Annotated in this window: 31 protein-coding genes; 19 read left to right on the forward strand and 12 right to left on the reverse strand. The window is 65.6% G+C overall.

The annotated features are described in order from the left end of the window. The 6 genes from VGT77_RS12745 to VGT77_RS12770 form a co-directional block, all read left to right on the forward strand. A partial coding sequence (locus VGT77_RS12745; protein WP_414713404.1) for an NUDIX hydrolase occupies window positions 1-311 on the forward strand: 311 nt, incomplete at its 5' end. Then, entirely contained in the window at window positions 308-1,762 is a 1,455-nt protein-coding gene (locus tag VGT77_RS12750; protein ID WP_327463149.1) for an ADP-ribosylglycohydrolase family protein, read from the forward strand. The genes VGT77_RS12745 and VGT77_RS12750, both read left to right, overlap by 4 nt. Continuing rightward, complete coding sequence (locus tag VGT77_RS12755) at window positions 1,759-2,346, forward strand: DUF2924 domain-containing protein (RefSeq protein WP_327463151.1); 588 nt, start codon at window positions 1,759-1,761, stop codon at window positions 2,344-2,346. The genes VGT77_RS12750 and VGT77_RS12755 overlap by 4 nt, the downstream gene beginning before the upstream one ends. After that, window positions 2,339-3,925, forward strand: a complete 1,587-nt coding sequence (locus tag VGT77_RS12760) for a recombinase family protein (protein ID WP_327463153.1) — start codon at window positions 2,339-2,341, stop codon at window positions 3,923-3,925. The genes VGT77_RS12755 and VGT77_RS12760 overlap by 8 nt, the downstream gene beginning before the upstream one ends. Before the next feature lie 48 nt (window positions 3,926-3,973). Next, window positions 3,974-4,525, forward strand: coding sequence for a MucR family transcriptional regulator (locus tag VGT77_RS12765; protein WP_327463155.1), 552 nt, complete (start codon window positions 3,974-3,976; stop codon window positions 4,523-4,525). A 48-nt stretch (window positions 4,526-4,573) separates the two neighbouring features. After that, window positions 4,574-4,741, forward strand: coding sequence for a DUF5818 domain-containing protein (locus tag VGT77_RS12770; protein WP_327463202.1), 168 nt, complete (start codon window positions 4,574-4,576; stop codon window positions 4,739-4,741). 659 nt (window positions 4,742-5,400) lie between these two features. On the opposite strand, the gene VGT77_RS12775 is transcribed toward VGT77_RS12770, so the two are convergent. Then, window positions 5,401-5,940: a hypothetical protein gene (locus VGT77_RS12775; protein WP_327463157.1), complete on the reverse strand. Its 540-nt coding sequence runs from the start codon at window positions 5,938-5,940 to the stop codon at window positions 5,401-5,403. A gap of 341 nt (window positions 5,941-6,281) precedes the next feature. On the opposite strand from VGT77_RS12775, the gene VGT77_RS12780 reads away from it, so the two are divergent. From VGT77_RS12780 to yghU, 6 genes are all read left to right on the forward strand, one after another. Then, entirely contained in the window at window positions 6,282-6,890 is a 609-nt protein-coding gene (locus VGT77_RS12780; RefSeq protein ID WP_327463204.1) for a TetR/AcrR family transcriptional regulator, read from the forward strand. 268 nt (window positions 6,891-7,158) lie between these two features. After that, window positions 7,159-7,545 carry a hypothetical protein gene (locus VGT77_RS12785; RefSeq protein ID WP_327463158.1) on the forward strand — a complete coding sequence of 129 codons (387 nt, stop codon included), beginning with the start codon at window positions 7,159-7,161 and terminating at the stop codon, window positions 7,543-7,545. Window positions 7,546-7,550: 5 nt separating this feature from the next. After that, window positions 7,551-8,804: an efflux RND transporter periplasmic adaptor subunit gene (locus VGT77_RS12790; protein WP_327463159.1), complete on the forward strand. Its 1,254-nt coding sequence runs from the start codon at window positions 7,551-7,553 to the stop codon at window positions 8,802-8,804. 59 nt (window positions 8,805-8,863) lie between these two features. Next, window positions 8,864-12,034, forward strand: a complete 3,171-nt coding sequence (locus tag VGT77_RS12795; protein ID WP_327463160.1) for a multidrug efflux RND transporter permease subunit — start codon at window positions 8,864-8,866, stop codon at window positions 12,032-12,034. A gap of 14 nt (window positions 12,035-12,048) precedes the next feature. Continuing rightward, on the forward strand, window positions 12,049-13,470 hold the full coding sequence (locus tag VGT77_RS12800) for an efflux transporter outer membrane subunit (protein WP_327463162.1): 1,422 nt from the start codon (window positions 12,049-12,051) through the stop codon (window positions 13,468-13,470). Window positions 13,471-13,497: 27 nt separating this feature from the next. Beyond that, window positions 13,498-14,364: a glutathione-dependent disulfide-bond oxidoreductase gene (gene yghU / locus VGT77_RS12805; RefSeq protein WP_327463165.1), complete on the forward strand. Its 867-nt coding sequence runs from the start codon at window positions 13,498-13,500 to the stop codon at window positions 14,362-14,364. A gap of 137 nt (window positions 14,365-14,501) precedes the next feature. On the opposite strand, the gene VGT77_RS12810 is transcribed toward yghU, so the two are convergent. From VGT77_RS12810 to VGT77_RS12840, 7 genes are all read right to left on the reverse strand, one after another. Continuing rightward, window positions 14,502-15,467, reverse strand: coding sequence for an alpha/beta hydrolase (locus VGT77_RS12810; protein ID WP_327463167.1), 966 nt, complete (start codon window positions 15,465-15,467; stop codon window positions 14,502-14,504). Beyond that, complete coding sequence (locus VGT77_RS12815; RefSeq protein WP_327463169.1) at window positions 15,464-17,104, reverse strand: glycoside hydrolase family 36 protein; 1,641 nt, start codon at window positions 17,102-17,104, stop codon at window positions 15,464-15,466. Before VGT77_RS12815 ends, VGT77_RS12810 begins: the two co-directional genes overlap by 4 nt. Then, window positions 17,094-18,068: a Gfo/Idh/MocA family oxidoreductase gene (locus VGT77_RS12820; protein WP_327463171.1), complete on the reverse strand. Its 975-nt coding sequence runs from the start codon at window positions 18,066-18,068 to the stop codon at window positions 17,094-17,096. The genes VGT77_RS12815 and VGT77_RS12820 overlap by 11 nt, the downstream gene beginning before the upstream one ends. After that, window positions 18,065-19,099 carry a zinc-binding dehydrogenase gene (locus VGT77_RS12825; protein ID WP_327463173.1) on the reverse strand — a complete coding sequence of 345 codons (1,035 nt, stop codon included), beginning with the start codon at window positions 19,097-19,099 and terminating at the stop codon, window positions 18,065-18,067. The genes VGT77_RS12820 and VGT77_RS12825 overlap by 4 nt, the downstream gene beginning before the upstream one ends. Further along, complete coding sequence (locus VGT77_RS12830; protein WP_327463175.1) at window positions 19,096-20,325, reverse strand: MFS transporter; 1,230 nt, start codon at window positions 20,323-20,325, stop codon at window positions 19,096-19,098. The genes VGT77_RS12825 and VGT77_RS12830 overlap by 4 nt, the downstream gene beginning before the upstream one ends. Continuing rightward, window positions 20,322-21,605, reverse strand: a complete 1,284-nt coding sequence (locus tag VGT77_RS12835; RefSeq protein WP_327463177.1) for a glycerate kinase — start codon at window positions 21,603-21,605, stop codon at window positions 20,322-20,324. Before VGT77_RS12835 ends, VGT77_RS12830 begins: the two co-directional genes overlap by 4 nt. A 131-nt stretch (window positions 21,606-21,736) precedes the next feature. Continuing rightward, window positions 21,737-22,681, reverse strand: coding sequence for a LysR family transcriptional regulator (locus VGT77_RS12840; protein ID WP_327463179.1), 945 nt, complete (start codon window positions 22,679-22,681; stop codon window positions 21,737-21,739). Between the two features lie 136 nt (window positions 22,682-22,817). Here VGT77_RS12840 and VGT77_RS12845 point away from each other — a divergent pair, with 136 nt between their 5' ends. From VGT77_RS12845 to VGT77_RS12855, 3 genes are all read left to right on the forward strand, one after another. After that, a complete protein-coding gene (locus VGT77_RS12845; RefSeq protein WP_327463181.1) occupies window positions 22,818-25,301 on the forward strand; it encodes a TonB-dependent receptor in 2,484 nt (827 codons plus the stop codon). 62 nt (window positions 25,302-25,363) lie between these two features. Continuing rightward, a complete protein-coding gene (locus VGT77_RS12850) occupies window positions 25,364-26,638 on the forward strand; it encodes an MGH1-like glycoside hydrolase domain-containing protein (RefSeq protein WP_327463183.1) in 1,275 nt (424 codons plus the stop codon). Beyond that, window positions 26,638-27,390: a phytanoyl-CoA dioxygenase family protein gene (locus tag VGT77_RS12855; protein ID WP_327463185.1), complete on the forward strand. Its 753-nt coding sequence runs from the start codon at window positions 26,638-26,640 to the stop codon at window positions 27,388-27,390. The genes VGT77_RS12850 and VGT77_RS12855 overlap by 1 nt, the downstream gene beginning before the upstream one ends. Before the next feature lie 505 nt (window positions 27,391-27,895). Here VGT77_RS12855 and VGT77_RS12860 read toward each other — a convergent pair. After that, window positions 27,896-28,543 (reverse strand): hypothetical protein, encoded by a 648-nt coding sequence (locus VGT77_RS12860; RefSeq protein ID WP_327463187.1) that lies wholly within the window; start codon window positions 28,541-28,543, stop codon window positions 27,896-27,898. Here VGT77_RS12860 and VGT77_RS12865 point away from each other — a divergent pair. The 3 genes from VGT77_RS12865 to VGT77_RS12875 are packed head-to-tail and all read left to right on the forward strand — an operon-like array spanning window position 28,523 to window position 37,952. Further along, on the forward strand, window positions 28,523-30,325 hold the full coding sequence (locus VGT77_RS12865) for a CHAT domain-containing protein (RefSeq protein ID WP_327463189.1): 1,803 nt from the start codon (window positions 28,523-28,525) through the stop codon (window positions 30,323-30,325). The two genes, VGT77_RS12860 and VGT77_RS12865, sit on opposite strands and share 21 nt — an antisense overlap. Then, window positions 30,322-36,180 carry a filamentous hemagglutinin N-terminal domain-containing protein gene (locus VGT77_RS12870; RefSeq protein ID WP_327463190.1) on the forward strand — a complete coding sequence of 1,953 codons (5,859 nt, stop codon included), beginning with the start codon at window positions 30,322-30,324 and terminating at the stop codon, window positions 36,178-36,180. The genes VGT77_RS12865 and VGT77_RS12870 overlap by 4 nt, the downstream gene beginning before the upstream one ends. Then, the gene (locus VGT77_RS12875; protein ID WP_327463192.1) at window positions 36,177-37,952 is read left to right on the forward strand and encodes a ShlB/FhaC/HecB family hemolysin secretion/activation protein; all 1,776 of its coding nucleotides are present in this window, start codon (window positions 36,177-36,179) and stop codon (window positions 37,950-37,952) included. The genes VGT77_RS12870 and VGT77_RS12875 overlap by 4 nt, the downstream gene beginning before the upstream one ends. A 546-nt stretch (window positions 37,953-38,498) precedes the next feature. Here VGT77_RS12875 and VGT77_RS12880 read toward each other — a convergent pair. The 3 genes from VGT77_RS12880 to VGT77_RS12890 are packed head-to-tail and all read right to left on the reverse strand — an operon-like array spanning window position 38,499 to window position 50,166. After that, complete coding sequence (locus tag VGT77_RS12880) at window positions 38,499-41,543, reverse strand: CHAT domain-containing protein (RefSeq protein WP_327463194.1); 3,045 nt, start codon at window positions 41,541-41,543, stop codon at window positions 38,499-38,501. After that, a complete protein-coding gene (locus VGT77_RS12885; protein ID WP_327463196.1) occupies window positions 41,540-48,469 on the reverse strand; it encodes a hypothetical protein in 6,930 nt (2,309 codons plus the stop codon). The genes VGT77_RS12880 and VGT77_RS12885 overlap by 4 nt, the downstream gene beginning before the upstream one ends. A gap of 11 nt (window positions 48,470-48,480) precedes the next feature. Then, window positions 48,481-50,166 (reverse strand): ShlB/FhaC/HecB family hemolysin secretion/activation protein, encoded by a 1,686-nt coding sequence (locus VGT77_RS12890; RefSeq protein WP_327463198.1) that lies wholly within the window; start codon window positions 50,164-50,166, stop codon window positions 48,481-48,483. Window positions 50,167-50,573: 407 nt separating this feature from the next. On the opposite strand from VGT77_RS12890, the gene VGT77_RS12895 reads away from it, so the two are divergent. Next, on the forward strand, window positions 50,574-50,973 hold a 400-nt coding region (locus VGT77_RS12895), incomplete at its 3' end, for a dienelactone hydrolase family protein (protein WP_327463200.1).

Here is a 50,973-nt window from a genome sequence, read left to right on the forward strand (position 1 = left end):
AGGTCGTCGTGCTGCACCACGAAGGGGAGCCGCTTACCCTCCCCTTTGATCACGCCCTGATCATCAAGACCGCCGTCGATCGGCTTCGCGCCAAGCTCGACTGGTCTGACGTCGCCTTTGCTCTGCTGCCAGAAGAGTTCACGCTTCGTGAGCTGCAGCACGTCCACGAGGTCATTCGTGGCAGGCAGCTCAACAAGCCATCTTTCCGCACGCGCATGCTGACGGCGGGTCGGCTGCAGCCGACCGGCCGCCGTGAGGTCGGTGGCGCCTATCGCCCGGCTGAACTCTACCGCGTGAAGGAGCGCCCATGACCGGCACCAGCCTCTCGCACCCGCTCCAGATCGCCACGGTCGATGCTGGCCCCGGCATGGGCCGGATTGGCGTCACCTTCTGCCCGGGCAAAAAGCAGCCAGGGGCCATGACTGGCGCATGGGACCGGGACTTGGGCCTTGATCTTGATGCGGTCACGGACTGGGGCGCGGTCACACTGGTCAGCCTGATCGAGGATCACGAGATGCGCTCGCTCAGGGTTGAGGCGCTCGGTGATGAAGTCCGCGCCCGGCACATGGACTGGGTGCACCTGCCGATCCGGGACGTGTCCACGCCCTGTTCGAAGTTTGAGCAAAGCTGGGTGACGGTCGGCGAGGGCTTGCGTGCACGGCTGCGCGCCGGCTTCGACATCGTCGTGCATTGCAAGGGTGGCCTGGGCCGTGCTGGCACCATCGCTGCCCGGCTGCTCGCTGAGCTGGGCGCAGACCCCGGCAAGGCGATCGACGCCGTGCGCGAAGTCCGAAATGGCGCGCTGGAGACGCCGGGCCAGGTGCGCCATGTGCTGACGCTTAAGGCCTTGCCAGAGTTGCAGCCCGATGCCTCCGACAGCGCCATTCGCGACCGCGCTGTCGGCGCCCTGCTTGGGCTGGCGGTGGGCGATGCCGTCGGCACAACGCTGGAGTTTTGCAGCCGCGATTCTTACGAGCCTCTGACCGATTTGGTCGGCGGCGGCCCGTTTCGCCTGAAGCCGGGTGAGTGGACCGACGACACGGCCATGGCCATGGCGCTCGCCGACTCGCTCGCCGCAAATCCCGACCTGGACGAGCATGATCTGATGACCCGCTTTGTCGACTGGCACGAGCGTGGGACATATTCCTGTACCGGCCGCTGCTTTGATATCGGCATCACTACACGCCAGGCGCTGGGCCGCTTCAAGGCGAGCGGCGATCCCATTGCCGGTTCGACCGATCCCTATAGCGCCGGCAATGGCTCGCTGATGCGCCTCGCGCCGGTGGCGCTCGCGCATTGGCGCAATCGGCAGAAGCTCGCCGCGATCGCTGCCCGCCAGAGTGCGACCACGCACGCGGCGCCCGAGGCGGTCAGTGCCTGCGCGATCTTTGCCGACATGCTTGCCGACGCGATTTCAGGCGCGCCCCGCTCACACGTGCTTCGGAGCCGCAGCGAGGGCGTCGGCAAGGTCCGCGAAGTGATGAAGGGAAGCTGGCGCGGCAAGCCGCGACAGGATGTCAAATCGTCTGGCTATGTGATCCACGCGCTGGAAGCGGCGATCTGGTCGGTAGCGCGCACGGCTGATTTCCGCTCAGCCGTGCTCCTCGCCGCCAATCTGGGCGACGATGCCGACACCACCGCTGCCATTGCTGGCCAGCTTGGTGGCGCGCTCTATGGCAAGCGCGGCATTCCGGCGGATTGGCTGGAGAAGCTTGCCTGGCGCGCGCGCATAGAGGCCATCGCGGATCAGCTCGCCCAGTGAGGGCCAGGGGCGCCTCCCCTGTCCCACATCAGACCAGCAGTCCGTCCCACTTTCCCAGCCCGGACCTGCCAATCGAGCAGCTCCGAGCCTTATGGTTGGAGCGGTTCGGCAAGCCCGCTCCGCGCGCCTTTTCGCGCGTGCTCCTGGCGCGCGCTGTCGCCTGGAAGATGCAGGTCAACGCCAACCGCGACATCTCGGCCACGACCAAGCGGGAGATGGAGCGGCTGGTCGCGCACAGCCGCGCCAAGCGCCTGGGCAAGGTTACGGACCTGCCCGTGCCACCAGCGCTCCGCCTGGTACCCGGCGCACAGCTTGTGAAAGTGTGGCGCGGCGACACTTATGTTGTCGACGTCCTCACCGAGGGTTTTCGCTGGCAAGGCTCGACCTACCGTTCGCTCTCTGCGCTCGCTTACGCGATCACCGGCACCAAGTGGAACGGCATGATCTTTTTCGGGCTGCGTGAGCGCGCGGAGGTTGAGCGCAAGCGCCTCGCCGGCGGCAGAATGGCGAGCGCTTCGCCAAGTGGCAGCAAAGACATGGCGAAGGCCTCGCCAAACCAGCACCAAAAGGCGTGCCGTGCCTGAGCCGGTCCGCTGCGCCATCTACACCCGCAAGTCGAGCGATGAAGGGCTGGAGCAGGAGTTCAACTCGCTCCACGCGCAGCGCGAGGCGTGCGAAGCCTATGTCCTGTCGCAAAAGCATGAAGGCTGGCAGTTGCTGCCCGATGCCTATGATGATGGCGGCGTCTCCGGCGGTACGCTCGACCGACCGGGCCTGAAGGCGCTGCTCGCTCAAGTCGAAGCAGGCCGGGTCGACACGATCGTCGTTTACAAGGTCGATCGCCTGACGCGCAGCCTTGCTGACTTTGCCAAGTTGGTTGAGCTGTTCGACAAGAAGAGCGTCTCGTTCGTTAGCGTCACCCAGGCCTTCAACACCACGACCAGCATGGGCCGGCTGACACTCAACGTGCTGCTCTCCTTTGCGCAGTTCGAGCGCGAAGTGACGGGCGAGCGCATCCGCGACAAGATCGCGGCGTCCAAGGCCAAGGGCATGTGGATGGGCGGCCGCCCGCCGCTCGGCTATGACCCCAAGGACCGCAGCCTGGTCGTGAACGAAGCCGAGGCCGCGCAGGTACGCACGCTCTTTTCAGCCTATCTGGAGCTGAAGACGGTGGATGCGCTGGTCAGCTTTGCCGATAAGCGAGGCATCGTCAGCAAGCGCTGGACGGGCGGCAACGGCCAGGAGCTTGGCGGCATGATGCTGCTTCGCGGCGCGCTGTATCACATCCTCGCCAACCCGGTTTACATCGGCGAGATCAGCCACCGCGGCAAACGCCATCCGGGGCTGCATCAGCCGATTGTCGACGCCAAGCTCTTCGCCAAGGTGCAGGCGCTGCTGGCCGAGAATCGCCGCAGGAGGAAGCTCGGCAAACAGGCCGCTGAGACCAGCCTGCTCGCAGGCCTGGTATTCGATCGTGCCGGCGAGCGGCTGACGCCGACCCACACCAGCAGAAATGGGAGGCGCTATCGCTATTATGCGTCGAACGCCCTTCGCCTGCGCATTCCGGCAACCTTGCTTGAGCAGGTCGTGATCGGCACCCTGACCAAGCAGGTCAGCAGTCCTGAAATCATGGCGCCGCTGCTCGTCCCTGACGGTGGCTCGCTCCACGATCTTCTCGCGCTGCATGGTGAGCGAGCCGCGCAGCTCCTTGGCGACAAGCCGCGTGCAGCCCTGCTGGACCTAGTCGAGCGCGTGGTGATCGGGGTCGACCAGGTCGCGATCACCCTGAAGCCACTCGCGAACGAGGGCGCGATCAAGCTCAGCACGGCCGCCAATTTTACACGGCGCAATCGCCATCTGTCAGTAGTCGGCGTGTCGACGATCCAGAAGACGAGCCCATCCGTATTGGCGATGTTTGCCAAAGGCCGGATCTGGTTTGAAGAGCTCGCCGCAGGCACGTACCCATCGATTGACGCGCTCGCCAAGGCTGAGGGCGTGACCGGATCCTATGTCGGCCGGCTGATGAACCTTGCTTTTGCTGATGCGGCGATCGTCGATGATGTGTTCGAAGGCCGGTTGTTACTCTCGGACACCGCGCCAGAGTTGAAAGACAAGCTTCCGCTGCCATGTGCATGGGAAGCTCAGCGCGCGGCAATTAGTTGACGCACGGTCGGCAAAGTTTACGCACGACATCTTGCAAGGGGGATGCGCGTGGCGGACGAGAGTAGCAGCTTGAACACTATTGAGCTGGCAACCGAGTTGACGATTGCCTGGCTCAACAACCCCAACAACCGCGTGTCGGCCGACGAAGTCCCTGCGTTTCTCCAGCGCATGCACACGACGCTCAACGGATTAGAGACCGGTCAGTCAGAACAAGGTCATACGGCTGATGATAGCGAGGATCACAAGCCGGCCGTGACCGTCCGCAAATCCCTGGGCTCGCCCGATCACATCCTGTCGATGATTGACGGCAAGCCGTACAAGACGCTGCGGCGGCATTTGTCGCGCCACGGGCTGACCCCGGAGCAGTATCGTGAACGCTATAACCTGAAGCCCGATTACCCGATGGTGGCGCCCAACTATTCGGAACACCGCCGCGCCATGGCGCACAAGATCGGCCTGGGCGCACGGGGTCGCGACGCACGGGCAGCCGCTTCCGATGGTGATGCAGCAGCCAAGCCGCAGCAGGCGGCGCGGGCCGCTCAGGGAGATGACGCAAAGCCTAAGCGTGCCTCCCGTAAGCCGCGAACGGCCACCGAATAACGCCAGCGCCCTGCCGATGCCGATCGGTGACATCGTCGTGAGGTAGGGCTGGTTCTTCGGGACTGGCCCCGCATCATTCTCCGTGTTGATGACGGTGGTGAGTGGCAGCTCGACCTGCGCCTTCGACACGGATTGCCTCTTGGGCGCCGCGTACGCGTGCGGGGCAAGCGGAGCGACTTCAACATAATCGACGTGGATGAGCTGAAGCTGCTCTGATCAGGAGCAGCGACGCCGTCCCCAATAATGATCCCAGCGCGCGACCGTGCCGCTCCTCAACATTGCGCAGGAGAGATCGCCTATCCCCTGCGCCGAGCACCAGGCGGCGGCCCGGGCTCCGCCAGCCGAGCCATTCGACTGACATCGAAGCACAGCTTCGAGGGACTGACGTCGAGCCAGGCTTGTCATGTAAGTTGGACCCGGCGCCGAGATGGCTGACCTCCAGAACTCGTCGCAAGGCCAGCGCTCGCCGCCTGACACGGCATCGAGGTCTGCGAGCGCGAAGCGCAGGCTGAAGCTGCGCACGCTGTCGACCTTGCTCTCGGCCGCCTCATCAAGCGCCACCAGAGCCTTAAACTTCAGATGCTCGCCCGAGAATCGCATCTCGCGCTGATCGCACAATCTAGAACAGAACAGGTACATTTTGCTGTCCTATTTCCACAGCTTTGTGCTTCAGACTGAGCTTGCGAGGCACGAGTCGGATGATCGAGTTTCTGGAGAAAATGCTCTTCGTGATGCCAGGGCTGCTGCTTGGTTGGGCTGCCGTCAGGCGCGCCGAGGCGTTAGTGATCTGGGCAAAGCGTCGGTCGCCACCGAGCGAGTACCTGACTGAGAAGCGCCGCCGGCCGTTACGGTCTATCGTCGAACAATCCAATATACTATCTTTTCATAAGGCCGAGCCCCTCCATCCTCGCTCCGAACTGCCTGTAGCGGAACAGAGCTCTCTCTATGTGGATCGGCAAGACGTAGTTGAAGTCGTCAACCTGATCCTGCTGGTGGAGCAGCGCTTTTTGCACCAGCTGGAGGTGCTCGCGGATAGGATTATGCTCAATCGAGACCCGCGGATGGACTAGCTTGATCACTATCCCTTTGCGGAAAACCTTCCCACGCAGGATGGGCACATAAGATCCATGAGGATATTGCGTCCAGAGTTGGTGGCTCCCCTTGGATTTCTGAACATACGAGTAAAGAGAGTTGGTACGGCCAAAGTCTGCCTCGTGCTTCAAGACTATTCTGTCCGGGATTTCAAAGGCGATGGGATCGAGTTGCAGACGTTTCAACGCCATCTGCACGACCTGATCCAAGGGCTCGTTAAAAAGTTCGTCCTTCGTCAACGCCCGGTGGAGCCGCGCAGGCGTACTCGCCAGCAGCTTCGATAGCGCCCACTTGTTCTTCAAAAGCCAGTTGCCGACAAACATCGCGATCTAGGTGCAAGTGAAACGGGTCCACCCTGATAGATATCAATCATGCAGGGGGGCAAGATGGTCGCGCGCGGCCGGGGACGCCATCGGCTAAGTTGCGCCCAAAGCGGCCGATGTACGCAGCTATTGAAAGCGTCAGCTCTGCATCCAACAGCGGCTATTCACCAGGTAGCCGCATTAAACGCTCAGGCGAGTTCGGCCGCAAGGAATTCGAAGGAGACATGAAGAGTCCGATTGGGACGCGTGGAAATGCTCGCACCTCGTTAAGGGTGGGTGCGGCCAAGGAGCGACGCTTGGCTCTGGCCAAACGGTCGCTGCAGGCATATATACCGCCCGTTATGGAATCATCTCGTGCCATCGGCAGAGGGCGGCCTCGCGAGTTTTGCGTCGATCAGGCGCTGGCGATGGCTCTGCGCGTGTTCTGGAGCAAGGGCTATGAGGGCGCGTCGATGGCGGACCTCACCGAGGCGATGGGGATCACCAAGCCCAGCCTGTACGCCGCCTTCGGCAACAAGGAGCAGCTTTTCGTCAAGGCGCTCGACCTCTATGAGCGCGAAAAGCTCGACTATGTCGGCAAGGCGCTCGAGCAGCCGACCGCCCGCAAAGTCGCAGAGCATCTGCTGCGAGGCGCGCTCGAGAACCAGACCAGCAGCTGCGAACCTCGCGGCTGCCTGGGCGTCATCAGCTCGGTCGCGTGCGGCGCCGAAGCGGAGTCGATCCGGCAGTTTGTCTTGGCCCGCGGAGCCTCTGCGCGGCGCGCCTTGGTGGAGCGCTTCAAGCGCGCGAAGGAAGAAGGCGACCTGCCGGCGGATGTCGATCCCGAGGGGCTGACCAGCCTTCTCTACGCCATCCTTCAAGGGATGGCGGTGCAGGCGGGCGCGGGCGCATCTTGCGAAGAGCTGGAGCGGTTGATTGCCACGAGCCTGTCGATGTGGCCGAGCGCCTAAAGCTCAGCTTTCTGTCCGCCAGCAAAATTCCGCACCAGAAACAGACCGGACGGTATAAAAAGCTCTTGAACAGCAGCTGAACTGTTTATATACCAGTCGGTATAGAGCAGCGGCAACGACGCTGCCCCTTAGGGAGGATGCGGACTGTAGCGGTGCACGCCGCGTCGGGTCCGCACTCGCAAATCAATGGCCGAAGGCCGCGAACGCATGCGCTTCCGCGATTGGAGGTGGCTTGCCTGGCGTCCGGCAGGTCCAAGGGAGGAAGAACATGGCCTATGTGAATTTCGCCGATACCGCTCCAGCTCTCCTCTTCCATGCCAAGCCAGCTGCCCGCCATGGGGAACAGGCGGGTTTCAGTGGGCTCGAATGGTCGGTGGTGGCCCTGGCTAGGCGCGATTCACTGAATTCGCTGCGCGCCCCGGGGCGGATCGCGAAGGCAATGGCAGCGGTGTTCGGCAGCAAGTCGCAAAACGCGATTGCCGATCCCAGGCTGGAGGCGCTGCGGCGCATGGCTGTGTATGGCTGGCACCGCGGCTTCGCCGTGCCGGAAGGGGAGATGGAGCGCTTCTTCGAAGCAGGCTTTTCCCCGCGTCAGCTGGAACTTCTTCTCACCAACATCGGCCGCGATCGCGCGGCGCGTGGCCGGAGGGCCTGACCGTCATGAACATGATCACCCACATCAAGGCCGAGGAGCCGCACCTCAGCGACGCCTCCCCTCATCCTTCCGCCGCAAGGCGATGGCGTCGGGCGGCTTTCGGCGGCCTTCCGGCGGCTGCCCTGCTCGCCGGCCTCGTCATCGCCAACAGCGAGACGGCGCCGCCGCCGCCACCGCCCGTGCCCACAGTAACCGTGGCCGCTCCGCTCGTGCGGCAGGTCACCGAATGGGACGATTATGTTGGCCGCTTCGAAGCAAGCCAGACCGTTGAGGTGCGGCCGCGCGTCTCGGGTCAGATCACCGGCATCCATTTTGCCGACGGCCAGGTGGTGCGGCGCGGACAGTTGCTGTTCACCATCGATCCGCGCCCGTTTGCAGCCGCCTTGGCAGAGGCGCGCGCCGGGCTCGCCAGCGCGCAGAGTGACTTGAGCCTCGCGCGGGCCGACTTGTCGCGGGCCGAAAGCCTGATCGCCGACCAAGCCGTGTCGCGGAGCGAAGTCGATCGGCTGCGGGCCCGGGTGCAGGCGGCGTCGGCGGCAGTCGCGGCGGCTCAGGCGCGGGTGCGCTCGCGTGCGTTGGACCTGGAGTTCACGCGGATCCGCGCCCCGATCGGCGGCCGCGCATCGGATCGCCGGGTCGATGCCGGCAATCTGGTTGCGGCTGGTGATGCGGGCTCGCTGCTGACGACCGTCAATGCGCTCGACCCCATCCACTTCAGCTTCGACGTCTCCGAAGCGCTGTTCCTGAAAACCAAACGCGAACGGAGCAATGGTGGCGTGGCCGAAATCCGTCTGCAGGACGAAAGCGAATATCGCTGGAAGGGCCGGCTGGACTTCACCGATAATGGCATCGATCCGCGCTCCGGCTCGATCCGTGGCCGCGCGGTTCTGTCCAATCCCGACCTGTTCCTGACCCCAGGCATGTTCGGCAATATGCGGCTGGGCTCTGGCGGGACCGTCCAGGCGTTGCTGGTGCCGGATGCTGCGGTGCGCACCGACCAGGCTCGCAAGGTCGTCTACGTGGTCGCCAAGGATGGCTCCGTTGCCGCAAAGCCGGTGGCGGCAGGCCCGCTCGTCGATGGCCTGCGCGTGATCCGCGCGGGCCTGACCGCTACGGACCGGGTTGTCATCGCCGGCACCCACTTGGCGCAGTCCGGAGGCAAGGTCCAGGTGCGCATCGGCAAGGTTCAGCCGATCCACACACAGGTCGGGCCGCCCATCACGGCACCTGCCGCCGCCCAGGCCACGCTCGCCCCTTGAACCGGGCGGGGCTCGGCCCCGCCCGCCACATTCAAACCTCTTGAACGGGGAGCAGGCTGGTGCGCCTCTCACGCTTCTTCATCACGCGTCCGATCTTCGCCGCCGTGCTAGCGATCATCATCACCATCGTCGGGGCGGTCGCCTATGTGGGCCTGCCAATCTCACAATATCCGGACATCGTCCCGCCGACCGTGACCGTCTCCGCCACATATCCAGGCGCGTCCGCGGAGACCGTGGCGGATACGGTCGCCGCGCCGATCGAGCAGGAGATCAACGGCGTCGACGACATGCTTTACCAGACATCGCAGTCGACCGGCGACGGGCGAGTGACGATCACCGTGACTTTCAAGCTCGGCACCGACCTCGATACTGCGCAGGTGCTGGTTCAGAACCGCGTTGCCCTGGCCGAGCCACGGCTGCCGGAAGAAGTCCGGCGCCAAGGCGTGGTCGTGCGCAAGACCTCGCCGTCCTGGCTGATGGCGGTCAACGTGCTTTCGCCCGATGGTTCGCTCGACCGCGCCTATGTATCCAACTATGTTCGCACCCAAGTTCGTGACCGGCTGACCCGGGTCGACGGGATTGGCGACGTGCAGGTGTTCGGCACGCGCGATTATTCGATGCGGGTCTGGATCGATCCGAACCGTGCCGCTGCTCTTGACCTGACTGCGGGCGAGATCGTCAGCGCCTTGCGCGCGCAGAACGTGCAGGTGGCGGCGGGCACCATCGGGCAGCCTCCTTACAGCAACGGCGCTGCGCATCAGCTGAACGTCGAGACCCAGGGCCGTTTCACCACGCCAGAGCAGTTCGCGAACATCATCGTGCGCGCCGATCCCACCGGCGCGATCATCCGGGTGTCCGACGTGGCACGGGTGGAGCTCGGTGCCGACGACTACGGCGTCAACGCCTATCTTTCGGGCCGGGAGTCGGTGATCCTGGGCATTACGCAGCGGCCCGGGACCAATGCGCTGGCTGCCGAGCAGGGCGTTCTGCGCGAGTTGAAGGCCGCCTCGGCCAGCTTCCCCAAGGGGCTTGAATATCGCGTTATCTGGAATCCGACCCAGTTCATCAGCGAGTCGATGAAGGAAGTGCAGAAGACGCTGCTCGAGGCGATGGTGCTGGTCGTCCTCGTGATCCTCGTCTTCCTGCAGAGCTGGCGAGCCGCAATCATCCCGATCGTCGCCATCCCTGTTTCGCTGATCGGTACCTTTGCGATGCTGGCGGCGCTCGGCTATTCGCTAAACACCCTCTCCATGTTTGGCTTGGTGCTGGCGATCGGCATTGTCGTCGACGACGCGATCGTCGTGGTCGAAAATGTCGAGCGCAACCTCGAAGAAGGTTTGTCGCCACTGGAAGCAGCGCGCAAGTCGATGGACGAAGTTTCGACCGCTTTGGTCGCCATCGTGCTGGTGCTGTGCGCGGTGTTCGTGCCGACGACGTTCCTGACGGGCATTTCGGGCCAGTTCTACCGCCAGTTCGCCGTCACCATTGCCACGGCGACGGTCATCTCGCTGGTGCTGTCGCTAACCCTCTCACCGGCACTCGCGGCGATGCTGCTCCGGCCGAAACATGGCGGTGAAAGCCGCGGTTGGCGCGGCATGCTCGCGATTGCGGGCGAGCGGTTCAATGGCGGCTTCGACCGGATGTCGCGCTGGTATGCGGAGCTGACCCGCACGCTCGTCCAGCGGCCGAAGCGCGTGCTGCTGGGCTATGGCGGGCTGATCGCTGCGACCGCGGCGCTCTTTTGGGTCACGCCGACCGGCTTCATCCCGGCGCAGGACCAGAGCTATGCGCTCGCCGCCGTGCAGCTGCCGCCTGGCAGCTCGATCGATCAGACTGATCGCGTGCTGAAACAGATGGTCAATCGGTTGCTGAAGGTGCCGGGCACCCAGGCCGCGGTCATGTTTGCGGGCTTCGACGGAGCCTCAGGCACCCAAGCGTCCAATGCAGGTGCCGCCTACATCACCTTCAAGCCGTTCGAAGATCGGCCGAATGGGGGACGCTCGGAAGCGGAGATCGTCGCCGGCATGCGCGCTGCAGTGGCTGACATGAACGAAGGCCTGGTCTTCGTCATTCCGCCGCCCGTCATTCAGGGCATCGGCAATGGCGGCGGCTATCGGATGATGGTGCAGGACCGTAACGGCGCGGGCTTTGCGGCACTTGGCGATGCCGCCTTTCAGCTGATCGGCCAGGCGAACCAGACGACGGGGCTGACTCAGGTCTATACGGTCTTCAACGCCTCAACACCGCGCCTCTATGCCAATATCGATCGCAACAAGGCCGACATGCTGGGGGTCCCAGCCTCCCGCGTGTTTGAGACGTTGTCGGTCTATCTGGGCTCGGCCTATGTGAACGACTTCAACCTGCTCGGCCGCACCTTCCGGGTCACCGCGCAGGCCGAGGCCTCCTTCCGCGACGACGCGACGGACATCGCCAATCTGAAGACGCGCTCGAACGCCGGCGGCATGGTGCCAATCGGATCCATCGCCACCTTCGAGGATCGGACAGGCCCATATCGGGTGACCCGGTTCAACCTCTTTCCGGCGGTCGAGATCGACGGCGAGACGGCGCCGGGCTTTGCTACCAGTCAGTCGATGGCAGCGATGGAAGGCTTGGCGGCGAAGCTGCCGGCAGGCTTCACCGGCGAATGGACCGACCTGGCCTTTCAACAGAAGGCCGCGGGCAATGTCGCCGCCATTGCCTTTGGCATGGCCGTAATCTTCGTCTTCCTCGTGCTGGCGGCCCAGTTCGAGAGCCTGGTGCTGCCGTTTGCGATCATCCTGATTGTGCCGATGACGCTCCTGGCGGCGATCGCGGGCGTCAACATGCGGGGCTTGGACAACAACATCTTGACCCAGATCGGCCTCATCGTGCTGATCGGCCTGGCGGCCAAGAACGCGATCCTGATCGTCGAGTTTGCCAAGCAGGCGGAGGATCGTGGCGCCTCGCTGATCGACGCCGCGGTCGAGGCAGCGGCGAGCCGGTTGCGGCCGATTCTGATGACCAGCCTCGCCTTCATCTTGGGCGTCGTGCCGCTGATGCTGGCCGGTGGGCCGGGCTGGGAGCTGCGTCAGGCGCTCGGCACAGCGGTGTTCTTCGGCATGCTGGGCGTGACGATCTTCGGCCTCGTCTTCACCCCTACCTTTTACGTCGTCAGCCGCGGCCTGGGCGAGCGCTTCGCCCGCCGCCGCGGTCATCCGGATCCGGGCTCGCCTGCCCTGCTGCCGGCCTAATGAGGAGCAATAAGATGCGCGTTCTTGCTGCCGTGTCCGCGCTTGCGCTGAGCGCCTGCACCGTCGGGCCCCATTACACCGCGCCCCTTCCGTCAGCGTCCGCTGCCGGCCCATTCGTCGCCGGTGGCGGGCGGGCCGTCAGCGCGGTGCCGGCTCGGGAAGGCGAGTGGTGGAAGCTCTACCATGACGAGGTGCTCGACGGGCTGGTCGCCGACGCCTTGCGCGCCAACACCGATCTGAGGGTTGCCGTCGCCCGGCTGGAACGCGCGCGCGCGAGCTTGCGCGAGGTTCGCGCCGATCGCACGCCGCAGGTCGGGATCGGCGGATCGGCACAATATGGGCGTCTTCCCGCCGGCCAGAACTTCGCGGCAAGCGGCGGTGGCCGCGACAATTGGTTCGTCGATGTCGGCCTTGACGTTGCCTATGAAGTCGACCTGCTCGGCCGCATCAACCGCGATGTCGAAGCCGCCCGGAGCGACGTGGAAGCAGCGACGAAGGACATGGAGGCTGTCCGGGTCGCCGTTGTGGCCGAAACGACGAGGGCCTATGCCGATGCGGTTTCATCGGCCGAGCGCATCGCCGTCGCCGAACGCATCGTCGGCTTGCTGGACCGCTCGTTGACCCTGATGCGCAAGCGCGAAGCGGCGGGGCTCGCGACACCTCTGGATAGCGCCCGGATCGCGGCACTGCGGGATCAACGCCAGGCCGAGATCCCGACCCTTGCCGCTGAACGGGACTCTGCTCTGTTCCGGCTGTCCACGCTGACTGGAAGGGCACCTGCCGAACTTCCGGCCGAAGCGGGGCTCCGCCGCACGACCCTGCGCCTTGAGCAGCCGATCCCGATCGGCGACGGCGCCGCCCTGCTCGCCCGGCGTCCCGACGTGCGGGCAGCGGAGCGGCGGCTGGCGTCGGCGACCGCGCGGATCGGCGTGGCGACCGCCGACCTTTACCCACGCGTCAGCCTGGGTGGCAGCGTCGGCTCGACCGGTGTCGGGTTGGGCAATGTGTTCGGCGTTGGTCCGCTCACCTGGCTGTTAGGGCCGCTGCTGAACTGGTCGGTGAACCAAACCCCGGCCCGCGCCCGCATCGCGGGGGCGGAGGCCGAAAGCCGCGTCGCGCTGGCACAGTTCGACGGCGCCGTGCTGACGGCGCTTGAGGAGACGGAAACCGCGCTCGCCACCTATCAGCGCCTGCTGGAACGCCGCTCCGCGCTCGAAAGCGCTCGCGCCGCGGCGCAAGTGGCAGCGCGCATCAGCCGGGCTCGCCAGCGAGAAGGGCAGATCGACTCTCTTGAACTGCTCGACGCAGAACGCACGCTTGCCGATGCCGAGGCGCAGGTCGCGACCGCCGACGCGATGATCTCCCGCGCGCAGGTAAACCTGTTCCGCGCCCTCGGCGGCGGCTGGAATGGCGCGCAGGATCAGGCAGTTTCTTGAGCGACTTGCAAAGAAGGAGGCCAAGCGATGATTGACGCTTCAACCTATGTGCCGCCAAAAGTCTGGACGTGGAATAAGGAGAATGGCGGGCAGTTCGCATCCGTCAACCGCCCCATCGCCGGGCCGACGCACGAACGCGAACTGCCAGTAGGCCAGCACCCATTGCAGCTCTATTCGCAGGGTACGCCGAACGGCATCAAGGTCACGATCATGCTGGAGGAGCTGCTCGCGCTCGGCCATTCCGGTGCCGAGTATGACGCCTGGCTGATCCGGATTGGCGAGGGAGATCAGTTCGGCTCCGGGTTCGTGGACATCAACCCAAATTCCAAGATCCCTGCGCTGGTTGACCGCAGTGGGCGGGAGCCGATCCGGGTCTTCGAGTCCGGATCAATCCTCCTGTACCTAGCGGAGAAGTTCGGCGCCTTGCTGCCGGCGTCGGTCAAGGAGCGGACGGAATCGCTGTCGTGGCTGTTCTGGCAGATGGGCAGCGCACCCTATCTCGGCGGTGGCTTCGGCCATTTCTATGTCTATGCGCCGATCAAGATCGAGTACGCCATCGACCGCTTCACGATGGAAGCCAAGCGCCAGCTGGACGTGCTCAACCGCCAGCTTGCCGATCATCGCTTTGTCGCGGGCGACGAATATTGCATCGCCGACATCGCGATCTGGTCGTGGTACGGACAGGTCGTGCTCGGCGATGCATACAACGCGGCCGAGTTCTTATCCGTGACAGATTATCCTCGCGTGTTGCGGTGGGCGGAAGAGATTGCCTCCCGGCCCGCCGTGCAGCGGGGGCGCATCGTCAATCGAACCGCGGGCGAGCTGCAGTTACTCGAGCGCCATAAACCGGCCGATATCGACCAGGCACTTGCCCCGTTGGTCATTTCAGTATGAGCTGCGAGCGCTGCTGAGGTGCCATCTTACTGATCTTCAGAGGCCTAGCGAGTAACTCTGACCGATTGGCGCTCAGAGTTGGTCGTCCCGCAGGACGCCCAAGTGCTACGCTGCTGTTCCGTCAAGCAGCATATCGCTTACGTAGCGCGAGGCGGACTGCCAGCGAGTTTGAGAAACTTCCTCAATGCATTAAGTCGATCTTCGCGAGCCCGAGCGCCCACGTAGGCGGTCGGCAAAGCATCGAAAGCGTGAAATGCACCAGGATAAACATGAAGCTCGGTAGGTATGCCGGCTCTGATCAGCCGCCGCGCGTACTCAATGTTCTCGTCGACGAAGAGATCGAGTGCGCCTGTCATGATGAACGTCGGAGGCAAACCGGACAGGTCGGTTGCTCGCGCTGGAGCGGCATAGGCAGAGACGCCGCTACCACCCGGCTCGTCCCCGAGGAGCGCCGTCCAACTGAAGAGGTTATTTGGCGGCGTCCATAGAAACTCGCCGGCGAAGGGATGGGGATCTGCGATGCAGGTGCGGTCGTCGAGCATAGGATAGGTGAGCAGCTGAAAGGTGACTTGGTATTCGCCTCGATCGCGTACCAGCAGCGCCAGCGCCGCTGCCAGACCGCCACCAGCGCTTTCGCCCATAAGGCCGATCCTGCCGACGTCGACGTTCAGTTCGCCGGCGTGGTTGAAGGTCCAGGCGAGGCCGGCGTAGCAATCCTCGATATTGCCCGGAAATGACGTTTCCGGTGCAAGCCGATAATCAACCGACACGATGACGCAGCCGAGTTGTTCGGAAATCGGCCGGTGCACAAACTCAAGAATGCCTGCCGATCCGCTCACATAGCCGCCGCCATGCATGTGGTAGATGCAGGGAAAGGGACCGGCGCCGGGCGGCGTGTAGATTACAAGCGGGACATCGGCCGCGCCCCCCGGACCGGCTATTGTCGTGTCACGCCGTATTACGGCGTTGGGCACGACCGGCGGCAACGGGAGGGCCGTCTCGCGCGACCGCAGGGCCGGCAATGTCTCGGCACTGAGCGCCACCTGCGGCAGCAGATCGAGCATCGGCAGCAGCTCTGGATCGACCAGATGGCGGCTCGTCATAGACCCAGCCGATAGTCAAAGCTCGTCCCGTCGCGGCGGTGGACGCGCTGCAGAAGCGCCGTCGCGGTTTTACCCAGCAGCGGAAAATCGCAGCCGCTCACCGGCTCCCGCAGCAACTCCGCGAGCAGCGCCGCGCGTTGCGGCGACAGCTCGTCGAGCTTGTCGCTGGTCATCAGCAATCCCCCTGCATAGGCAGCGAAGCGGGCGAGCAGCTCGACCTGATCGTCGCTGAGTTCGTGAAAGCGGTCGCGGAGTAGCACGCAATCCGGGTCTGCCTGCCACAATATACCCGACGCGTGATTTCGCGTGACCTGATCGCGGAGCAGGCTCTCCGCGGAATAATCGCCAGTCCAAGTGACGCCGACATCGCGCCCGATCCGCACGGCGTCGACATAGCCCACCGACGCCCAGAGCGGGCAGCCGCAGCCGAGCCACAGCGCGTCGCCAATCTCGTCGCGGATCAAGGCCGCCATGCGCCTCCAGATCTCGATGCGGCTCAGCCCAGGCTGGTGCCAGACCGCGCGGTCGGGCCCATGCTCGCTGCCGAACAGCATGAAATCGGTCTTGAAATAGTCCGCGCCCCAGTCCCGCGCCCAAGTGCGGAAGACTTGACGGATATATGCCTCAGCCTCCGGGTGGGTCGCGTCGAGAATGTAATATTCCTCGCTCCTTTTGTGCCACCGGAACTCGCCATAAAAAGTCATCTGCGCGAGTGGGCCGCCGGTCGCGCGGTCCTTGATCACCCAGTCCGGATGTTCGCGAAAGAGCCGGCTGCGATTGCCGACCATGAAGGGCGCGATCCACAGGCCGGGCGTGAAGCCGGCGGCGCGGACATCATCGAGCAGCGGCTTCATCCCGCGCGGAAATTGTGGCCGCACGTCCAGCCAGTCGCCCATTTCCGGTGTGAAGCCGTCGTCTATCTGGAAGATTTCGAGCGGCACCTGATGTTCGTCGCGATAAGTGCCGGCGGCGCGCAGATGCTCGAGGATGTTCGCCTCATCGATCGCCGCGTAGAGATTATACCAGCTGCACCAGCCCGTGATCCGCCGCGCCGGCACACGCGGTGGCAGCGGGCTCTCGGCCGCCACCACGCCTGCCCAGTCGCGCAACGCCTGCTCCACGTCCGGCCCGGCGAACAGCAGCAGCGGCTCCATAGCGACCGCGCCGTCATGAGGCACGCGGTCCCAGAGGGTCTCCAGCGAGATGGTCGGCGCGTCCGCCGTGCCGCCAAAGCGGAAGCGGCTCTGAAATCGGTCATGCCGTGTAAAGCCGAGCACGACCGTGCCTTCGCCGCTGGCCGGTAGCAGGGCGGTGGCGGCATAGCCCAGCGTCGGGCTTTTCAGGGGCGGGCCATCCCCGGCCGGCGTGCCCGGCTCGACGAAGAAGCTACCGTCCCAGCTTTGGTAGCCGTGGCGCAAATAGCGGCCAAGGCCCTGCACCTGCTCGAAGCGGATGCCGATGCTGTCGATCTCGCGCGCGGGATCGAGGCCCGTCACCTTGACCAGCAGCCGCAGCCGATCGCCGTCACGCTCAATGCCGAAGGCGAACTGTGCCTGCGCCGGCTCACCATCGAGCAGCGGTACGATGCCGCCAAGCCTGATGCCGAGACTTTCGAACGCCTGCCCGTCAAATCGCATCCGCAATCCTCAGCTCGCGTCTCTCATCGGCCGAACGCACCGCGGCAAGCGCCAGCCGCAAGGTGGCGGCACCCTCCGCGATCGGCACCAGCGGCGGGCGATCGTCGCGGATCGCGGCAGCCAAGTCGGCGAGCTGCGCCACGAAGGGGTCACAACCCGAACTCCAGCATTCCTCCTTCACTTCGGGCGCGGTGCGCTTGAAGGCGGCATTGTTCCAGTCGCTGAAATGCGCAGTCGCCCGTTTCGCGAACAAAGACCAGCCTTTCACCCATTGCCCCGGAACCGCGATATTGTTGGCGGTCAGGCTGGCCAGCCGCCCATCGTCCCAGCCGAAGATGATCGCGGACACGTCCTGCACGTCATAGTCGGGCGTTTCGCGGTGGAAGAGGTTGGCAGTGCGCGAATAGACCGTGTCCGGCTCGCCCATGAACAGCCGGACCAGGTCGATGATGTGGATCAGCTGTTCGAGCACCTGACCGCCCGACTGCTCGCGCACACGCCACCAAGGCGCGTGCAGCGCATTGCAGTGGTAGATGCCCGTCATCAGCCCGACGGGCCCGGTATCCTCCGCCGTCCAGCGCCGCACGGCTTCGCCCTGCCGGTACATGAAGCCGACCGCCGCCTTCACGCCCGCCGCGCTCTCCACCAGCGCATCGGCTGTCGCCATATCGAGGGCGATTGGCTTCTCCACCAGCAGGTGAACGCCAGCCTTGGCCGCCACCATGCTCTCGCCGGCGCGGGAATAGGGCGGGGCGGTGTCGATAAGCAGGTCGATGCCGAAATCCAGCATGTCCTCGACGCACGTGAACGGCTTGCCGGCATGCTGATCGGTGAAGGCGCGCACCCGCTCAATATTCCGGCCGGACACGGCGAGCAGCGTCATCTGCTCGGGCAGTTTTGCGACGGCGCCTGCATGCCGCGCGGCGATCCCGCCATTGCCCAATATACCGACGCGCAGTGTCATGACTGGAAGCTCAGCACCGCCTGGAGCATGCCTGCCTCACCTTTGTCGAGTCGCTCGAACATGGCCGGTGCATCCTCGAACTTCGCCTCGTGGGTGATCAGCGGCATCAGATCGAGCACGCCGCGATGCTGCAGCTCGATCGCCGTGCGCCACAGCCGGGGCTTGGACCAGCGATGGCTGGCCTCGGGCGCGACGCCGCTAATCTGGCTGCAGATCAGCTGGATGCGATTATGATGGAACTCCTCGCCAAGCCGCACGCCCGAAAGCTCGCCCTGGAAAAACCCCATCGCTACGACTCGCGAGGCATAGGCGGCGGCGCGGATCGCCTCGGCGAGCGCGGGCGCCGCGCCGGACACTTCGATGCAGCTGTCCGCCCCCTTGCCGCCGGTCATTTCTTTAATGCGCTCCGCCGCGCCTTCGGGCTCCATTCCCATCCAGGCGCCAAGCTTCACCGCGGTTTCCCGCCGTAGCGGATCGGGGTCCAGCGCGATCACTTGCGCCCCGGACTGCGCGGCCGCCTGCACGACGATTTGTCCGGGCACACCCAGGCCGAACACCGCCACCAGATCACCGATGCGGATGTTCGCATCGTGCACGCCGTTGAGCGCCACCGCCCCAATGTGGCTGAAAATGCCGATGCGCGGGTCGGCGCCCTTGGGCATCAGCCGCTCGCGGGCGTAGTCCGCAGGCGCGACAAAATGGGTGCGATGGTTCCACGTGCCGTATACACGCGCGCCGACTGGCAGATCGGCGACGCTCGTTTCGACGATCTCACCCACTTCTTCATAGCCAAGATGGCGCACCGGATAGGGCCAGCTGGGATTCTGGTCGGCCATGAACAGCCGCAATGCCTCGTCGAAGCGCCGATGCATGAACGGGTTGGTGCCGCGATATTGCGACAGCTCGGTTCCCGCACTGATCCCGGAATATAACGTGCGGATCAGCACCTCGCCGCGGCCAAGCTGCGGCAGATCCAGCGGCTCGAACGCGAGCGCGCGCGGCGCCTTCAGGATCAGGGCGGACGGAGTCATGCGTGGGCGAGTTTCTCGTTGGCGATGACGGCGCGGCGGGTCACGGCGGTCATCGACAGGATAATGACGACCGCGACCACATAGGCGGCCGCCATCGACGTCATGCCGGCGGCAAGCCCAAAGCTGCCGCTCATCCAGGCGATAATCAGCGGCGACAGACCGGCTCCGAAAAAGCCGATCATCGTCATCAGCCCGACCGCCGTGGCGCGGGCGTGGGGCGGCACTACATCGTGCATAGAGGCATAGATGCAGCCATCGAAAATGCCCTTGCCGATCGAGGTCAGCAGCAGCACCAGCCCGACCATTCCCGCCGTCGTCGCCCAGAGCAGTGGCACCAGCAGCACGGCCGCCAGCGCAAGGCCCAACGCTAGCGTATAGAACCGTCCGACCGGCGTCCGCTTTGCCCAATAGTCGCCGAGCAACCCGCTGAACGGCACGGTCAGGAAGCCGGCGATCTGGATCGTGGCCGCGCCGACCAGCGCCGACCCGCCAAGGTTCAGCCCTAGCGCGTCATGCACGAAGGTTGGTGCCCACACAGTCACGCCTGTGGACGCGCCGTTCGCAAGGAAGAACACCACGCACAGCATCAACGCCGGCGGGATGCGCAGCACGGTGCCAAGCGGCGCGCGCGGCGGCTTCTCGGGCTGTGGCGCGCGCGGCGGCGCGTCGAGCAGGAACTTGAACAGGATCGCGGCGACGACGAAGCCGATCCCGCCAAAGATCAGGAAGGGCGCCTGCCAGCCCAGCGCATCGGCCATATAGCCGGCGGCGAGCGCGCCCATGCCGGCCCCGGCGAACACCGCGGTCTGGTGCAGGGACAGCGCGCGGCCGCGCATTTCCGGCCGGTGCCAATCGCTGATCAGCGCCGTTGCGGTGGGGTAATAGGTCGCCTCGCCCATCGCCACGAGCGCACGAAGGCCGAGCAGCATCGCGAACCCTGTGGAAAGGGAGACGAGGCCCGTCGCCACGCTCCAGAATAGCAGGCCGTAGATGATCACGCGCGACCGCCGCGACTTGTCGCCCAGGCTGCCCGACAAGAAGGCACAGACGGCATAGACCCAGAAGAAGACCGAGTTGAGCAGCGCCAACTTTGTTGCGGTCAGGCCGAATTCGGTCTTCAGCTGCGGCATGACGGTAAACAGGATGGATCGGTCGGCCGCATTCAGGAAAGCGACCATCCACAACAGGCCGATCAGCAGCCACGGATAACGGGACGAAGCGGTCATGAGCGGCCCTCGATCAGCACAGCGCGAAAATCGTTGACGTTGGTGCCGGTTGGGCCGGTGATTACGAGGTCGCCGAGCGCGCGGAAAAACAGATAGGCATTGTTCTCCGCCAAATGCCGGGCGGGGTCGAGGCCGAGTTTGCGGGCGCGCGCGAGCGTGTCAGGGCCGACGATTGCGCCCGCTGCGTCTTCGGTGCCGTCGATGCCATCGGTATCGCAAGCCAGGGCCCAGATGCCGGGCGCGCCATCCAGGGCAATGGCGAGGCCTAGCGCATACTCCATGTTCCGACCGCCGCGACCCTTGTTGTTTACAACGGTCACGGTGGTCTCGCCGCCAGACAGGATGAGGCGCGGCTTGCCGTCGGACGCAAGGCGGCGAGCGAGGGCGGCATGGCTTGCGCCCAGGTGGCGCGCCTCGGCCTGCAGCTGGTCGCCCAAGGAGGAGACGGTGAAGCCGAGTGCACCGCCAGCCGCCGCAGCCGCGGCAAGGGCATCGCGCGCGCGGGCGATCACGCGTACTTCGCCGCCGGCTAGGCCGAGGCTGTCGGCGGAGGGCGTCTCATTCGCTTCGTCCTGCAGCGCCTTCGCGATCGGACGCGGCGGATCGATGCGGTATTTGGCGATGATGTCCCGCGCCATTTGCAGCGTGGTCGCGTCGGCAACCGTCGGTCCCGAAGAAACGAAGGACGGGTCGTCGCCGGGCACGTCGGAAATGATCCAGGTTGTGACCTGGGCCGACCCGGCCGCGACGGCGAGCCGCCCGCCCTTGATCCGCGACAGATGCTTCCGGACGCAGTTGATTTCGGAAATGGTTGCGCCGGATCGGAGCAGCAACTTGGTGACGCCCTGCTTGTCGGCCAGGCTCAAGCCCTCGGTCGGCGCAGCGAGCAGGGCGGAACCGCCGCCCGACAGCAGCAGCAGGAGCTGGTCGCCTGCATGAAGCGAGCGAGCGATCTCCAGCGCGCGGTCGGCGGCGCGCAGGCTGTTCTCATCGGGATAGGGGTGGCCGGCTTCGATGAGTTCGATGCCCGGCCAGTTCAGGCCGGAAGGCGCATGGCCGTGGCGGGTAACGATCAGGCCTTCGACAGGGCGCCGGGCGCGTTCGCGCGCCACCCGCATCATATCGGCGGCCGCCTTGCCGACCGCTACCACGACGAGCCGTCCGTGCGGCGCACCGGGCATGGCGCGCGGCATCGTCACTTCGGCGGACACCGCCTGCAGCGCGCTCTCGAACAAGGTGCGCAACACGTGCAGCGCATCCTGCTCGCGTGCATCCGTCATGGCGCCAAAAGTGGCGATCGGCCCCTCCTACCTGCTTTTCGGCTCTGCGGCCGCTCCGGCGCAAGCTGAACGTAGGCTCAGGTCCGGCATAGGGGCGATTTCCGGAACCGATTGTTTCACGATGTGCAACGTCAGTGAATTTCCCACGACAGAGTTGGCCGTAGTTTCTCGACCAGAAAGTCGATCAGCGTGCGGACGCGGACCGGCACGGCTTTGGGGTCGGCGAACAGGGCAAAAAAACTCATGTCGGAGGTGCGCCAGCCCGGCAGCACCTCCACCAGCCGGCCGGCCGCCAAGTCGTGCTTGCACAAAAAAGCAGGCAGATTGGCAATGCCAAGGCCGGACAGCGCCGCATCCCGCAGGAACATGAGATCGTTGCAGACGAGCTTGGCAGTGAACTCGACCGTCACTTCTTCATGGTCGCGGTGCAGCGTCCAACCATGACGGCGGTCGAGCGTGCCGTTGGCCAGCAAATCAAAGCGAGGTAGCTCGACATGGTTTTGCGGCGTGCCCTTGCGCTCGAAATATTCCGGCGCGCCGAACGCCCCACAGCCGGTGGTGCCAAGCTTGATCGCGACCAGCCCTGAGTCTGCGAGCGGCCCGACGGCTAGCGCCACGTCGAAGCCGCCGCGCAGCAGCCCGATCGCGTCGTCGGTCAGAACGCTCACTAGCCGCACATCGGGATACAGATCCATGAACTCGGGCAGCAACGGGCAGACCAGTTCCTGGCCGAGCACATAAGGAATGGCGATACGCACGACCCCTTGCGGGTGCCTTGCACGGCTTTGCAGCGCCCGTTCGCCGTCGCGCAGCACTCCGATCGAACGCAAACAATATTCGAAGAACAGAGCGCCATCCTCCGTTACGGTGACGGCGCGGGTGCTACGGTGCAGGAGCTGGATGCCGAGATGGTCCTCCAGCCGACTGACGCGCCGGCTAACGGTTGACTTGGGCATGCCGAGCACCCGGCCAGCCTTGGTCAGGCTCTCCGTCTCAACCACTTTGGTGAAGACCATCAGGTCGCCCAGATCCAGCATCGCCGCCATCCCGTGCCGAAGGTGGATCGTTCCACCCATGACAACAGATTGTTGCTGCATCGCGGGCTTTCGTTCAAGCGAGTGACGCGTGACCCTTAGCGCAAGCTTGGCCGCGCCTTCGCGCGCAGGACCGGCAGCGGCGTCAAGCGGGCGCCGGTTAGTGGGAGGGCACGAGATGAAGAACCGTCACAGCCATATCGTTCGCGCAGCCTTGCTCGCATCTGCCTTGATCCCGGCCGCGGCCTGGGCGCAGGAATCGCAAACTCCGCCGGCAGGGCCGAATGCGACAGCGGAAGGCCCGTCCAGCAGTGCCGAGGAAACGGACATCATCGTCACCGGCACCAGCGTGGCACGTGCTGCCTTCGACACGCCGTTATCCGTACAGGCGCTCGACGAAGGCACGCTGGCCCGAACGCAGGCTGCCGGCAATGCCGACATCCTGAATACCATTCCGACGATCAAGGCGGACGGCGGCGGCGGCGAGGTCGCGGCTAACGTGTTTGTGCGCGGTCTTCCGTCTGGCGGACAATATCAGTTCACGCCGCTGATGTATGACGGCATTCCGGTGCTCAGCACCTTCGGCCTCAACTCGTCTGCCTTCGACGTTTATTATCGCAATGATCTCGGCATCGAGCGGCTGGAGTTCGTGCGCGGCGGCGTCTCGAACCTGTTCGGGCCGGGGTCGGTCGCCGGCCTGATCAACTTCATCTCGAAGCACGGCACGGCCGACTTCGGCGGCGTCGCGCAGATCGAGGTTGCCGAGCGCAACCGCGTGCGCGGCGATCTGGCGGTGAGCGGACCGATCGGGCCCAACACTTTCTACTCGCTGTCTGGCTATTACCGGTATGACGAAGGCACGCTGCGCACCAACTTGAAGACAAAGGGCTATCAGCTTCGCGGCAACCTGCGCCACGAATGGGGCGACGGGTCCGGTCACGTCACCCTTTACGGCCAGTGGATCGACGATCAGGTCCAGTTCTTCCTGCCCATTCCGCTCAACGGCACCACTCGTAAGCGGACGCCAGGCAACGACGGGCGCAAGGTCAATTCGGTCCAGAACCGGTTCGATACCAATCTCTTGAGCTTCAATACGCCAGACGGCCTGTTCACCAGCGACATCAATCAGGGCGTGAAGACCACCGGCGGTCAGATTGCGCTCGCGTTCGAGAAGCAGTTCGACGGTGATTGGGGCATCAACGGCCGTTTAAAATACTCCAAGTACGACCACAAATTTGGGCTGTGGGCTGACGGCGACGGCGTGATCAACGTGCCGGAGACGCTGCAGAGCTTCCTGACGGCTCGCAGTCTCGGCAACATCGCCAATGCGAGCTTTACCTTCGTGGGCGGCGGCGCCGTTCCGGCCGGCTCGCTGCTGTTCGCCAATCGCTTCACCGACCGCGACCGCGACATGGACGATTTCACCGGCGAGTTGAACCTCACGAAAAAGCTCACCACTGGCAGCCTCGACCACACGTTGACGCTCGGCGCCTTCTACGGCAATGCGGATGCTGAGGATGTGAACGTCACCACGACCTATCTGGCCGAGTTCAACAACAGGCCTCGCCTGGTGAACCTCGTAACGACGGATCCAGTTTCGGGGGCGCAGACCATCCGGTCTCGCAACGGCCTGCTGAACGCGGGAGCCGGCTATGTGAACAATCGCCACCAGGTCGAGCGCTATGCCGCCTATTTCGCCGACCAGATGGAAGGCGAGCGGATCGTCTTCGATATCGGCGGGCGCATCGAGCATTTCAAAGGGGATATCAGCCGGGAACGCACCGCCACGGTTGTGACGGACGCGACCACTCCCAATCTGTCGGGCGCACTGCGCGACGTCGTCTGGGGTAATGGCCTGTTCACCACCGGCAAGGTCGACACGACCGAGTGGGCGGCGGCGGCAGGCTTGCTGTTCAAGGCCACACCGGAACTGAACTTCTACATCAACGGCTCGCGCGGTTACTTTTTTCCAGAGGTGCGGTCCGTCACCTTCAACGCGCTCTTCCAGCCGCAAAGCTTCAAGGCAGAGATCATCAAGCAGCTCGAGTTCGGCGCCAAGTATAATAACGGTCCGTTCGAGCTGTCCGGCGCCTTCTTTTACACCAAGCTCGATAATCGCCGGCAGGTGCTGTTCGTCAACGATGGCGCCGGCGGCTTCACCGAGCGGGTAAACCTGGTGTCCACCAAATCGTACGGGCTCGAGTTCACGGCCAATATCGAGCTCGTGCGGTATCTGCGCTTTGCCGGCAATCTGACCATCCAGGACGCGGAATATACCGCCTTCGACACCACGCCAGCCTTCGTTGGCAACGATCTCGAGCGGCAGCCGGAAATCCTCTACAATGCGGGCCTTTATTATGACAACGATGCCCTCGACGCGTCGCTCTTCACCAACTTCACTGGGCACAACTTCACGGCGGCGAACAACGCGATCGAACTCAAGGGCTGGAACGTCGTCAACTTCGACGCGGGCTACAAGATCGATCTGGGCGGCGACCGGAAGGTTCGGATAGGCGTCAACGTCTTCAACCTGCTCGACGAGGACGCAGTAACCGAAGGGTCGCCGCGCCAGGACATCAACCAGACGGTCGGCGGCGCCTATTTCGTCGGCCGGCCGGTGCTGCCGCGGCGCATCACGGCGCGAGTGACGTTCAACTTCTAGGCTCCCCACTGTCCGGGCGCGGTGTTCCCTTGCGCCGCGCCCGGCTCTTTTTGGCTGAATCGATGGACTTGGACAGCAACGCCCGCGCAATCCTGACCGGCAACGATCGCGGCGGCTACACCGTACCGAACGGCCGGGTTTACCCGTTCCAGTGGAACTGGGATTCCGCTTTCGTGGCAATGGGCTTCGACTGTTTCGATCCGGACCGGGCCTGGACGGAGATCGAGACGCTGTTCCGCGCCCAGTGGGACGATGGCTTTCTGCCCCATATCGTCTTCTGGCAGGACGATGCAGGCTATTTCCCCGGCCCGTCGGTCTGGGGAACGAACCGGCAGCCGATGACGTCCGGCATCACCCAGCCGCCGGTCGCCGCCTCGATGGTCCGCAAGCTCTGGGACAATGCCGTGGCGCGTGAAGAGGCGGACGGGTTTCGCGGGCGCTTGGAGGCGCTCTTCCCCAAGCTGATGGCCTGGCACCGCTGGTTCCGCGATGTGCGCGATCCGGACGGACGCGGCGTGGTGATCGCGACGCACCCCTGGGAAACGGGCCGGGACAATTCGCCCGAATGGGATGTACCGGGCGAACCGATCGACGTGTCTAGCGTGGGCGACTATGTCCGCCGCGACACCAGTCATCTCGACTCGAAGATGCGGCCGACCAAGCTCGAATATGACCGCTATCTGGCGCTGGTCCAGTTCGGGCGTGCCAAGGGCTGGGACCAAGCGGAGATTGCCCGCACCAATCCCTTCCAGGTCGCGGACATCGGCATGTCGATGATCCTGCTCCGAGCGCACCGGGACCTGCTGGCGCTCGCCGCCGAACTGGGGCGCCATGACGACGCGCGCGAGTTGCAGGAAATGATCGCGCGCGCCGAAGCCGGGATCGACTGGTTGTGGGACGATGACAGGCACTGCTGGTCATCGCGCGACCGGCTGACCGGGCGATTTTCGGGCTTCGTCACCAGCGCTTCGTTCCTGAGCTTCTACGCAGGGCTGCATGATCCTCTGAAGGACGCGGCGATGCTCACGCATTTCGAGCGGATCGGGGCGAAGGTCCCCTACCTCATGCCCAGTCTCGATCCCGACGATTCCGGATTCCAGATGATCCGCTATTGGCGCGGCCCGGTCTGGGCGGTGGTCAACTATATGATCGGGACCGGCCTGGCAGAGTGCGGCTATGACGCCCAGGCGCAGCGAGTGCGCCGCGACACCGCCGAACTGATGCGGCGCAACGGGCTATACGAGGCCTATAGCCCGGTCGACGGCACCGGCAGTGGCGGCGACGACTTTTCCTGGACCGCGGCCATTTGGCTCGCCTGGGCGCGGGACGCGGCCTGATGCTCAGTGCCGACCAGAAAGCCTTTTACGACGCGAATGGCTATCTGCTGATCACGGGCTTCATCGGGGCAGAGGAAGCCGCACAGTTGCGCGCCGAAGTGCACGCCATTGCCGCGCGCCAGGGCCCCACCAATGCAACCTGGTCGAGTGTGGCCGACCAGGGCACGGTGCTCGAGCATTCGCACGACGTGCAGTTCCGTTCCGCTGCCTTCACGCGACTGCTGGTTGATCCGCGGTTGACGGGCGTGTTCACCAGCCTGATCGGGCCCAACGTCCAGCTTCACCACAACAAGATGTTCATCAAGCCGCCCGAGCGCGGCTCGCCTTTCCCCATGCACCAGGATTATGGCTATTTTCCGCACCGCGGCACGTCCATGACCGCGGTCATCCTGCACCTCGACGACGCACCCAATGCAAAGGGGTGCGTGCGCCTCTATCCGGGCTCGCACAAGCTTGGCCCGCAAGAGGCGATCGGCCAGGATCACACCGTGGACCCGGATCGTTTTCCCCTCGACTCGGCGTTGCCGATCGAAGCGAAGGCGGGCGACCTGCTCGTCTTCAACTATCTGACGGTCCATGGCTCCGGCCTTAATGTCTCGGAGGAGCCGCGAACGACCTGGCTGGCGCAGGTGCGCGACCCGGAGGACGAGCCGATCTCCGAACAGCACCAGTCGCGCGGCCAGGGCATGATGCTGGCCGGCATCGATCCGCGCACCGTCCCCTTCCAGTTCGCCTGGCAATCGACGGCGTGATTGGCTTCAGCCGGATGCCGCAGAGTATCCGGCGAAGGCGGGCCTATGATCTATTCCTCACTTGGCAGCTGAGTTTTGCGTCCGACAGGTAAGCGCGCCAAGCTGGCCGCAATTGAAGGTCGGCAATGGGGTCTGAAGCGGACGTCTGCATCGCACCGTCTGATTGGCGGCTATGGGCGCAAAGCGGACAACGGCAGCTGTTGGTGAACTACGCGCCGTTAACGGCTGCTCACATTCGGCCGGTTGAGCGTCCGCTTAGACTCTCATCTTCGAGCGGTGGGTGGTAAGGCTTTCCGGTCCACTCAGAAGATAGATACTTTGCATCTGAGGTATGTAGGCCTTCAGAGCCGGATGTTCACGGCGATGCGATTGCTACATCACAGCGCCCGAGCATCGGCCGTAAAGGCGCCTTCGTCGCGTTACATCCGTTACAAGCGATTGTCTTTGACAGCTTTTCTTTGAGCGACCATTCAGGTCAGAGTCGCGGGCGTCGAGTCTGGCTGCGTTAGTCGGGAACCGACGGCTCGGCTGCTTGGTGCAGGTGCGGCGTTTTGCAACAGGGGGTTGCGACATGAGCGTAGGCCGGATGGCAGGCAACGTGCGCGGTGTAAGGGCATTCCGCTTCGCCCGATCTGCGCTTCTGCTCTCGTGCTTCGCCGCAGGTATTGGCCTGACCGGGCGAGCTGAGGCTGCAATCGTAGAGGCGTGCCACGACGAAAGTACGGGCACACCCGCAAACGAGATCTTGAGCACAATCATCAGCGCTGCAAGTGCGGAACTGAGCAGCAGTGCTCCGGATCGGGGTGATCGCGCCCTCAAACACCTGGCCGAAGTGACACTCGGTCAGGCAGCAGCACAGCCATCGCCATTGATGGCCGAGGCTTGCTACACTGCCGGCCGCGCCATGCGGATTGCGCAACAAGGCTCTGCGCGTGAAGCCAAGTTGCTGCTGGTGTCTTCCTATCGCCGTGCGCAACGGATGGGGAATGTCAGCTTGGCCGGAAAGGCTGCGCTGGAACTCGGCATGACCACAGCCGCCGAGGGTGTTGTCGGCGCAACCGGCGGCGTTCGGGCCGGGCAGGATGACGCCGACCAGGCTGCCCGTGCTGAAATGGAAGCATGCGCGCCGCGCGTGGTCGAGGTCGCCGACCAAGCGGCCGACTTCCTCACCGCTGCGACCGCGCTCGAATGTGCCGCCGCCACCGCGATGGTTGCCAGAGACGACTTGACCGCATCCATCTCCAACTTGAGGCTGGCGCGGCTGGAGTTGGACTTCGGCGGACGGAACCCCAGCGTCGCCGAGCTGCTGCGGGACGATGCCAGGGATCGCCTCTTCCAATCCCTTGCCGCGGCGCTGCGCATTCAGGATCGCGCGGATGGAGCGGAAGTCGCGTTGCGTGCGACGGAAACGCTGGTCGCGATGCGAACGGTCGATGCTCGAGTTGCGGACGCTCTTGAACGGCTCAAGGCCTCGACCCAAACCATTCCGGGGCTCGAAGCCTATCGCCTGGCAATGGCATCGCGGCTGGCGGGACTTCAAGGCCGTCCTTCTGAACAGCGCCGTCTAATCTCCCAGGCCGTGTTTACCGAGAGCCAGCAATCTCAGCCATTACGCCTCGCGACCTGGTATCTGGACATGGCCAAGACCGAGCCGGCCCGGCGCGCCGACCATGTCGGATCGGCCTATCGCGCGCTGGAAAGTGTGCGCCCGCTGATGCCACAGTTTGATCCCTACACGCAGGAATCGACCTTCCAGCTGCGGATGCGCGACGTTTTCGAAGCGGCTGCCGAGGTGGCGCTGGCGAGAGATGTCAACGATGCCAGCGCGATTGACCGCGCCCAGCAGATCATCGAGCGCTATCGCCAGGCCGAGCTCCAGAATGTCTTCGGCAGCGAATGTGTGCCGAGCCGTGATCCCCTGCGCCCCGCTGCGCTCAAGCCCGGCGAGATCATCCTTTATCCGGTCCTGCTGCCTGATCGCGTCGAGCTGATCTATGCGACGGCGGGCGCCGAAGGGTTCAGGCGCTTGGTCTCGCCGGTCAGCAGCAATCGCCGGGAGGTGCAGGAACTGGTCGAGGCCTTCGTCAGGGCCAGCAGTACCGGCAATGACGGATGGCAGGCCCCAGGCCGGCGTCTGCACGACCTTCTGATCAAGCCTGTGCTGGCGCAAGCCGGCGGCGCGCAGACGCTGATCATCGTGCCGGATGGACCTCTTCGTGCCCTGCCATTCTCCGCGCTGCAGGACGCCTCCGGGCGCTTCCTGGTCGAGCAGGCGCAGGTGGTGACCGCCCCGGCGCTCGGCTATTCCGAGCCAGGCAACCCCGCGAAGAAGGCGCCGGCAATCCTGGCGCTCTCGCTGGCCAAGGAGGTGAAGCTCCCGGCCGGCGATTTCCCTAGGCTCGAGGGAACCGTCGAGGAAGCGAAGGCGGCGGCGGGCACGACCGGCACACTCATCCCGGACTTCACCAAGCGCGACCTGGTGCAGGCGCTTTCCGGCCGTTCGTTCGACGTGTTGCACCTGTCAACCCATGCCAGCTTCAACGGGCGAGCGGATCGCGCCTTCATCGTTGCGAACGGCGAGGCGATCCAGCTGGGTGAGCTTCGCGATCTCGTCGCGGACAATCAGGTGAGGGGGCAAGAACTTTATCTTCTCGTGCTTGCTGCCTGCGAGACCGCCGTCGGCGATGATCAGGCCAGCATGGGACTTGCGGGCGCCGCCGTGCAGGCCGGCGCCGAAAGCGCGGTCGCATCGCTGTGGCAGGTCAACGACCTTGGCACGGCGAAGCTGATGCAATCCTTCTATGATCGGCTGCGGCAGGGCCGGCCCAAGGCGGAGGCGCTGCGATCCGCGCAGCTTTCGCTGATCCAGTCCGGCGCCGATTACGCGAATCCCGCGATCTGGTCGGCCTTCATTCTGATTGGAGGATGGCGATGAGCCCGCGTCTGCTTCGCTTGAGTGCGGCGCTGCTCGCCGGCAGCGCGCCGGTCGTGCCGCTTTCCGCGCAGGCAACGAGCGTGGTGGCCGATACCGGAACCTTGGGGCTTGGAACAAACGCCGTGAAAAGCGGCAACATCGTCCAGATCACCGGCGGCACCACTGCGGGCGCGAACCTGTTCCACAGCTTCAGCCGCTTTGACCTTGCGGCAGCGGACACCGCGCGCTGGGCCGCGACGCCGGCACAGGCGAGCGCGATCCGCAACGTGGTCAACCGGGTCACGGGCGGACTCCCGTCCAACATTTCGGGAACGCTGGACGCCAGTTCCTTCGCGAATGCCGACTTCTATTTTCTCAATCCGGCTGGCACCATCTTCCGCGCCGGCGCCCAGCTGAATATCCCCAACGCCGTCTATTTCTCCAGCGCGAGCGAGCTGCGCTTCGCCTCTGGCGGCGTGTTCACCGTAACTACGCCAAGCGGGGCTAGCCTCTCGATCGACGCGCCGGAGAAATTCGGCTTCGTCGGCACGCGCAGCGACATCAATCTTGCGAACGTTACGTCCAATTTCGCCCGAACACCCGCGGCGCTGCATCTGAGCGGCAGGAACATCAATACGTCCGCGGCGAGTGTTGAGACATTGCGGCTCGACCTGGTGGCCACGGGCACCGGAGATATTGCCGCTGACCTTGCCGACCCGCTGAGTACGGCAGCGGCCGGCAACATCACGCTGACGAATACGACGCTGTTCAGCCCTTCGTCCGCCAGTGCGGCTAGCCGGGTGCGCATCGCCGCGGGTGGGGTCAATCTGCCGAATGGAGACATCCGGGTTGCCGGCAGCGCCACGGCTCCCGCCGGAACGCTTACGGGCAAGATGGCATCTCTGTCGATGTCCTCCGGTGCCCAAATCGGGACCGAAGCGCGTGGAGTAAGCGGCGGCGCGGTCGACCTGACCGTCAGCGGCGCCATTTCGATGGGTGGCGCCTCAGTCATCTATTCGCGCGCCGTCGGGGCGGGCGACGCCGGCGCAGTTTCGATCAAGGCTGGGTTGATGACGATGACGGGCTCCTCGTTCGTCGACGGGCGCAACCAAATCGGCTCGACCGGCGCCGCCGCCGACATTTCGATTGACGTGGCCGGCCTGCTCACCATCAGGGGCAGTTCGCGGATCACGGGCACGACGGTCAACAATGCGCGCGGCGGCGATGTGTTCGTGCGTGCGGACCAGATATCCGGCCTGGAGTCGGCGCGGATCGAGAGCTCGACCGCATCGAGCGGGTCAGGCGTCGCCGGCGATCTGTCGGTGCAGGCGAATGAGATCAGGCTGCGCGGCGGCAGCCAGATTGCCAGCCAGGTGCTGGGTGCAGGCCGCGGCGGCTCACTCGACATACAGGCGGGCACGATCGATATCGCAGACACCAACTCGGGCCTGTTCGCCAATTGCTTCGGCGCCCTTTGCGCAGGCGATGCTGGTGACATCAAGATCACGTCTACAAGTCTGATCGCGGCTAACAATTCCCGAATCGCCACCAACACCTTCACCACGGGCAAGGCAGGCGACATCACCATCAAGTCGAACTTCATCCGCGTGACGTCAGACGCCTCGATCAAGGCCGAGGGCAGCACCACCGCCGATGGGCTGATCGCGTCCGGCCTCGCCGGCACCGTGCGCGTGAAGGCGGGTGAGGTCGTCCTCGACAATGGTCAGTTGCTCTCCTCCGCATTCGGCTCCGGAGACGCAGGCTCGGTGATCCTTACAGCCGACAGCGTAAGCGTCGGCGGCAGCAGGGGCGGCATCTCGTCCAGCACTTTCGGGCGGGGAGTAGGTGGCGACGTTCTGATCAACGCCGGCAGCCTGACTGTCGAGCGCGGCGCCTTTGTCGGCGCCCAGTCCGTTGCGGGCGTCACAGGCTCCGGAGATGCCGGCCGCGTCTCGATCGAACTTGCCGATGCGCTGGCGATGCGGACCAATGGCCGTATCGGCACCTCGGCATTCGGCGGATCCGGACGTGCGGGATCCGTCAGCATCACCGCGCCGCGCATGTCGATGGAAAGCGGATCGCAGGTCCAGGCAGTCGTCAACAATGCCGGCGCGGGCGGCAGCATCGACGTGAATGTCGGCAGCCTGGCCGCCGATCGCAGTTTGATTACCTCCTCGGCCGAGGCGGGCTCGTCAGCCCCGGCCGGTGACGTCAAGGTCGTGGCAACAGAGCTGAGCCTGACGAACGGAGCGGCGCTGCGCAGCACCACGGGCGGCAGCGGCCAGGCCGGACGCGTTCGTGTCGATGCCGGGTCGCTCAGCCTGGCTGGGGGGAGCCAGATCAGTTCGCATGCCGAAAAGACGGCGAGCGGCACGGCCGGTCTCGTCGACGTCACAGGTGGCACGGCAATGCTGGACGGTGCCGGGACGTTGATCACGTCCTCGACGCAGGGCAGCGGCGATGCGGGCGGCGTTGCCGTCAAGCTGACCGGACTGACCGTGCAGAATGGCGCTGCGATCACAACCGACGCGGAGGCTGGATCGGGGGGCAATGCGGGCCAGGTTTCGGTCGAAGTCCCAATCGTCGCAGTGGCAAGCGGCGGACGAATTTCCTCCTCGACGTTCGCCTCGGGACTGGCCGGGCGTGTCACGATTGTCGGGGACCAGATCACGGCCGATGGCGGATCGATCGCTTCGGCAGCACAGGCCGGGTCCAGCGGCTCTGCCGGCAATGTCGAGTTGCGCGGCGATCGGGTGGTGGTCAGCAATGGCGGGGCCATTTCGTCCCAGACGCTCGGCAGCGGCGACGCCGGCTCGGTGACCATCACTGCGCCGGAGGTGCAACTTCTGTCGGCCGGTCTCGTGACGTCACGTGCGGGTGCCGGAAGCACAGGCGCGGCAGGCGGCGTGACCATCGTCGCTACGGACTTGCAGCTCCATGGCGGCGCGCAGGCGACCTCGTCCACAGCGGGCCCCGGCAAGGCCGGGAACGTCTCGCTGCAAGGCGCGACGATCACTCTGACTGGCGGCGCGCGCGCCAGTGCCGAGGCCGCTGCGGGATCGAGCGGAGCGGCCGGTCAGGTGGTCGTGCTGGCCCGCGATACGCTGCGCCTCACCGACGCGGCGCAGCTTTCCTCCGCTACGGCGGGGTCGGGGGCGGCGGGAGGTGTCACTGTCAACGGCGGTAACGTGATCGTGGACAGCGCAGCGTCGATCAACTCACTGGCGGCGCCCGGGTCGACCGGTTCCGCAGGCGGCGTGCTGGTCAATGTTACAGGTAAGGTGACGGTGGCCGGAGCCGGTACCATCACCTCAGACACGTTCGGACCGGGCAAGGCGGGCGACGTCACCGTCAAGGCTGCGGCGCTGGAGGCGCGGAGCCAGGGCCGCATCTCGTCCAACTCGGATGCATGCGCCAACGCCAGCTGCCTCGCCACCGGCGACGCGGGCAATGTCGTCGTAACGGTCGGCTCCGCCACTATGACAGGCGGGCTCATAGGCTCTTCGACCGCGGGCAGCGGGAATGCGGGAGCGATCACTCTAACGGCCGACTCGCTCCTGCTCGAGCAAGGTTCGTTGGTCTCGACCTCTACGGCTGGTTCGGGGATCGGCGGTCAGATAAAGGTGGGCGGCTCATCCATTCGCGTCCTTGGGGCGTCGCGGATCAGTTCCCGCGCCGAGGCCGGGTCCAGCGGCACTGCCGGTCGCGTCGAACTGGCGGGCGGCATCGTCGAGATCAGGGGAACCGATAGTCTGGTCACCTCCTCGACCCGTGGAGCCGGGGCGGCCGGCGGTGCCCTGGTGACCGGTTCGGACCTTGTGGTCGCAGACGGCGCAGGCATCACCGCCGACGCGGAGGCGGGTTCCTCCGGCGCGGCCGGTAGGGTCGACGTGAATGTGGCAAAGCTCAGCCTTGGTTCGGCAGGGCAAATCTCCTCCTCCACCTTCGCCGCGGGCGCGGCCGGCCAGGTGAAGGTGGCGGCGAACACGATCGAGAATGTCGGGGGCTCGATCGCATCCGCGGCCGAAGCAGGGTCGAGCGGCGATGCCGGTAATGTCGAAGTGAGCACGCCCACTTTGCTGCTGGCGGAGGGCGGCTCCGTGTCGTCTCAGACGCGCGGTTCCGGAAGTGCCGGCTTGGTTCGTCTGACCGCTACCAACGCCATCATCCGGAGCAACTCGACCGTTACGTCCCGCGCCGACATCGGCAGCAGCGGTGCAGCGGGCAATGTCGAGATCGTCAGCGACCAGCTGCAGGTTCGCGACGGCAGCGCGGTCACGTCCTCGACCATGGGGTTGGGCTCCGCCGGCAGCGTGGCGATCCATGCCGCCGATGTGCTGCTGGACTCGTTCGGAGTCGTCTCCGCGGAAGCGGAAGCAGGATCGACCGGCGCGGCCGGACAGGTGCTGATCGATGCCAGCCGATCTCTTACGGTCAGCAAGCTCGGCCAGGTCACGTCCGCGACGTTCGGCGCAGGGCCTGCGGGCGGCGTGATCGTCCGCGGCGGCAGCGTCCTCGTCGAGACCGGCGGCTCTATCAACTCGCTCGCCGGGCCAGGCTCGACCGGGGCCGCGGGCGACGTGCTCGTGCAGGTGTCGGGCGCGGTAGACCTGCGCAGCCTCGGCGCGATCGGGTCCGATACCTTCGGCCCGGGCGCTGCGGGCGACGTGACGGTGCGCAGCGCCTCGCTGACCGTTCAGGAGGGCGGGCAAGTGTCCTCCAACTCGGCCGTCTGCCCCGATGGCAGCTGCGTCGGCAGCGGCGATGCCGGCAGCGTGACCGTGGAGACGAGCGGTCCGGTGCGCGTGCTGATCCAGGGTCTGATCGCCACGTCGACGGAGACGGAAGGGAATGGCGGCAACGTTTCGATCAAGGCGGCCAGGGTGGAGGCGGCGACCGGCGGAGCGATCCGCTCCGAAGCGTCCGCGAGCGGCGATGCCGGCAGCGTCCGGATCGAGGCGGCCGAACTTTCGCTGGCGAGTGCAGGCGAAGTGAGCACCAGCACGTTCGGCACCGGCGCAGCCGGACAGGTCGTTGTTCGGGTCGCAGATTTGAAGAATTCCGGCGGAAATCTCGCGTCCAGCGCCGGCACGGCCGGGGGCCGTTCCGGCAATATCGACATTGCGTCGACGACGACCGTGATCGACGGCGGCGGCAAGGTTCAGACATCCTCTGCCAGCCAAGCCCCGGCCGGATCCATCCTCCTGGCCACGCGCACGCTGGACGTCATCGGCGCAGGCAGCGAGATCGCCAGCGAAAACAGCTTCGTCGAACGGAGCGGCGCTGCCGTTTCCGCCGCGGCGGAGCCGACGGGCTCCGCGGGTTCCATCACCATCGTCGGCGCGGAGTTGATCCGCCTGCTCGATGGCGGCAGCATCAACACCAACTCGGTTTCGGGTCCCGCCGGCGATATCGACATCCAGATGCCGGCAGATGGACTTATCCTGCTGTCGGGAGCGGAGCGGTCGGGGGTGATCACCACTTCATCGGGTCCGGGGACGGGCGGGCGGATCAGTATCGCAGCGCCGTTCGCGATCATCTCGGATGGCGGCGACATCCTGGCACTGGGTCAGCAGGGGGGCGCCAACGTGCAGATCACATCCGATTTCTTCATCCGCTCCGCCGATCGGGTGAACCGGCTTTCCGTCGCCGGTTCGCTGGTGGTCGACAGCACCGTGCAGGATGTGAGCAGCGGCACCACGGTCCGGGAGTTGAACATCATGGACGCCTCGCGCGTGCTGCGCGGCCAGTGCGCGAGCGTGCGACGGTCGCGTGATACCAGCCAGCTTGCGGTCCAGGCACTCGGGCCCTATTCGCTGGCCGCACCGGACCTCCAACGCGGAACGATCGGCGGCGCACCCGGAGCATGCCATTGATCGCGGCAAGCCGGGCCCTCGCAGCCGCCCCGCTCGCGCTGATCGCCGCGGCGCCCGTTTGGGCCCAGGATGCGCCGGAGGCGAGCATCGTCGCCTTGAACGATGTCGCAGTGACGGCCGTGCCCGCCGATCTTGGAGCAGCACCGCGCACCCGCCGCTCCGCGCAACCGCAGAACGGTCAGCCGCTGCAACTGCGCTATGGCCCCGGCGAGCCAATCGATCCGGCTTGGGTCCGGGGGCATTTCGAGCGCGCCGGGCTGATCGGCCGACCGGCGTCGAACGCTGCGCTGGTGGACATGGTCCAGATCATCAACGCAGCGATTCTGCGTGATGGGTTGATCAACACCGGCGTTGTCATCGAGCCGCAGCCGGCACTGGAGAATGGCGGCACGCTGCGGCTCCGGCTCGTCTATGGCCGGCTGGGCAGTGCGGACGGGGCTTCTCCGCCGATCGTGATCAACTGGGGCGGGAAGGGATCGCGTGGCCTGTCGGACGCCTTCGTCGCCGCCGAGATGCGCTCGGCCGCCCGCACACCCGTCGACGCGGTCGCCATCGAACGCGACTTTCGTTTGCTGTCGGATCACCCGGCCGTCCGCACAGTCCGCGCCGATCTGAAGGCGCTGAACGCTCCCGGCGAGGCTCAGCTGGCCTTGTCCGTCGAGGCGGCGCCCCGGTACGACCTCTACGTCACGGTCGCCAACAACCGCTCGCCATCAGTGGGCGGCGAACGTGCGGCGCTGGGCGGCAGCATGCGCAACCTGCTGGCGAGCACCGACCTGTTCTCGTTCGAGGGCGGACGGACAAGCGGTGTCACCGACGCGGTGGTCAGCTATTCGGCGCCCCTGATCGACTATGATTTGCGGTTGAACGTTCGCGCCGGCCTGAACAATGCCGCAGTGATCGACCCGGAATTGCTCGCCCTCGACATTTCGGCGCGCGATCGCTTCGTCGAGGCCGGAATTAGCTACCAGTTCTGGGAACGTCCGCTGACGCCGGTCGAAGGCGGGCGTTGGACATCGGCGCGCGCGCTTAGCGCCGGTCTGACCTTCCTGCATCGCCGGACGCGCACCTTTTTGTTCGGCAAACCCTTCTCCTTCACGCCCGGATCGGTGCGGGGGCGGGCGGAGTATAGCGCCTTGCGCGGCTCGATCGAATTCGTCGACCGCGGCCCCTCTCAGGCGATCACTCTGTCGCTGATCGGCACACTGGGTCTGGAAGGCACGCGCAGCGACGTGCCCGGCCTGCCGCAGCCGGACGAGAACTTCACGGCGGCCGCCCTGCAGCTCAATTACGCGCGCCGGCTGACACCCGACCGGCTGGAGCTGCGCGGACGACTGACGGTGCAGTGGACGAGCGACTTGCTCTATACCGCCGAACGCTTCTCAGTCGGAGGCTCGAACAGCGTGCGCGGCTATCGTGAGAATCTGATCCTGAGCGACCGCGGTGCCGTGGCCTCGGTGGAACTCGCGCAACCTTTCAGTCTGAGCGGGCGGAGCGCTGGGCGGAGCGATGTCGATCTGGGCTCCTTTAGCGCCTCGCTGTTCGCGGACGCGGCCTATGTCGACAATGTCGGTGCCGCCGACCCTTCTCCCAGGTGGATTACCGGCATCGGCGCGTCCTTGCTGTGGACACCCTCCGAGGCGCTCACCGCCCGCATCATCTATGGCGAAGCCTTGAAGTCGGTGCCCGTCGTCGGTCGACGGGACCTGCAGGACAAAGGTGTCCAGTTCATGGTGACAGTGCGGCCACTCTACCTGCTCGGCTATCGGTGAGGCACTCGGAGCAGGCTGTCGACGTCTGCTATGCCTGTCGCGCTTGGCCAGGCGGGCCGCTTCTCTCAACCAGGCAAGATTACCAATCAAGGCGGAGGTCCTTCTGCCGCCGATCGTCCCGTTAGCGTTACTTTCGAAGGCACACTCACCGGAGCGCGGCTGGCGCGGGTGATTGGAAAAGGCAGCTCGGCCGAAACACACCATCTCGTGCACGGCACCCGGTCCAAAGTGATACTCTGCCTCTGAGTGTTTCGAGCGCTGAGCTGTAGGCCTGAGCGCTCCCTGCTCGATGTCCGCTATGGGTCGGTTTCGGACGTCCAGGCCGGCCGCACACCTCATGTCCGCTAAGGGTGGGAAGCGGACATTTAGCCGCCTCGCTTTTGAACGTGCTGGCGTAATCGCATGTGCCAACGCTACCCGTATCGCCACAGGCGTCCTTGCCGCCCCCCCAATAGCAACTAGCCGATCTACGAGCCTGACAAGGTCTGCTGTCACCGGAACAGTCCCATAACGCAGCGCTGAGTCGTGCACCAGGAGTGCAGGCGCTCAACGCTGCAGCAGCGGCCGTTCGGCGTCGCCGACAATGGCAAAGGCGGCCCAGTAATAGGGGTGCGACGTGTTCGCATCCTGCATCAACTGGACCTGCGCCGCCCGCAACGCCTCGCCGGCGGGCGTGCCGCCCGCTGCACTGAACAGCCCCGTGATCAGTCGCTTGGTCGCATCGTAATCGTCCGGCACCGGCCAATGGCTGGCAATGACCGCGCGCGCGCCGGCGCCGACAAACGCGCGGACCAGACCGTCCAGCGCATAATTGCCGCCGGTGGCGACGCCTGCTTCCCGGGTGGCGCTGACGGTCGCCATGCCCGCCGTGTCGCATGCCGACAGGATCACCCAATCCGCATCGATCTTCAGGTCATAAACTTCCTTGAAGCTGAGCAGACCGTCCGACCCCGGCCCGCCGAACGAGGTCAGCAGCGCCGGACGGGCGGGGCACTCCGGTCGCGGCGCCGTCACCAGTCCGTGCGTCGCAAAGTGCAGCACGCGATAGTCGCGCAGGTCGGGCCGGCCGACGATGTTTGTGTCGGCAAAGTCGGCACCGGTCAGCACCGCCGCCTGTTGCGTGCCGAGCGCCGCGCGCGCGAACTGCAACTCCGCCGCCGAGATTGGCTTGTTCCAGGTCTCGAGCGGCCAATCGCACGGATCGTTCGAAGCGGGCGTGCTGGTCGACAGGAAGGAAGCGGCAGTGAAGGGCGGCGCGTTCTCGCCCAACCCGAGATATGCGCGCTTGCCCGTCGAAGGAGCGACTTGCCGCACATCGGCGAAGGAGCGAGCCGACACGGCCGTGGTGACTTCTCGGTCCTTGCCCAGCCAGGCAACACCGCGCATGTCGAACTTGTCGGCATTGGCAGCCGCGATCCGGTTCAGATAGGCATCCACGCCGCCCTGTTCCGCCACCAGCAATGTCACCGGCAGCTGAAGCAGGGGACCATCCGGCTCGAAGATCAGGTGCTTGACGCCGGTCAGCCCGTCGGCGCCGATCGGATCGAACAAGGTCGCATAGAGCCGGCGGGCGCGCACCACGTCGAACGGCGTGGTAACGAGTTCGCCATTGTCGAGCTTCACGATGCTGTCGCGCAGCCTGGCCACAGTGTCGCCGAGTTGCGCGGCATTGGCGGCAATCCTGACGGCACGGCTCCGCTCCGGCGTCGCGAACACCGCATAGGCATCCTGGCCGACTAGCCGCAGCTGGTAATAGGCCTCTCCAGGCTTCAGCGTTTTCTGCAGCTCCGCAAGCGTGAGAGTCTGGGGTGAAAGGACACGGTAGCGCGAGTATTTGCTGAGGCGGGATTGAAGCGCAGTCTGGTCTCGCTCAAGGTTCTTCAGCCGCTCGCGCGCGGTTGCGAGCGCAATGGCAGCCTCGCTGCCCTCGTCCGGAGTTGCGGCAGCCATGTTCGCGACTTCGGCCGTCTGCCTGACCACTTCGCGCGACTGATTGACCGCCTCGCGGAACAGCATCGCCGCCTCGTCATCGCCCTCCGACAGTTCGCGGGCGAGGACAGCCTGGGTCTGCGCGACGCCCGGCCGCACGAATACCTGGTTGGCGGCGAACATTGCGGATGCGGCGTTGGGGTCATTGGCGGATCGCGCGGCGAGAAGTCGAAAATAGGGAGCGAGCGTGTCCCGCATCGCCGCTGCCGCACCGGGCACTCGCTCGCTCTCGGTAATCACGGCGGCATAGAGCGCGACAGCCTCGTCTTCGCGGCCGGCCCGCCCGTAAAAGGCTGCCAGTCGTGCCTTGGCCTGAAGCAGGGCGGCCGATTGCGGATAGCTCTCCTCGAGCAGCGTCACCGCCCGACCAAGCGCCGCCGCGGCCGCAGCAGCGTCGCCGCCCATCTCGCGCACGATCCCGGTCTCGCCCGCGATTTCGGAGCGCATGAAGGCGGTGGAAGCGACCCGGCCCTGCCGCACGCTCGCTAGCGCCGTCTCCGCCTGGGCGAATGCACGGAGCGCGTCGGCATAGCGCGCCTGCAGGCGCAGCGCGATGCCCTCGATCTGCTGCTTCTGGGCATCGAGGATCTGGGCCCGCTCATAAGGCTGGAGCCGGCTGTCCAGCCCCGCCGTGCGGTTGAGGGCGGCGTTGGCGCGGTTGATCTCCTGCGCCAGACGCGGCGTGATCTCAGCCGCGCTCAGCGCATCGGCCGCATAGCGGTCCACATCGGCCACCGGACGTTGCAGTTCTTCGAGAGCCTTGGCGGGTCTCTTCTGGTTGATCTGGTGCAGCGCGCGGAAGTTGCGGAGCAGGCGCCCGGCGATCGGGTCGGCGGCGGCTCCGCGTCCTTCGGCCTGCTCGAATGCTGCCGTCGCCGCAGGGAATTGGCCGAGGTTCGACTGTTGCAGGCCCTGGTTAACCAGATATTCGGTCAGCCGGGGCGCCTCGCCCATTCCCGCCGTGCGCTCGTACAAGGTTTGGAAGAACTCGGCCGCTTCGGCATAGCTGCCTTCGTTGTTGCGGGCATAGCCCTGCTGCAGCGCCCCTTCCGGATCGAGGGCACCGGCCTGCACGCGAGCAAAAGCGGCGGGATCCCCGGCAGCCGTGACAGCCACCTGCACTTCGCCGGTGACCGGCCGGTCAGTGGCAATGCTGGCAAGCCCCAGCTTCAGCGCGGAATCATAGCCGGCCAAGCCTTCGGCGGCGTAGAGCGTTTTGCCGCGGACCAGAGTATAGGTGCGGTAGCGGAGCTTGTCCTCGCCTTCGCATTCCACGACCTGTGCTCCGGCAAGGCCCGGCATATCGGCTGCCTGTGCGGCATCGCAGCGGCGACCGGCGGATGCGAGCCGGGCTCCGTCGTCGCCCTTCAGCGCGTAGAGCGAGCCCACCGGCGCCGCGGCATCCCGGCACACGATCGCATAGCCACGGTCGAACATGTCCTTCAGCTTCGCGTCCATCGGGCGGAGCTGTGCCGTGCAGCTCACTCCCGAACTGCCGATGCGGAAGGATTCCCGAATGCTGAGCGGCTCGCTCGGCGCAGCCGTCAGGGGGCCTGCGAGGATGGCGGCGCCGCCCAAGGTGAGGAGTTTCGACCGGATCACTGTTCGTCTCCCTGCGACGGCTCTTCGGATGCAGGCGTTTCCCACAGGCTGGGATTCCCGCCGCCGCTGACCGGATCGGTGACGATCTGGTCCGGAACCAACGGTGCGGTATCGACTGCCGTGACGAGGTTGATGGTCGGCAGCTTGGTAACCTCAGCAGGGTCGTTCTCGGACGGACCGACAGGGGTTAGGACCTGCGCCTCGAAGAAGTCCGGAATCTGGACGAGAACCGGGGCAAGTTCCTCAGTCGGCTCTTCGGGCTCCGGCTCGAACACGACGCAGCTGTCGCCTGTTACGAGACAGCCATTGATGGTGGAGCTTGGCACGAGGCGGATCGCGCCCTCTCCGGCAGCCAAGGTGATCAGGCCGCGTGCGCCGGGGCCGTCATTGCCTTGGACGCGGCCATAGATGACCAGGTCGAGATTGCCGGAACCGGTGCGGTTGCGCACCACCATCGACTGGCCGGCGTCGAAGCCGCCAAATTGCGTCGCCGTGCCGCTATTCTGGATCACGGCAAGGTCGCGCGCGGTCAGCTCCAGGCGCCCAGCGCGGACAAAGCCTTCGGGACGTGGCGTTTCGGCGGGCGCCGCCAGCGCCTGGTCGCGTCCCGCGAAGTTCGGGTTGGACTGGAGCTGCTCGGCGATGCTGGAGTTTGTCACGACGATATTGTTCGCCGTTAGCCTGAGCGTTCCGGCGGGATCGCTTGAACCCGTGATCGTCACGCTGCCACCCGCGTCGGTCAACACGGCCAGCCGGTCACCAGCTTCGAACGACACGCTGTTGGTCGAGCTCGCATTCTGCACCGCGAAGGCACCGTTCACCACTATGTTGCCGGCGCTGCGGATCGTCAGATTGGGCACCGACGACGCCTGAAGCGTGGCGGACCGTACCGTCACGAGGTTGGAGGCTTCGATTGTCACATTGGCGGCCCTGAGCCCCTGCGCCTCGGCACCGCTGATCGAATAGCTGCTCTCGAACTCGGAACCGCCGAAGCTGATGGTGCGGCCCGGCGTGGCGAGCAAGGCAAGCTGGTTGGTGTTGGCTCCACCGAGGCGGGCACCGTTTGTCAGAGCCAGATCCGCGGAAGTCAGCTTGATGTTCGGCGCGCTCACATCGCCGCTGAAGCTGATCACCGAGTCGCTGGACAGCACAAGGTCCATGCTGCTCGACACGCCTCCGAGCGACAGCGAACCGCCGCTGTCTAGCAGCAGCCGCTCGGACGCGGAGATGGTGCCGGTGCTGATCCCGCCGCTCGCCGCCAGCGCGATATTAGCTGCGGACACCGATCCGCTGAGGTTGATCTGCCCTGCCAGGCGCACGGGCGTCGCGGTCGCAAGCGTTGCCGGATCGAAATTGGTGCCGAAATCGTCGATGCTCTCCAGACCGGCGAATGCAGGATCGCTGTCGAGCACACTCACATTGGACACGAACAGGTTCCTGCCGGCGCTCACGCCCGTGGCGGTGACGTTGGACGTGGCAAGGACCAACAGGCTTTCCTCCGCCTGCAGGCTCCCGACGGTCAAGCTGCCTTGCTCGGACGCGATACCGACCGAGGTGAGGCCGCTCACATTGCCCAAGGCGATGCTGCCGGCCGCGCCGATCCCGATCAGGAATGCATCGCCGCTGGTGTCGATCCCCGAATAGAAGTCGCCAGTCGTCACATTGCCTGCGGCGATGCTCCCCAGGCTGCGGATGCCGATCGTTTCGGCCTTCAGATTGCCGGTCGCGATCTGGCCCGTGCCCAGATTGCTCAAGTCGATCGTCGCGCCCGCAATGTTGCCGGTCAGGAGCTGCCCGCCTGAGAAGACCTCGACATCACCGGAGACCGATCCCTGGTTGCCCAGCGCAGCCGTCAGGTTGCCGGCCGCAATGGCCCCATCGCTGACGATGAAGATGCTGTCGCCCGCGCTGATCTGACCCGTCTGCACCGAAAGATCGCCGATCAGCGATGCAGAGGAAGCTGTGGTGACGCTGCCGGTCGCAAGGATGCCCGCGGCCTGAAGGAAGACGTTGCCGAACTGGTCCGCATCGATGCCGGCGAAGAAGTTGCCTTGGTCCACAGTACCGAGCGTGACGTTGCCGCCGCCAAGCACACTGATCGACTCGCCCTTGATATTGCTGGCGACGACGCCGGCGGTCGCGAGGCCATCCTGATTGTCTCTGATGTCGACAAAGACACCCTGCACAGCCCCGACCGTGACCCCTTGCGTGCCTTCGACCGACACATCGCCGAGGATGAAATTGGGATCGCCTGTCCCCGCGCTCAGGTCCCCCGCAGTGACGGTAGCCTCCGAGCTGAGGAGAATGCTGTCGCCAGCGGTGACGTTCTTGACCTGCAGCGTACCGACGCTCAGTAGATCGACGGTTCCCCCGGCGGCGATGTTTCCGACTTCGATCCGACCCTGCGCATCGACCCGGATCGAGCCTGTCAGGTTGTAATCGGTCTGGGTGACGAAATCGCCACCGAAGCTCGCAAAGAAGTCGCTGTGGACGTCGAACAGGCCGGGCGTCGTGCCGACTGGCGGCGGCGTCAGCGATCCAGTGGCGCTCAGCGACAGGCTGTCGGTGCGCACCACGCCATTGTCGACGATGGCGAGGTTCAGGTCCCCAACCACCGAAATGTTGAGCCCGGTTGCGACGTCGAGCACCCCATTGTCGACGCGGAGAAAATTGTCCGAACCCACGGCCGGCGCATTGTCGCCGGTGGCGAACATATCGAGACTGCCGAGCGTCGCATCCGCCTTGCTGACCTGAACCTGCACGAAGCCGGCGGTGGTTACGCCCGGCGTGCTGCCGAACCCCGGGAGGGCGCTGGCGCTACCGGTATAGGAATTTGCCGTCAGCGACCCGCGTTCGGTCCGATTGAACCGGTTGGTGGCGAGCAGCGAGATGCGGCCTGCGGTTGCCGCACCGCCCGCGCCCTGGGTCGTCCCGTCGCCCCCCGCGCCGCCGAACGCACCCGCGTTCAGGGACACGTTCCCGGCAGTCACCGGAGCCCCTCGGGAAAGGAGCCCGGCGCCGCCAGCAGTTCCCGCTCCGCCCGCGCCACCAGCGGCGCCGCTGCCATCGCCGCCCTGGCCACCCAGGCCGATGCCGATGATGGTCACGTCCCCGAATTGGGCCGAGCCGCTGTTCCCGGGCGTCGCAGGTCCGCTGACCGTGCCGACATTGATGCCGGACCCGCCGATGCCGGCGCCGCCCTGACCGCCGACGCCACCGGCGCCACCGTCACCGCCCGTTCCGCCTTCGCCTTGCGCGAACAGGATCAGCGTGTCGATCTTGAGCGTGCCGCTGCCCGCCTGCCCCACTGTCTGGCCCGCACCGCCGGTGCCGATGCCGCCGGCGCCTCCCGCGCTGCCGCTAGGACCGTCGCCGCCATCTCCTCCGGTTCCGCTCACGTCGATCGCGACGGTTCCGAGCTGGATCGAACTGGCTGCGCCGACCGGCACGCCGAAGCGTCCGCCGGAATCGCTGATCACGAACACCGTGCCGCCGGTGCCGTCGCCGCCGGCTCCGCTCACCGCGCTTCCGAAGGTCGCAAAGCCACCTTCGCCGGCTGCTTCGAGCGAGACGGTCGCCGCAGCGGTGATGGACCCGCCTGCCGCGAAGATCTCCGCGTCCCCACCAATGCCGGCGCCGCCTTTGGTCGCGCCCGAGCCGCCGAACCCGCCTGCCACCATGTCGACGGCATCGGTGATGGTCACGGTGCCACCGGTAACGGCCAGGAAGGCGCCGCTGTCGAACACATTGTTGTTCGGATCCGAAGGCCTGCCGCCGCTGCCCTTGCCGCCGGTTCCCCCGGCGAAGTTGCCGCCATCACCGCCATAGCCGCTCGCATCCAGCCGGACGAAGCCTCCAACCATCGCCTTGCTGCTGCTGGGCCCTCCGAAAGTCCCGAACCGCGCTTCGCCGCCAATCCCCTCTCCGCCCACGCCGTTGCCCGACAGGGCGTTGCCGCCGACACCGTCGGTGAAGATGTCGACATCGCCTCCGACCGTCAGCACACCGCCTTCCGCCTGAGCGCGAGCACTGCCGCCTTCTCCCTTGCCGCCGATGCCGCCGCTCGCCGCGCTGGAGTCACCTCCGCGGGCATTCGCGTCGAGATAGAGCTCGAACCCGTTCGTCTCGACCGACCCGCGGGCGACCAGTTCGGCCAGTCCGCCGAGCGCGGTGCCGCCGGACAGGTCGCCGCCGCCTGTGTTGTTGCCGGCAGAGGCCGTAGCGGTGATAGACATTCCGCCGGTGGTGCGCACCGTGCCGCCACTCTCCACCACTATCACGGCCTTGCCCGCGATTGCGTCGCCGCCGTCGGCGCCGCTGGCGATGACGAAACCATTATTGGCGTTCGCGCCTAGGAAGATCTCTGCGGCTTCGAGCAGGCCGCTCCCGATGGTCGCGAAAGCGTTGCCCGCAGTCCCCGTGCCGCCCGTCACACTCCCTGCGCTGGTGCCGGAGCCGACTCCGCCGGAAAACGCCGAACTGGACAGAGTGAAGCGGTCTGCCAGCTTTATCTGGCTGTTGCCGTTGGAAGTGAAGGTGACCGGCGAGGCCGTTGCCGCGCCGCCCGAGCCAGACAGGCCGGTACCGGATTTGCCCTGCCCGCCCTGACCGCCAAAGGCATTGCCATCCAGGGTGATCGACCGGCCGTTGATCATTGCGCCGGACGCGGCATTGAAGCTGACGCCCGGGCCCGGCAGACCCGCGCCGCCGGCTCCCCCCGGAGACGTAGGACTGGAGCCGGTGCCGCCGCCCCCGCCCGCAGCGGTCGCGATGAAGCGTGCGTCACCATTTGCGAAGCTCAGCGAGCCGCCGACGACGCTGGCCTGGATCTTGCCGGCTGTCGCGGAGCCGCCGGCCCCGCTGGCGCTCCCGAAGCCGCCGCTTCCGCTCGCCAGCAACTGCAGCGAGGCGGGAGTGGAAAGCGAGGTGCCCGGATTGACGTTCAGCCGCGCCGTGCCGCCGATGCCGGAACCGCCGGAAAAGCTGCCGCCGCTTCCGCCCTGTCCTCCGCCACCATCCGCGCGCAGGTCGGCGCTGTTCAGCATGATCGAAGTGGTCGCGCCTCCCGTCGTCGCCGAGAGATCGATGGCAGCCGTCCCGCCGGTGCCGTTGCCCGCAGCGCCCGTGCCGGTGCTAAAGGCGTCGCCTTGCGCGGACAGAAACGTGTCCTTCGCCGTGATCGAGCCGCCGCCTGCTCCCGCAAAGAGGCGCGCGAGGCCACCGATGCCGCTTGCCCCGCCCGAGCCGCTGCCATGCGCGTCGACAAAGGCGTTGTTCGTGATCGAGATCGTGCCGTCGTCGACCACCAGCAGTGCCTGCCCGCCAGTACCGCTGTTGCCGAAGCCGAAGCCGGTGGCACGGGCGTTGAGATCGGCGCTCTTCAGCGACAGCGTGCCGCCATTCGTCGCCAGGATCTGCGCCTTGCCACCTAGGGTGGTCGCGCCCGAGGAAGGCCCAATGCCGATCGCGTTCAGGTTCACCGTCTGGGCGGTGATGGAGGAGCCGGCACCATTTGCCTGGAAAAAGGCGTGGCCGCCGGTGTCGACATCGAAGCCGACCGGGAAGCCGCGGCCCGGGTAGCTCGACGCGTAGATATCCAGCTGATCCTGGAAGGTCATCACGCCGCCATTGTTGGCAAGCACGTTCGCCTGGCCCGGCGCGGTGCCGAAGGCGTTCACCACCACCCGCTTGGTGGCGGTGAACGGCGTGCTCGAACTGTTCGTCAGGCTCGCGATCTTGCCGGAATAGAGATACGCCTCTTCAAGGAAGCCGGTCAGCACATTGGCGTTGGTGGAGACGACATTGGTGTCGCCGCTTGCCTGAGCGATCAAGGTCGAGGTGATCTTCGATCCCGCGGAGTTGCCGCCCGCGAGGCTGATTGTTGCACTCAGCGCGGAGTCCGGCAGCGTGTCCACTCGGTTCTCGACATTGCCGAACCCGTTAGTGGACAAGCTTCCGCCCGCCTGGAGATATATGGCGCCGTTCTCGACGCCGGCCGAGCCCGCCACGTCGAAGCCGAGGTCGCCGCTCGGCGCCACCAGCATGGTGATTGCCGTGTTCTTCGGCACTGCGACCATGAAGATGCCCTGCAGATCGCCGCTACCGGTGCTTGCGGGACCCGTGGTCGAGCCTTGGTGGATCAGCGGAAATCCGGTCGGCCCGTCGGAGCCTACCGTCACCGCGACGTCGAACAGGCCCTGCGAGAAGGTCAGGTTCGCCTCCTCCGCCGCCACATAGGCCGCCGAGCCATTGACGCGCACGGTGCCATTCTGCTGCACCACGGGCGCGACGAGCGCGACGTAGCTGCCTTCGGGCGATGCCTTGATCTGGGCGCCCTGCTGAATGGTTATGGCCGCGTTGCTGCCGGCAGCGCTTTCGAGGATGAAAGTGCTGGTAGAGCTGATCGTCCCGGTCCCGCCGGTCGGATCGCCGGTCGACAGCAACAGGCTGCCGACGTCGAATACGGCGCCATTGCCCAGGATGACGCCGCCTGGGCTGTAGAACCAGACGCTGCCGCCTGTCACCGGAGAAGCGCTGCCGACCAGGCTCTTTACCGTGCCGTTGAACTGAACCGCGCGGCTGGGATCGGCCGGCACGATCCGGTTCAGTACGGTGAAGCCGCTCAGTCCGTTATAGGTTACCGTGGAGCCAGCATTCTGAAAGTTGATCGCTCCGCCGCCGAGGCCGGTATCGCTTGGCGTGAAGTCGATCACCGCCGTGGGCGAGTTTATCGTGTAGGTCTCGACATTGGGCGTGACGCCACGATTAAAATTGACGCTGCCCGACGCGATCGTCGGGTCGGGCGCATTGTAGGCGAGCGGCGCGGTCTGCGCGTGTGCGGGCACCGCCAATGCGGTTGCGAGGGCAAGGACCGAGGTGCTGCCGACAATGCGGCGGTTCGGGCGTGCGGTGCGGGTCGTGAGCATATACGCGCTCCTCAGGGCAGCAGCTTGGTCGTAAGCGAGACAAGGAAGCGCACGTCGCCGCGGCGGTTCTGCGGCCCGGCGCGCTCCAGCGGCACCGCGAGCGTGGCATCGAGCCGCGCGCGGCTGAACAGGCCGGAGCGGACGCCCGCGCCGACCGAGGTCAGAGTCTCCGAGCGGCCACCTTTTTCCCAGACGCGGGCCGCGTCGGCAAAGGCGAAAGGTTGAAGCGTGATCTGGCGGCCCCCGAACGGCGTCCATTGCTCGACCTTGAGCTCGGCTGCGAGCCCGAGTCCGTGATCGCCGATTACCGTCCCGGGGTCATAGCCGCGGCCTATCGTATAGTTGCCGCCGGAAAAGCGTTCGAAGCTCAGCAGCCGGTCGAACGCATATTGCCCCCGCGGCGCGACGGAGAAGCTGAGGTTGGGAGCCAGCCGCGCCTCGCCATAGGCGGACATCCGCGCCAGCGTTGCGGTGCGATCGCCGAAGGCGCGGGGCAGGAGACTGCGGGCGTCGAACAAATCGAGCCCCTGGCGCAGCTCGACGTTGGCCGCGGCCCGCCAGCCAGGCGCCGCCCCCAGCCGGGGATCGGTCGCATCGACGTCCAGGCGAACATAGGCGACGCGCAGCCGATCCCGGTTCAGGAACGTGCCGAGCGACTTCACTTCCTGGTTCACGAAATCGAGACCGAGCGCCCCGCGCAGATTGGCCGCCTGGGTCCGCAAAAACGGATAACCGGCCTCGAGATTGGCGAAGAGCGTTCGCGCCTTGACCGGAAACGGGTTCCCCTGCGCGTCGACGATGTCGGGTTCGGTCCAGGCGTAATTGAAGCGGCTGCTGATGGTGAGCCCCTGCCCGCCGATCCGGAAATCATGCGCCAGCTGCAGGATCTGCTGCTCGTCGAAATCGGCCGTCGAGTAGAAGGCGATGCTGGTGCGGTCGCCGAGGCCCGTCAGCCCGAAGAACTGGGCCCGAAGCTGCGCGCCCCAGGGCCCGGTGTCGCGGCCGGCAAGGTTCTGGACGTTCAGGTCGACAACATAGGGCGTGCGGGTGACGGTCACGTCGCCAACCACCTCGCCGGGCCCAGTTCCCGCCGGGCGCAGCGTCAGCCTCACGTCATAGCCGGGCAGGTCGCGCACCAGCAACAGGCTGCGCTCCGCCTCGATGCGGTTGAACACCTCCTGGCGGGTCAGCGGCTCCAGATACGACGCGATCAGCCGCTCGGCGCCGCCCACCTCGCCGCGCACCCGCACTGCCGCGAGGCGCGCATAAAGCACTTCGAAGCGCACTTCGCCATTCTCGATCTTCTGCACCGGCACTTGGACGGCCGCGAGATAGCCGCGGTTGCGCAGCAAGGTCGCCGCCGCATCGCGGATATCGCAGACGACGCTGATCGGCCGCTCTTGCGCCAGATAGGCGCGATAAGCGGGGGCGAGCTCCTCGGGAGAGACGCCCTTGAGGTTGTTGAACACCGCCGCAGTGACGGTAACCTTCAGATTGGCGTAGGCGGGGTCGTCGAGAGGACAAGGAGCGCGTTCGATGCCGCCATCGACACGCACGCGCGGTCCCGCCGGCGCAGGTGCGACGGGCGGCGACACTTCTTCGCGTGTGGGAGGCACGACCTGAGCCGATGCGGTGACCGCCGCCAGGCTCGATCCGAACAACGTTACGACGCGCACAAGCCTGAGCGAAACGCCCACACTTCCCCCCTTATGAACCGTTCCCTTGAGGTTCGCGCGCCCGATCGAACCCGGTGCACCTTTGCGGTGTCTTCAATTCTTAGAGACCTATCGGGGCCTCAGCGCAAGCCTAAACCGCTGAACCAGTTCAGCAATCCAGCGGCTGCTTGCAAGTCGCTACTTAGAAACGGAGACAAGGGCTAGCCGAGCAGCCAAGGCAAGCATAGCCTAGATCAGGACAACAGCACCGCTTGCGGAGGCGATGCTAAGATCGGCGCCTATGGGCGCTTAGCTGACGTGAGCCCAATGTCCGCAATGGGTCGGAAGCAGCCGTTCCCGAGTCTGGGTCCAAGCGGCTGCAATGGGCGCAACTTCGCCCTTGCGATGCTGGCGGAACATGAGGGCCAGTCCCGCGTCGAGCCCCACCTATGAAGATAGATGACGAGATCAGCGCGCAGTCATGGAGCTATGGCGACGGCGATCTCCCGCTTCTTGGCGAGTTGTACCGCCCTCCGACAGAATCGAACGGCGCTGCCGTTCTCGTTGTACATGAAGCAGACGGCATTGGCGGTAACGTGCGCGAGCACTGCAGGCGGCTAGCCAAACTCGGCTACATTGCCGCGGCGGCAGACATGCATGGTGAAGGCCGCGTCCTCCAAGGGGACGAGATGCACGCAGCTCTTGCGTCATTCCGAGCTGACCCGGCGCATCTCCGTCGCCGGGTGCGCGCTGCCCTAGACGCGCTCTGCGAGCTCGATGGTGTGCAGGCCAACCGTGTTGCCGCGATCGGGTTCTGCTTCGGCGGCATGACAGTTCTGGAGCTTGCGC

It is taken from the genome of Sphingomonas sp., from assembly GCF_035944535.1.
Classification (GTDB): Bacteria; Pseudomonadota; Alphaproteobacteria; order Sphingomonadales; family Sphingomonadaceae; genus Sphingomonas_B.

What these genes read in the sequence shown, in the direction of transcription:
- VGT77_RS12830 (WP_327463175.1), bottom strand. Translation starts at nt 20,325, where the DNA reads ATGACCGCTTCGTCCCGTTATCCGTGGCTGCTGATCGGCCTGTTGTGG.
- VGT77_RS12835 (WP_327463177.1), bottom strand. Translation starts at nt 21,605, where the DNA reads ATGACGGATGCACGCGAGCAGGATGCGCTGCACGTGTTGCGCACCTTG.
- VGT77_RS12840 (WP_327463179.1), bottom strand. Translation starts at nt 22,681, where the DNA reads ATGGGTGGAACGATCCACCTTCGGCACGGGATGGCGGCGATGCTGGAT.
- VGT77_RS12815 (WP_327463169.1), bottom strand. Translation starts at nt 17,104, where the DNA reads ATGCGATTTGACGGGCAGGCGTTCGAAAGTCTCGGCATCAGGCTTGGC.
- VGT77_RS12810 (WP_327463167.1), bottom strand. Translation starts at nt 15,467, where the DNA reads ATGACGAGCCGCCATCTGGTCGATCCAGAGCTGCTGCCGATGCTCGAT.
- VGT77_RS12790 (WP_327463159.1), top strand. Translation starts at nt 7,551, where the DNA reads ATGAACATGATCACCCACATCAAGGCCGAGGAGCCGCACCTCAGCGAC.
- yghU (WP_327463165.1), top strand. Translation starts at nt 13,498, where the DNA reads ATGATTGACGCTTCAACCTATGTGCCGCCAAAAGTCTGGACGTGGAAT.
- VGT77_RS12845 (WP_327463181.1), top strand. Translation starts at nt 22,818, where the DNA reads ATGAAGAACCGTCACAGCCATATCGTTCGCGCAGCCTTGCTCGCATCT.
- VGT77_RS12780 (WP_327463204.1), top strand. Translation starts at nt 6,282, where the DNA reads ATGGAATCATCTCGTGCCATCGGCAGAGGGCGGCCTCGCGAGTTTTGC.
- VGT77_RS12855 (WP_327463185.1), top strand. Translation starts at nt 26,638, where the DNA reads ATGCTCAGTGCCGACCAGAAAGCCTTTTACGACGCGAATGGCTATCTG.
- VGT77_RS12850 (WP_327463183.1), top strand. Translation starts at nt 25,364, where the DNA reads ATGGACTTGGACAGCAACGCCCGCGCAATCCTGACCGGCAACGATCGC.
- VGT77_RS12870 (WP_327463190.1), top strand. Translation starts at nt 30,322, where the DNA reads ATGAGCCCGCGTCTGCTTCGCTTGAGTGCGGCGCTGCTCGCCGGCAGC.
- VGT77_RS12820 (WP_327463171.1), bottom strand. Translation starts at nt 18,068, where the DNA reads ATGACACTGCGCGTCGGTATATTGGGCAATGGCGGGATCGCCGCGCGG.
- VGT77_RS12825 (WP_327463173.1), bottom strand. Translation starts at nt 19,099, where the DNA reads ATGACTCCGTCCGCCCTGATCCTGAAGGCGCCGCGCGCGCTCGCGTTC.
- VGT77_RS12750 (WP_327463149.1), top strand. Translation starts at nt 308, where the DNA reads ATGACCGGCACCAGCCTCTCGCACCCGCTCCAGATCGCCACGGTCGAT.
- VGT77_RS12885 (WP_327463196.1), bottom strand. Translation starts at nt 48,469, where the DNA reads ATGCTCACGACCCGCACCGCACGCCCGAACCGCCGCATTGTCGGCAGC.
- VGT77_RS12785 (WP_327463158.1), top strand. Translation starts at nt 7,159, where the DNA reads ATGGCCTATGTGAATTTCGCCGATACCGCTCCAGCTCTCCTCTTCCAT.
- VGT77_RS12800 (WP_327463162.1), top strand. Translation starts at nt 12,049, where the DNA reads ATGCGCGTTCTTGCTGCCGTGTCCGCGCTTGCGCTGAGCGCCTGCACC.
- VGT77_RS12775 (WP_327463157.1), bottom strand. Translation starts at nt 5,940, where the DNA reads ATGTTTGTCGGCAACTGGCTTTTGAAGAACAAGTGGGCGCTATCGAAG.